Here is a 55,323-nt window from a genome sequence, read left to right as displayed (position 1 = left end):
TCAGCGGTCGGCGGAAGAGATCGCGCTTCTCGACGCTGACCGGCTTCAGGCCCTGCGTATTGCGGGCGGCGAAATCCAGTGCCTTCAGCGGCTTGTCTTCGGCTTCCACCGCATGCACCTTGCCGATGCGCGCCAGTCTGAGCGCAAATGTACCGGAACCGCAGAACAGATCGGCGATGCGCTTGGATTTGCCGACATGGGCAAGCACCAGTTCCGCCATGGCGTCTTCGGCCTGCTTCGTCGCCTGCGTGAAACCGCCTGCCGGCGGCGAAACCGCAACGCCGCCGAATTCGATGATTGGCTTTTGCGGTTCGATCAGGATTTCACCCGACAGCGAAACGCGGGCGATGCCGCGCATGGCCAGCACCGTTTCCGTGAGCGTGCGCCGCTGCTTGTCGTTGACCGACTTGATGCCCTCGACGGAAATATCGAGACCGGAGAGCGTTTCGAGAACGGTGATGCGGAACGGCTCGGCATTCGCCACCATGGAAAGCCCGATGGCTCTGATAGCATCGAGCCGCGAGACGATGCCGGACGAGGTGACGGGACATTCCTCGATGGCGACGATGTGATGGCTGTTGGCCTGGCTGAAGCCCAGCAGCAGGCCCTTTTCCGTCTTGCGGGCGGCAAACACCGCACGGCGGCGCTCGCCGGGACGACAGATGACGAGATCGTCCACTGGCGGGGTCAGACCCTTCGATCTCAGTGCCGAAACCACCAGTTCCCGCTTGAAGGCGCGGTAAGGTTGATCAGCCATATGCTGCAACGAACAGCCGCCGCAGGTGCCGTTGACGCCTTCTGGACCAAAGTGGCGACAGACGGGGTCACGGCGGTCAGCCGAAGCTTCCGTTATCGACATGACTGTGCCCTGATCCTTGACCTTGGCAATGGCGACCGTTTCGCCGGGCAGCGCGAAAGGCACATAGACCGGGCCGTCGGGACAGTGTGCGATGCCATCGCCCTGCGCGCCGAGGCTCTTGATGGTGACGGTCTGTGTGCTCATGGCTTTTCGCCTCCGAGAAGAAATTCGACATTGCCGTCACCGCCGGAAATCGGCGAGGGAATGAGGCCGAGGCTTTTCCAGCCCATGTCCTCGGTCAGCCAGCGTTCCAGCTCGGCCGCCACGGCAGGAGCGGTTTCCGGCTCCTTCAGAAGCCCGGCCTTGCTGATGGCATCACGCCCCGCCTCGAATTGCGGCTTGACGAGCAGAACCGCCAGAGCACCCGGTTCCGCAAGCTCAAGTGCGGGGGCAAGCGCAAGCTTCAGCGAAATGAAGGACACGTCGGAAACGATGAAGCCGATGGGTAGATCATCGATATCATCTGTGGTGAGGAACCGCGCATTCAGCCCTTCCAGACTGGTCACGCGCGGATCGTTCTCGATCCTTGGATGGATCTGCCCGTGGCCGACATCAATAGCGACGACGTGTTTTGCGCCGCGATGCAGCAGCACCTCGGTGAAGCCGCCGGTCGATGCGCCGACGTCGAGGCAGTCAAGGCCCCTCGGATCGAGCTTGAAATGATCGAGCGCGGCTGTGAGCTTCAAGGCGGCGCGCGAGACGTAAGCCTGCGCCGGATCGGTAATGGCGATCTTGACGTTTGCAGCGACGGTCTGGCTCGGTTTGGTGACGATTTTGCCGTTCACGCTCACGGTGCCGCGCGAAACCGCGTCGCGCGCACGCGAGCGGCTGGCAAAGTGGCCAAGCGACACAAGAAGCTGGTCTAGCCGTTCATTTTCAGATGTTTTGGACATGATCCCGTGTCAATGACCGCCAAACCCCGCAGATGCAAGCAATTTATCGCGGACAGGCCATACGGGTGGGCGAAGAAATACGCCTTGGGTAGCAGGAAAACGACATATGAGATTAATCCAATATAAAGCCTTGTGAGGCACTTTGTCCGCAAGGCCCGTGTGGCCCTCGGAACCTGCCATGACGGCGTCTCCCCCATTTTCCAGAAATTGCGGCCGTTGCAGCGCAGACGTTTGCTCCGTGGCATCGGGTCGCCGAGAGAGTTTGCGATGTCGCTGAAAAATCTCCCCATTAACCTCAAGCTCATAGCCACCTTCTGTGCCTTGATGGGCGTGTGTCTGCTCGCCTCTGCGGTCGTGTTCTGGCAAACACTGGGGAGCGAGCGTGTCACGATTGAAAACAACCGCACCAAGGACATCATTCAGGCCGTGGATGGCGCGACGGCCGCCATGCTCGAGCAGGCCGTCAACCAGCGCGGTTTCCTGCTGTTCCGCAGCGACAGCACCTATACTGATGTCTTCGCCCAGCGCGAGCTGATGCTGAAGAAGCTCAACGACGCCCGCGCTCTGGCCGCCGGCCAGCCTGATATCCTGAAGTCCATCGACGATATGGAAAAATCCGCCACCGTCTTCTTCAAGGAACTGGCGGAGCCGCAGATCGCCGCCCGCAAGACGACGGAAGCGCCGATTTCCGAAATCATCGAGATCGGCCGCAACCAGGCGAAGGGCCAGCTTGATGGCTTCCGCGCTTCCGCCGCCAAGATCAAGGAACAGCTGAACGGCCTGTCCACCGTCTATGCCGCTGAACAGCAGACTGCTGCCCGCAATCTGGAATACGCGCTTCTGGGCGGTGGTGCCGTCGCCGGCCTGCTCGCCGTTATCCTGATCTGGGCTCTGTCGCGCTCCATCGTCACGCCGATCGTCGGCATGACGGCGGCCATGAGCCGGCTTGCCGATGGCGATCTGACGACGGAAGTTCCCGCCACGGATCGTGGCGACGAAGTCGGCAAGATGGCCAAGGCCGTTCTGGTCTTCAAGGAAGCCGGTCTCGAAAAATCCCGCCTTGCCGGCGAGACTGACCGCATGCGCTCCGCGACGGACGCCGAACGCCGCCGCAACGAGGAAGAAAAAGCGCGCGACGAAGCCGCCAGCGCCTTCGCCAGCGCCGAGCTTGGCAAGGGCCTTGCCGCTCTCGCCGACGGCGATCTTTCCTACCGCATCGAAACGCCTTTTGTGCCCGCCATCGATCCGGTTCGCGTGAATTTCAACAGCGCGGTCGAAAAGCTGCAGCAGGCGTTGCGCACGGTGGGTGAAAACGCCGCCGCCATCAATGCCGGCGCTTCGGAAATGCTCTCTGCCGCTGACGACCTGTCGCGCCGCACCGAACAGCAGGCGGCCTCCATCGAGGAAACCGCTGCGGCGCTGGAAGAAGTCACCACCACGGTGCGTGATAGCGCCCGTGGCGCGGAAGATGCCGGCAATCTGGTTCAGCGCGCCCGCGCCGGTGCGGAGAAGTCCGGCGTCGTGGTCCGCAAGGCGGTTGCCGCCATGCGCGAGATCGAGAAATCCTCGGGTGAAATCGGCAATATCATCGGGGTCATCGATGATATCGCCTTCCAGACCAACCTGCTGGCGTTGAATGCCGGTGTGGAAGCGGCCCGCGCCGGTGATGCCGGCAAGGGTTTTGCTGTTGTCGCACAGGAAGTGCGCGAACTCGCCCAGCGCTCCGCCAATGCCGCCAAGGAAATCAAGACTTTGATCGGCGCTTCCAGCCAGCAGGTGGAAAACGGCGTCAATCTGGTCGATGAGACCGGCAAGGCTCTGGAACTCATCGTGTCGGAAGTCGAAGAGATCAACGCCCATGTCAGCGCCATCGTCGTTGCCGCCCGCGAACAGGCGACCGGCCTGCAGGAAATCAACACGGCCGTGAACACCATGGATCAGGGCACGCAGCAGAACGCCGCCATGGTGGAACAACAGACCGCCGCCAGCCATTCGCTCGCCCGCGAAGCGGAAGCGCTGAACGGTCTGCTTGGCCAGTTCCGGATGGGCGGTGCGCGCGCCGCCGTCGCCGGCGCCGGTGGATATTCCGCCCCCCGCCAGTCTGCCGCCAAGCCCGCCTTCCAGCCCGCGCCCGCCGCACCGGTTCGCAAGGCTCCGGTCAAGCCGGCTTCCGCAACCGCACGGCCGGTCGCTTCTCCCGCCCGCGCGCTTGGTCAGAGCCTCGCCCGCGCCTTCGGCGGCGCTGCCGAAGCGCCGGCTGCCAAGGATCAGGATTGGACGGAATTCTGAGACCGGTTTTCAGACTGAGTAATGGAAACGGGGCCGCAAGGCCCCGTTTTTGCATCAGCGCTTGAGACAGTAGTGCTGTTCATGTTCCCTGCAGCCGGAACATCCGGGCGAAAAACTGCTCATCGGACAGTCGGTGAAGCAGGGCGGCAATGACGGCGGTCGCCGCAACGGCGAAAACAAGCCGCCCGACGAGAACACCATAGACATCGGCGCCCAGCGACATCACCACCAGCGTGTCTTCAATCACGCTATGGGCAAAACCCATGAACACGCAGGACAGAAACACCTGCCTCGGTGAGATCGCTCCTGATTGCGCTTCGCGGATCAGGAAACCGGCGCCATAGGAAATCCCCAGGAACAGACCGATGGCGGTGAGATGTTCCGCCTCGCCGCGAATGCCGGCAAGACGCAGGAGCGGTGAAAGCGCCTTCATCATCAGCGCCAGCAGGCCGGTCACGCGAAGGATTTCAAGTCCGAACGACAAAGCGAGAAGAATGACCAGCATCCAGACCATGGTTTCCCCGAGACCAAGGAAATAGCCGGTCCATTCAGGCGTGGCGCTCATCGCAATCCAGGCAGGGTTCACCGGTGCAGACAACCATCCCGTCGCTTCCAGAAGCTGATGCAGGAGAAACGCATAAAGCAGCCCGCCGGCGATACGCAGCACCGTGGAAACGAGCATGCCCGGACCCGCCCTGGCGATGATCTTCTGCTCGATGGGCAGGGCATGCGCAAAGAGGATGAGTGCGGAAAAAACGGTGATATCCGCGGCGCTCAACGACGAAGCGGGAACGAGCGTGAAGATGAGCGGTACCGCGCCCCATATGCCGACCAGCATGGCCGTCAGCCAGGCAAGACCTAGTTCCGGGGGAAGCCCGATGAGGTTCATGACGGGTGCAAAGGCAGGCGCCACCGCCTCGATTGCCCCCATTCTCGATAAAACTTCGGTCAATATGGCGATCGGAACGGTAATCCGTACGAGCACCCAGTAAATTCCGAGCGTTTCCCGCGTTTTCTGCCTGATGGTTGCGAAAAATGGCATTTGAGGCTCCCTGAAACTTGTCTCTCTTCTCTAGGCTGAAGCCTTTCGCATTTGTGGTCAAAGATTGCATTATCTTGCAATTTTATTGCAAATGTACCGAAGGGAGTTATGCTGCAGGCATGGATCGGATAGACCGGAAACTACTGAATATTTTGCAGGGCGATGCCTCGCGCACCAATGTGGATATGGCCGATGAGGTGGGACTGTCACCTTCCAGCTGCCTGCGCCGCCTGCAGCGCCTGCGCACATCGGGCGTGATCGACCGCATTGTCGCGATCCTCCACCCCGCCAAGGCGGGACGCGTTCTCAAGGCGCTGGTGACGGTGGAGCTGAAATTGCATGGAGAGCAGCATATGCGCCGCTTTCTGGACATTGCGATCGCGGAAGAGGCCGTATCCCACGTCTATGCGGTCACCGGCGCAACCGATGTCGTGCTGATGCTGCGGCTGCGCGACATGGAGGAATTCGACGCCCTGTGCGACCGGCTTTTCCGCGACCAGCACAATGTCGCGCGCTTCTTCACCATGGTCGTGATCAAGACGGCGAAAGAAGAGACGGCCATCAGGCTTTGAAACTGATGGCATTTCATCAGGGGAAGCGTTTGACAGTCTTCTTAAACCCAAGGAAAGCCGCATCGGGCTTTCGGAAAGGCAGTTTTCAGATGGCCTCTCGTGTTAAGTTAAGACTTCTGGATGGCGCCTATGGGGTGGCCCGGCTCAGTGCGGATGCATCCATTCCAGCCTGGGCCGATGGCGCAGGTTTTCTCAGCATCAGCCGGACTGACGACGAGCTTTCCGTCGTCTGCCGTCAGGAACGGATCCCTGATGATGTTCAGGCCGATACGGGCTGGAACTGCCTCAAACTTCAGGGCCCGTTCGCCTTTGATGAGACGGGCATCGTGCTTTCGGTGATTGAACCGCTGTCGACCAACGATATTGGAATATTCGTGGTTTCGACTTTCGATGGCGACCACCTGCTGGTGAAATCCAATGATCTGAAGAAAACGGTCGACCTGCTGGCAAATGCAGGGCATTCACTCCTTTAAAAATCCATTTTGCCGCGACGGCTTTTCTAAAAGAGGTGCGTTTTGAACAGTGAAATCGAACTTCCGGTGCAAAAGCAGCTGGAGGCTTATAATGCCCGCGACATCGATGCATTTATGGCCTGGTGGGCGGATGATTGTCAGTATTACGCCTTCCCGGCGACGCTTCTGGCAGGAAACGCGGCCGAGATACGAGAACGCCACATCGAGCGCTTCAAGGAGCCGGATCTCCATGGGAAACTGCTGACGCGCATTACTGTCGGAAATGTCGTCATCGACCACGAAACGGTCACGCGGAACTTTCCGGAAGGAAAGGGAGAGATCGACGTTGCCTGCATCTATGAAGTTGAAAACGGCAGGATCGCCAAGGCGTGGTTCAAAATAGGCGAGCCGCGGATCGTGTCGCAAAAATCCTAAGCTTGTGCAGACGACCCGCGCCTCGTACGCGGGACTTCTTAACGTTTCGTTTCGTTATGCCGCGTGGTCGGCCCGCATGGGATGCCAGACGGAAATATCCCGCGGCGCATCCAGAAGATCGGGCAGGGCATCGTGCCATGCCTGCCTATACGGGCGGTGGATCTGAACGTCGATGACGTCCTGATGGTCGCTCCAGGTCTCGTGCAGCAGGAAGCGGTTCTCGTTTTCACCATCCCGGTGCAGGGTTGCGTTTACGAAGGTCTTTTCGTGTCGCATGGCGTCGAGCAGCGCGTTCAGCAATTCGAGAAAACGCCCTCGCTCGCCGGGGCGCACCTGAAAGCCGATGAGATAGGTGGTGTGCACGGGTCTTACTCCTTGGTGCCTTGCATCAGTGCCGCGCGGGTTGCCGCATCGGCGGGATAGAAACACTCCAGCACCAGCTCGGACAGCGTCACATCCGTGGCGGTGCCGAAAACCGTGGTGGTTGAAATGAAGCTCATAATAGTGCCCGAAGACGGATCACGAAGCTGGAGCGGTATCGCCAGCGGATCTGCCCCGGCGGCATGGGCCGAAAGCATCGGTGTGGGATAGGCCGCAAGCTCCGCATGCAGGCAGGAAAGCACGTCGTCTCCCGTCTCTTCCACCTGACGTTTCAGCCGTTCCAGTAGGTGGTGCCGCCATTCGGCAAGGTTGACGATGCGGGAACTTAAGCCGTCGGGATGCAGGCTCAGCCGCAAGGCATTGAGCGGCGGGTGAAGCAGGTCGGCGGAGACACCGGCAAGCAGCGATGTGATCGCATCATTGGCGAGAACCACGTTCCAGTGCCGGTCGACGGCAAGGGCGGGGAAGGGCATGTGGCCATGCACCACGGTTTCGGCGGCTTGCCGGGCTGCCGTCATGTCAGGTGCATCCAGCGACCGTTCGGAATGAACAGGTGCATAACCCGCCGCCAGCATCAGCCGGTTGGCGGCGCGGGCCGGCATGGAAAGCTGATCCGCCAGCCGCACCAGCATGTCGCGGCTGGGAGATGAGCGCCCGCTTTCCACAAAACTCAGATGGCGTGCGGATATGTCCGCCTCTAGCGCCAGATCGAGTTGGCTCAATCTGCGGCGGGCTCGCCATTCTTTCAGCACCTGGCCGACATGTTCTCGATGATGTGTCATGCCCCGCAGCCTAGCAGAAGATATCGCCAATGCGATTACCTCGCAGGTAATTGTTCCGCTTCCCGGACCCCGGCATGATCAAGGCCGTCAACCCAAAGGAGCACACTCATGACACAGCATCTCGCAATCGCCGAAACCTATCTCGCGGTCTGGAATGAGGAAGACGGCGAACGCCGCAAGCAGATGGTAAACAAGGCATGGGCCGAAACAGCCCGTTATATTGACCCCCTGATGCAGGGCGAGGGCCAGAAGGGGATAGCCGCAATGATCGAGGCGGCGCGGCAGAAATTTCCCGGATATCGCTTCGTGCTGACCGGCACCCCTGACGGACACGGCGATTTCACCCGTTTCTCATGGCGCCTGATTTCGCCTGACGGCGACGACGTTGCCGGCGGTACCGATGTCGTCAGCCGCGATGCCGAGGGCCGAATCGATAGTGTCGTCGGTTTTCTTGATGGCGCGGCGGCATAAAAACAGTGACAAGGGGCGGGATCATCTACCCGCCTCCTTCACCTCGGGCAGCGTGCTTCAGCCCGCAAAACCCACGCCGGCCTGACGCTGGCCAAGCGCATTAAACACGGTTGAAACGATGCCGGCGCGATCGAGGCCGGCATTGGCATACATGGTCTCGGGCTTGGCCTGCTCCACCCACTGGTCGGGCAGGGTCAGCGTCCGGACCTTCGGGCCATGGTCGAGCAGGCCCGCGCTGGCCATGAAATGCAGCACATGTGCACCGAAACCGCCGACAGACCCTTCTTCGATCGTCACCAGCACCTCGTGATGGCTGGCCAGCTGGCGGATAAGGTCGAGATCGAGCGGCTTGGCGAAGCGCGCATCGGCAACCGTCGTCGAAAGGCCGGCGGCATCGAGATCTTCAGCCGCCGCAAGGCATTCCGCCAGCCGCGTGCCGAAGGAAAGGAGGGCGACTTTGGTGCCTTCCTTGATGATGCGGCCCTTGCCGATCTGCAGAATCTCACCGCGCGCTGGCATCTCGACGCCCACACCTTCGCCGCGCGGATAGCGGAAGGAAATCGGGCCTTCATCATAGGCCGCTGCCGTGCGGACCATATGTTTCAGCTCCGCCTCGTCGGACGCTGCCATCACTACCATGCCCGGCAGGGTGGCAAGGAAAGTGGTGTCGAACGAACCGGCATGGGTCGGCCCATCCGCGCCGACAAAACCGGCGCGGTCGATGGGGAAACGCACGGGCAGGCTCTGGATCGCCACATCATGCACCAACTGGTCGTAACCGCGTTGCAGGAAGGTGGAATATAGCGCGCAGAACGGCTTATAACCATCAGCCGCAAGTCCCGCCGCAAAGGTGACGGCATGCTGCTCGGCAATGCCGACATCGAAGGTGCGAGACGGGAAAAGCTCGGCCATCTTGTCGAGGCCGGTGCCGTTGGGCATGGCGGCGGTGACGCCGATGATCTTCTCGTCGAGGGTGGCTTCCTGGATCAGCGCTTCGGCGAAGACACTGGTATAGCTCGGCGCATTCGGCTTGGCTTTCGCCTGCGCGCCGGTGATGACGTCGAACTTGTTGACGCCGTGATATTTGTCGGCTGCCGCTTCCGCCGGCGCATAACCCTTGCCCTTCTGCGTCACCACATGGATGAGGACGGGGCCTTTCTGGTTGTCGCGCACATTGCGCAGCACCGGCAAAAGGTGATCGAAGGAATGACCGTCGATCGGGCCAATATGATAAAAGCCAAGCTCCTCGAACAGCGTGCCGCCGGTCACATAACCGCGCGCATGGGTCACGGCGCGGGTAATGGCGCGGTCGATGGTCTTGCCGAGATAGGCGGTGAGTTTCTTGCCGAAATCGCGGAAGCCCATATAGGTGCGGCCGGAGGCGAGGCGTGCCAGATAAGCGCTCATCGCGCCCGTCGGCGGCGCAATCGACATATCGTTGTCGTTGAGGATGACGATCAGCCGCGCATCGAGCGCGCCGGCATTGTTCAATGCCTCAAACGCCATGCCCGCCGACATCGAGCCGTCGCCGATGATGGCTACGACCTTGCGGTCGCTGCCATCAAGACCCGCCGCCACCGCCATGCCGAGACCGGCGGAAATGGAGGTGGAAGAATGGCCGGCGCCGAAATCATCATATTCGCTTTCGGCCCGCCGGGTGAAACCGGAAAGCCCGTCTTCCTGTCGCAGCGTGCGGATGCGATCACGCCGGCCGGTCAGGATCTTGTGCGGATAACATTGATGGCCAACATCGAAGATCAGCCGGTCTTCTGGCGTGTTGAAGACCTTGTGAATGGCAATCGTCAGTTCCACCACGCCAAGGCCCGCACCCAGATGGCCACCGGTTTTCGACACCGCGTCAATCATCTCGTCGCGCAGTTCCCTTGCCAGTTCCGGCAGGTCGCGATCATCGATCTCCTTGAGATCGGAGGGAAATTTCACCCGGTCGAGCAATGGTGTCTGTGGCATTCCGGTCAATCGTTCGGCCTTTTCTTATCGTCAGCAGGGCGTGCCAGAGCGTCTTTCATGTCGAAAGCCGACGGTGCAGCCCTGCATGTCGTACACTTCTATAGAATTTCAACCTTCCGGCAAAGGGACAAACTCTTCTTCGTCGCCGGGAACGATGTCGAAGCGTCCGGTTCTCCACTCCTGTTTGGCCTGTTCTATGCGTTCTTTTGATGACGAAACGAAGTTCCACCAGATGTAACGGCGCTCGTTCAGCGCCGCGCCGCCGAAGATCATGACGTGACAGCCATTGCTGCCGGCCTGCAACGTGATGTCGTCGCCGGGCCGGAAGACGAGCAGCTGGTCGGCGGCGAAAATATCGCCAGCCACATCCAGCGAACCGGACAGAATATAGATCGCCCGCTCCTCATGATCGGCGGAGAAGGGGAATTTTACGCCCGGCTCCAGCGACAGGTCGACATAAAGCGTATCGGTAAAGGACGAAACCGGGGAGGTGAGGCCTTCGAATTCGCCGATTACCACCCGGCCGGTCGCGCCCTTCAGGTCGATCAGCGGCATGTCTTCCTTCGCCGTGTGGGCAAAGGCGGGGGCGATTTCTTCCATATGGTCGGGCAGGGCAAGCCAGGTCTGCAGGCCGGACATGGAAAGCGGATGGCCACGCAGATTTTCCGGTGTGCGTTCCGAATGCACGATGCCACGCCCGGCCGTCATCAGGTTGATATCGCCGGGGCGGATGACAAGCTCGGTGCCGAGACTGTCTCGGTGCTTGATTTCGCCGTCGAACAGATAGGTAACGGTGGAAAGCCCGATATGCGGATGCGGTTTGACGTCGAGCGCCTCGCCCGCCTTCAGGATCGCCGGGCCCATACGGTCGAAAAAAATGAATGGCCCCACAAGCCGCCGCTGCCGGGTCGGCAGGGCGCGGCGTACGGCAAAGCCGCCAATATCGCTGGTGCGGGGAATGATCAGGTTTTCGATGGCATCGCAGGCAAAGGCATCACCCGCGACGGGATCGTTACCGGGAAAGAAGGACATCGCTTGCTCCTCGTATCGTCTGGCCGGAGTTTAGCATAACCGAAGGTTTAGGGAGCATAGCGATATCGAACGCAGTGTTAACTGACCCGAGGGAACACGAGATTGTGAGAGGCTTAATTCACGCGATCACCGCTGACAAAGATTTGCAAACCTCTCCTCCGTCATCCTCGGCCCTGTGCCGAGGATCTAATCACGTCGAATAAAATCAATCGGTTGCAGATAACAGGGACAAGCCCGAGGATGACGTCGAGTGTTTGAATCGGGAGGTGGCTACCTTATCGAATCACGTCCAAACGCTCCCGCTAAACGCAGTCACTCCCCGTCGAGCGGCTCCACACCCTGCGGCTTGCCCGCACGATCGAGGCGGATTTTCTCGATTCGCTTTTCGGCGGCGTTTAACAGCGTCTCGCAGTGCTTCTTCAGGGCTTCGCCGCGCTCATAGATGGCGATTGATTCGTCCAGCGCCACGTCTCCGCGTTCCAGGCGTGCGACAATGCTTTCCAGCTCGGCGACGGCCTTTTCGAAGGAATAACCGCTGACATCGGCTGTGTTGGCATTTTCCGTCATGTTCAACCCTTCATCATTCTCAAAATATGCATGGCTGCCGATTCCGCCAGCCCTTCCAGATCATAACCACCTTCAAGCAGGCTGACGACCCGGTTCGATGCGTATTTGTCGGCCATTTCCAGAAGTCGGCCCGTGGCCCAGTCGAAATCCTCGCCCACCAGATTGATCTGCGCCAGCGGATCGCGGTGATGCGCGTCGAAACCGGCGGAGATGAGGATGAGATCAGGCGAAAAATCGGCAATCGCCGGCAGCACGCGGGATTTGAAGGCCTCGCGAAAATGATCGCTGCCGGTATTGGGCGAAAGCGGGGCGTTGACGATATTGTTCTTCGCGCCGGTTTCGTTTTTATCGCCGCTCCACGGGTAAAGCGGCATCTGGTGGGTGGAACAGAACAGCACTGATGTGTCGTTCCAGAAGATGTCCTGCGTGCCGTTGCCGTGATGCACGTCCCAGTCGATGATGGCGATGCGCTCTGCGCCATGTTTTTTCTGGGCATGGCGGGCGGCGATGGCCACATTGTTGAAAAGACAGAAACCCATGGCCTTGGCGGTTTCCGCATGGTGGCCGGGCGGGCGGGCGGCGACGAAGACATTGTCGGCAGCACCGGTAAACACGTCATCCACCGCAGCCATTGCCGCACCGATGCCGGTCAGCGCCGCCTGCAGGCTTTTCGGCGAAAGATAGGTATCGGATTCGATCCGGTTAATCTCACCTTCCTCTTCGGGCACCTGCCGCATGACAGAAAGCAGATGCTCTTCCGGATGCGCCAGCAGCACCGCATCCTCATTGGCCTGCGGCGCTTCCTTCCGTTCCAGCCGCTCGAAATTCGGATGTTCGAGCGCGATGTTCAGCGACCGCAGGCGGTCCGGCCGCTCGGGGTGGCCGGGAGGCGTGATGTGCTCCAGGAAGATCGGGTGTTCGTATAAACGCGTCGCCATGCTTTTCCTCCCGAAGAAAGTCTGTTCAGGCGCGCTGCGGCAGAAGCGGATAACCGGCCATCACGGCACGGCCGGCCAGTGCGGCAAGCACGGCCTTCAGCGCATCGCCGGGAATGAAGGCGAGTGAACCCATAAAGGCCTTCTCGAAACCAAGCCCGACGACCAGCGCCAGATAGGTGATGCCGAAAGCATAAAGCACCACCACGCCGCCGATCAGGCTGGCGACGAAGAAACCGATGCCCTGCGCCAGAGCGGACTGGCTGCGATTGACGAGTTTTTCCGAGAGCGTGCCGGTGACGAAGACCGCCGCGATCCAGCCGATCAGGAAGCCCGTCGTCGGCGTGGTGAAGATCGAAAGACCACCGCGTCCGCCCGACAGGACCGGCAAGCCGATGGCGGCAATCAGGATCGTCAGCAGAACCGCGAGCGTGCCGCGCTTCGCACCCAGCACGACGCCGGCCAGCATGACGCCGAGCGACTGCGCGGTGATCGGCACGGGGATGAAACCGAGCGTGATCGGTGGCAGAAGCCCGAGTGCGATGATGATGGCGGAAAACAGCGAAATCAGCACAAGGTCGCGGGTCGTCATGGCGCTCAAAACTCCGGATGGTTATCTGGCCGTCAGCTTTGGCCTCTGAAACCGCGCGCGTCAATGGCGTCGGCAATGGCATCGGCATCCTTCAACGTCATAATGACAAGTGGCACGATGATAGTGGCCATGCGCACGGGCAGGCCACGCGCCCGGTGTGCGTCACGCACCGCATGATACCGGTTGACGATCTCAGGCACGAACCGCACGACGAGCCCGACCGCAAGCCCGATATCGGCAGCCTTGACCAGCCCCAGCCTTTCGAGAGGGGCGGCGGCAAGCGTGATCTCATCCATGAACTGCGAAATGCTGACGGTTATGGTGACGGCTGTGGCAAGCAGCGCCAGCGCCGTCAGCCGCAAAAGGTTGACTGTCGCATCCTGAGCCGGCAGCAGCAGATAGCTGAAGGCCGCGACGAGGAAAATGGTCAGCATCACGGGCCGCAGCCGCAGGCCGATCTCCCGCAAGGATAGCCGCGTCTCGCGCAGTATGGCGGCGGCGAGAACCACGGCGCATCCCAGCAACAACAGATCACGGGTAAGGAACAGCGCGATGCTGAAGCCCATGAGCGTCAGGAGCTTGAGGCGCGGCGACACGCGGTAGAGCCAGCCCGTGCCTTCAACGTGCAGCGATTTCATCGCGCCACCGCAGCGAGATATTGCGCCACGGCCTCTTCAGGCGCGGCGTCTGCAATCAGCGCGCCGCCGTGGAAAACCAGCACACGGTCGAAGCCTTCAAGCAGCGGCAGATCATGGGTAACGACGATGAGCGACTGCGACAGCGTCGCCATGGTCTTTTCCACGACAGCCCGGTTTTTGAGATCAAGCTGGTTGGTCGGTTCGTCGAGAATAAGGATGTGCGGTTCGGTAACCAGAAGCGCCGCCAGCGCCGCAAGCTGCAGCTCCCCGCCGGAAAGCTCATGCGCGCGCCGTTCTTCGAGATGGGAAATGCCAAGCCGCTCAAGAACGGCTTTCACCCGGGCTTCGGTTTCCGCCTTGCCGAGACCGAGCCGCTTCAGCCCGAAGGCGACATCGTCGCGCACGATCGGCAGGATGATCTGGTTCTGCGGATTCTGGAAGATGAAACCAACCGTCTGCAAGACCGCCTTGGCGTCCCTCACGGTGTCGAGACCGTTCACCGCAACCTTGCCCTCGCTCGGCTTGTTCAGCCCGTTGATCAGCCGCGCAAAGGTGGTCTTGCCGGAACCATTAAGGCCGATCACGCCGATACGCCGTTCCGTCAATGTCAAAGACAGGGGCTGCAGGGCCTGCCGACCCTCGAAAGCGACACCGGCGGCATCGAAACGGATTTCCAAGCTTACATCCTCGCGCTCGTTTTCCGGTTCTATACCCCGTCATCAACAGAAGTGAAACAAGGAACAAAAAAAGAACATTGCAATCCTGAAAAAGCCGTCATACCTTCTCCTCCATGGTGATCAAGGTTTCAAACGAAGCGGCAAGACGAATTTTTCTGGCGCGGCAGGGGCTTTCCTCGCCGCCCGGCAAGGCGCTTTCGAAGAGCGACCTGCTGCAGCTGATAACCGATATCGGTTTTGTGCAGGTGGACAGCATCGGCACGGTGGAGCGCGCCCACCATCAGATTATCTTCTCCCGTAACCAGACCTACAGGCGTGACCATCTGACCACGCTTTTGGAAAAGGACCGGGCGCTGTTCGAGCACTGGACACATGACGCTTCCATCGTGCCGACGGAATTTTATCCCTATTGGAAGCACCGCTTCCGCCGCCGCGAGCCGATCATTCAGGAGCGCTGGCGCAAATGGCACGGCGAGGGTTTCGACGCTGCTTTCGGTGAAACGCTGGAGCGCATTGCGGCAACCGGGCCGGTTCTGGCGCGGGAGTTGAAAGAGGAGGGGCACCAGTCCGGCGGCTGGTGGAACTGGCATCCGTCCAAGACCGCGCTCGAATATCTCTGGCACACCGGCAAGCTGGCGATTGCCGGCCGGGTGAATTTCCAGAAGGTCTATGACCTTGCCGAACGGGTCATTCCCGGCGAGCATCACGAAACCGAGGTGGAACATGCGGAATTTGTCGACTGGGCCTGCCGCGAAGCGCTGAAGCGGCTGGGTTTCGCCACCCATGGTGAAATCGCCGCCTTTTTCGATCTCGTCACCCCGCAGGAGGCGAGGGACTGGGTCAAAAGCCATCGCGATGAACTCTGTGAGGTTTCGCTTCTTGCAAGTGACGGCGACACTGCCCGTCCGTCCTATGCCTTTGCCGATTTCACCGCCGACCTGACCGACGTGCCGGAACCCTCATCCCGCGTCCGCGTCCTCAGCCCCTTCGATCCGCTGTTGCGTGACCGCAACCGCACGGAGCGGCTGTTCGGTTTCTATTATCGCATCGAGGTCTTCGTGCCGGAGCCGAAGAGGCAATATGGCTATTATGTCTTCCCGCTTCTGGAGGGCGACCGCGTGATCGGTCGCATCGACATGAAGGCGGATCGCAAACGCAGCACGCTGGATGTGCGTCGCCTGTGGCTGGAGCCCGGCGTGCGCGCCTCCGCCGGTCGGCTGGAGAAGCTCGACGCCGAACTGGCGCGACTTGCTAAATTCACGGGTGTTGAGAGCGTGAATTATCTGGAGGGCTGGCGGGAGGAAAGCTGAAGTTTTTCGCTCTGGACACTATGAGAGTGACATCCTACCACGCGACGCCATCTTCGCAGCTGAGGTAGCCCGGCGTCGCCGCGTGTTTCTTCTCCCCGCCGGGGAGAAGGTGGCCCGAAGGGTCGGATGAGGGGGCAAGCTCTCCGAAATCCGGCAAGGGCGCCCCCTCATCCCGCTGCCGCGGACTTCTCCCCCTCGGGGAGAAGAAACAAGGGGCACCCACTCGCTTCACAATTGCCCTGGAAAACCAAAGGCAAACCCCAAAATCAGCAGATATCCGTCGCCGAAATCTGGATGCCGAAGCCTTCAAGCCCGACATAATGCCGTTCGCGGGTGGTCAGCAGCTTGATGGAGCTGATGCCGAGATCCTTGAGGATCTGCGCGCCGAGGCCGATTTCCAGCCATTCGTTTTCGCGCGAACGGGCTTGGGCATGCGCTTCGTCCGGGTCACGCGCCTTGCGTCGTCCGGCCACCTGGCCGACGCCGACGGAGCCTTCACGCAGATAGACGATGACACCGCGGCCTTCCTCGGCGATCTTCTGCATGTAGTGCCGAACCGGCTGGCGGTCGCCAAACACGTCGTCGGCGACGTTTTCCGGGTGCAGGCGAACGGGAATGTCGATGCCGTCCCTGATGTCACCGAAAATCACCGCCATATGCTGCATCGGATCCCATGGCAGCGAATAGGTCTGCGCTTTCGCCGTCCCAAACGGCGTTTCGATGGTGAAGGAGGATTCCATCTCTACCAGCGTTTCCTTGCGCTGGCGATAGGCGATGAGATCGGCGACCGAGACGTGCTTCATGCCGTGTTTTTCGGCGAAGTCCAAAACCTGCGGGCCACGCATCACCGTGCCATCGTCATTCACCAGTTCGCTGATGACGCCGATCGGCGGCAGGCCGGCGAGTCGGCAGAGATCGACCGCCGCTTCGGTATGGCCGGAACGCATCAACACGCCGCCCTCGCGGGAAATCAGCGGGAAGATATGGCCCGGTCGGGTGAAATCGGAAGCGCCGACATTGGGATTGGCAAGATTGCGCACCGTCAGGGTGCGGTCATCGGCGGAAATGCCCGTCGTTGTGCCGTGCTTGAAATCGACGCTGACGGTGAAGGCCGTCGTATGGGCGCTGTCATTTTCCGCCACCATGGCGTTGAGGTTCAGCCGCTTGGCCTCCTCGCGCGGCATGGGCGCGCAGACGATGCCCGAGGTATGACGCACGATCAGCGCCATTTTTTCAGGCGTGCAATGAACCGCTGAAATGATCAGATCGCCTTCGTTCTCGCGGTCGTCATCATCGGTCACGACAACGATTTCGCCGGCTTCGAAAGCGCGGATAGCGTCGACAACGCGTTTCTGATCATAGGCCATGGCGATATCCCCCTTAATTTCAGAGCAACGGTTCGTTGCTCTTTTTGTTTCTTTAGCGGATTGTCCGAAAACCGCTTCACACTTTTCGGTCCGCTAAAGCCGGCCGGTCTGGCCGCGGTCCCTCAGATAATGGTCGGCAACGGTGCAGGCGATCATCGCTTCACCGATCGGAACGGCGCGGATGCCGACGCAGGGGTCGTGGCGGCCCTTGGTGCGCACATCGACATTGTTGCCATCGGTATCGATGGACAGGCGCTCCGTCAGAATGGAGGAGGTGGGCTTGATGGCGAAGCGGGCGATAACGGGCTCACCGGTCGCGATGCCGCCCAGAATGCCGCCGGCATGGTTGGAGAGGAAAATCGGCTTGCCGTCATTGCCCATGCGCATCTCATCGGCATTTTCCTCGCCGGAAAGCTCGGCCGAGGCGAAACCTTCGCCGATCTCCACGCCCTTGACGGCGTTGATCGACATCAGGCTGGAGGCGATATCCTGATCGAGCTTGGCATAGATCGGCGCGCCGATGCCGGCCGGAACCCCTTCCGCCACCACTTCGACGACGGCCCCGATGGAGGAGCCGGCCTTGCGGATACCGTCGAGATACTCTTCCCAGACCGGCACCATCTCGGCATCAGGGCAGAAGAACGGGTTCTGGTCGACCTGATCCCAATCCCAATTGTTGCGGTTGATTTTGTGCTTGCCGATCTGCACCAGCGCGCCGCGCACATTGAGGCTTGGCACCACCTTGCGGGCGATTGCGCCGGCGGCGACACGCGCCGCCGTCTCGCGTGCAGAGGAGCGCCCGCCGCCGCGATAGTCGCGAATGCCGTATTTCAGATCATAGGTGAAATCCGCATGGCCGGGACGGAAACTTTTGGCAATCTCGCCGTAATCCTTGGAGCGCTGGTCGGTATTTTCGATCAGCATGGAAATCGGCGTGCCTGTCGTTATCATCGTCTCGCCGTCCTCATCCAGCATCACGCCGGAAAGAACCTTCACGATGTCATCCTCGCGGCGCTGGGTCACGAAGCGGCTCTGGCCGGGCTTGCGCTTGTCCATCCAGTGCTGCACCTCGGCAAGGGTAAAGCGGATGCCGGGCGGGCAACCGTCCACCACACAGCCAAGTGCCGGCCCGTGGCTTTCACCCCAGGTGGTAACGCGAAAAAGATGACCGAAACTGTTATGCGACATAGTTCTCAAGACCGGAAACAGGGCACCTGTGGACGGCGCCATTTAAAACAAGCGGATTTGTCTTAGTGGAAAATCCGGGCAAGGCAAAAGCCTTTCTTTCATCGCAAACGGGATAAGAAGGTGACGTACCGTTCACGACTTGGGAAACAACGAAAAACGACAGTCTCGGCCATGGGTGATGGAGAGCGATTCGATGGTATCGACGGGTTATCCGAGATGACGAAATTGTAAAAACGTCGAGGTTTTCCGCCTTAAACCGGAGTTTTCCAATATTGCCGGAAAATGCGGTGTAAAAATCACTAACGGCTTGAACACGATCCCAAATCCGTTCATCAATTGGGCCGAAAATGTCATGGTTGCGGGCAATTTCCGCCACATTCGAAAGGCAATTCTTCATGCATGTAAGGTTTTCACGCAAATTCACGAAAGCTAGATCGATGCGTATGATGATTGCCGCCCTTCTGGCCACCGCCAACCTGCTGATGCCGATCAACAGCTTCGCCCAGAGCGTCGATGTGGAAGGCACGATCAGCAAGATCGATGCGAACGGGCTGAGCATTACGCTCAACGACGGCAAGACCTATCGCGTGCCGGAAGAGTTCAACTTCGAAGGTTTGAAGGCGGGCGTGAAGGTCGTGGTTTTCTACACGGAAGTGGATGGCAAACGCGTGGTCGACGATCTTCAGGTCGTTGAGTAAGACCAGCCTCTTACTCAGCCCTTATGCCGAACCTCCGTTGTGAAACGAGCGGGTGCATCTAGCTTTCTTCTCCCCGCCGGGGAGAAGTCCGCGGCAGCGGGATGAGGGGGCAAGCTCTCCGAAATCCGGCAACGTTACCCCCTCATCCGACCCTTCGGGCCACCTTCTCCCCGGCGGGGAGAAGAAAGAAGCGGCGGCGTTCAGCCAAATAAAAGCGTCTCAAGGATGATAACGCCGAGGCTTATGCTGCCTGATCCATCACGCAATCCACTCCGCACTATTCCGATCAATCTCGACCTTCAAAATCCGATCCTGCGGGATTTGCGTCCTCGACGCCTCGTCCTTGTCCATGCCTGAAACAAGCCGGAAGATCGAGCGGATGACGCCGCCATGGCAGACGCATATCGTCGGCACCTCCACGGAGGAAAGCCATGCGCCGATGCGCCAGGAGAGGATTTCATAGCTTTCGGCATCCTGGCCGGGGGGAATGAAATCCCATTTATTGGCCTTGCGCGCCTTCACCCGGTCGGGGAATTCCTTCTTGAGGTCGGGCAGGGTCTGCCCCTCCCAGTCGCCGAAGGAGACTTCGATCAAGCGGTCGTCGGTGCGGTAGGCCTTGGGGTCGAGGCCCATCGCGCCGCGCATCAGTTCCATGGTCTCGCGCGTGCGCCCGAGCGGGCTTGCCACATAGTCGAAATCCGTGGCCCGTTCACCCAAAAGGCGGGCGAGAAGCACGCCATTGCCGACCGCCTGCTGGCGGCCGAAATCATTGAGCGGAATGTCTTTCTGGCCCTGAAGCCGGCGTATCGCATTCCAGTCCGTTTGTCCGTGTCGGATCACATAGACGAGCAAGGCGATACCCCTGTTTCAGATGTCAGTCCTTGACGACCGAAATGTCAGGCGCATCCACTGCCTTCATGCCGATGGTGTGATAACCGGAATCGACATGGTGGATTTCACCGGTCACGGCCGTCGAAAGGTCGGACAGCAGGTAGAGCGCCGACTTGCCGACTTCCTCGATGGTAACGGTGCGCTTCAGCGGCGCATTATATTCGTTCCACTTCAGAATGTAACGGAAGTCGCCGATGCCGGAAGCCGCGAGCGTCTTGATCGGGCCGGCGGAAACGGCGTTGACGCGGATGCCGCGATTGCCGAGGTCGACCGCGAGATAACGCACGCTGGCTTCAAGAGCGGCCTTGGCCACGCCCATCACGTTGTAATTCGGCATGACCTTTTCGGCGCCGTAATAGGTGAGCGTGATGATCGAGCCACCGTCATTCATGATAGGCTCTGCGCGCTTTGCAACGGCGGCCAGCGAGAACACGGAAATATCCATGGTGCGGTTGAAGTTGTCGCGGCTGGTATCGAGGTAACGGCCGGTCAACTCGTCCTTGTCGGAGAAGGCAATGGCATGCACGACGAAGTCGATCTTGCCCCAGTGCTGTTCCAGCGAGGCAAAAACGGCGTCGATCGTTTCGAGATCGGTCACGTCGCAATGGCCGGCCATGAAGGCGCCGAGTTCCTGCGCCAAGGGCTCGACGCGTTTCTTCAATGCGTCACCCTGCCAGGTGAGTGCGAGTTCCGCACCTGCATCCGCGCAGGCCTTTGCAATGCCCCAAGCGATTGAACGGTTATTGGCGACGCCCATGATGAGGCCGCGTTTGCCAGCCATGAGACCGGATGCCTGAGCCATTTTGTGCTCCCTAGTACTTTTGATCGGTCCTGCCTATGGCATAGGCTGCAATCCTGTTCAAGATTGCTAAAGATCATCAACTGTTAGGGAACGTAACAAAGGGTGCTTTGTCCCGGCTATTCGCAAAACTTTCACAAATACAGGCCTTCGCGCATGTGCCGCATCAGGTCGGTTACCTTCTCATCCGGCTTTTCGAGCAGGACGATGCGCAATTCGATGACGAGATCGCCGGCGCCGCCATTGCCATCGGCAAGGCCCTTGCCGGCAATCCTCAGCACACGGTCCGAGCCGGACCAGGCGGGAATGGTGATATTTTCCTCGCCGAGCGGTGTCGCGACTTTCGCTTCGCAGCCGAGAACCGCGTCGCTGAGCGAGATCGGCAAGGTCGTGTGGATATCGAAGCCACGAAGGGAAAAGGCGTCATCCCGGGCGGCCAGCAAGGTCACGGCAAGATCGCCGCGCGCCAGGTTGGGAAGCTTCAGCCCCTGTCCTTTCAGCCGCACGACGTGCCCATCCGCCATGCCGGCTTCAAGCTGGAAGCGGATTTCACGGTCGTCGGCAAGCTGCAGGGTGACCCATTTGCGTTCCAGAAGATCGGCGACCGTGACGGTGGCTTCCGCCGTGATATCAGGCACCTTTTCCGCAGCTAGCTGCGCAGGGCGGAAACGACGCACGAGAGCGTTGAAGATATTGACGGCCAGTGAGGCGGGTGCGGTCCTGTCATCGCCAGCGGCGGACTGGGCTGCGTCGCTGGCGGCGGGTATATCGCCCTTTACGGCGCTTGCCGCAGCCTTCGCCGCTTCCGCGGCCTGCTGCACCTTGGGGTCGTTCTGGGCGTCCGCACCAAAAATCCGCTCGACGATATCTTCGGCACTTTCCGGCTTTGCGTCGGTTTTCTGGCCGGTCTGCGCCCGGTTGCGGGCATCTGCGCGGGCCAGTTCCTCCATCAGCTTTTCAGCGGCCTTGGCGCGCTCGGCGGCCTCACGCGCTGCTTCCCGCTGCTGCATGATGGTTTCGCCTCGCTGCTTCTTCTCGGCCGCCCTGCGGGCCTGATCGTAAAGATCGCGCTTTTTCGGGTCTTTCAGAAGATCGTAAGCCTGTCCGATCTCGGCGAATCGCGCCGAAGCATCGGGATCGTCGCGATTGGCGTCCGGATGGACGGTTTTCGCCTTCGTGCGCCAGGCGGCCTTGATGTCCTCGTGACGGGCGTCACGTTTCACACCGAGGATAGAATAAGGATCGCGCATGCGAAACACCAGTTACGTTGGCTCAGTCTGCCGCCGCTCATGGCGCAATCCTGAAGCTAACCCCTCCGAAAAGGGATACCTGCGATCATTCGCCTGCACGCCCTCGGTTTAATCAACGCCGACTGTTGCAATAAGTTGCTAATCACTCCTTTACGGAGGGAGTGCGCCGAAGCCGGGCCGGTTTTATTCCATATGGAAGGGTAAACAGATTATTTCTGCTCGAAGCGGGTCATCAACCATTCGCCGGTTTCCGACAGGCAGGCCTGTCCGGCATAGCTCGCAACACCCTCGAAGGAGTGGCGTGTCGTCTTGAAATCGCGGCAGACGAAACCGCTGGATTTGTCTTCATGAATGGTGGTGACGACGCCGGCGCTGCCGGTGGCGGCATTGGCCCAGGGCAGTGGCTGGTCGGCAAGCTTGGTGAGATCGGCCGAGGTTACCGCATTGCGAATGGTTGCGTCATCGGTCTGGGAGCCGCCGTTCTGCTGGTTTGGGACGGAAGCCGTGGAGAGCGAGCGGTCGACCTTGTCGCCGCCGAACAGGTCGAGGCTGACGCAACCGCTCAGCACCACGAGCATTGACACGACGGCGGAAACTTCCGCCACCGACGAAAGGAGGCCCTTTGTTCGACTGTTCGACTTTGCTATGACGGTCACCATCTTTCGCCAGAAATCATCTCTGGGGTCCAAATCAGCTCGGGAGCATTTTAGTCAATATGTCGGAAACGGGGTTAACATCCAGTGACTTCACGGAAGAAAATGAACCTTTTGCGCTTTTTGCCGAATGGCTGAAGGATGCAACGGCTTCCGAAATCAACGATCCGAACGCGGTGGCACTTGCAACCGTGGACGAAAATGGCCTGCCGAATGTGCGCATGGTACTTCTGAAAGGCGTCGACGACCGCGGCTTTGTTTTCTACACGAATTTCGAAAGCCAGAAGGGTCAGGAGATTCTTGGCCAGAAAAAAGCGGCCATGTGTTTCCACTGGAAGAGCCTCCGCCGGCAGGTGCGTCTGCGCGGCGAGGTGGAGATCGTCAGCGACGAGGAGGCGGATGCCTATTACGCCTCGCGTCCGCGCGGCAGCCGCATCGGCGCCTGGGCTTCCAAGCAGTCGCGGCCGCTGGAAGGCCGTTTCGCGCTGGAAAAGGCGGTGGCCGAATATACCGCCAGATATGCGATCGGCGATATTCCGCGCCCGTCCCATTGGTCCGGTTTCCGCATCCGCCCCGTCAGCATCGAATTCTGGCACGACCGCAAGTTCCGCCTGCACGACCGCATCGAATTCCGTCGCGAGACGCCTGACGGTGTCTGGTCCAAGGTCCGCATGTATCCCTGAACGCCATCAGGGCAGGCCATCGCGGCCTGCCTATTTCAGCAGCGAATCAAACAGCGGCAGGCCGATCACGGCGGAAATGGCGATCAGCCCATAGCAGATGCGCCGGAACGCCGCTTCATCGGCAAGCCCATGCAATCGCGCGCCGGCATAAAGGCCCACCGCATAAAAGGGTAGGGCCAGCAGGAAAAACACGAAGACATCGACGGTGAACAGGCCACTGACAAAATAGCTGGCGATGGAAAACACCGTTGAAACCGCGAAATAAAGAATGACATTGGCGCGCACGAAAGCGCCCTTCAGCGCCCCGCCCAGCCAATAGGCGACGACGGGCGGCCCGCCCAGCTGCGCAGCCCCCGAAAACAGCCCGGCCAGAAGCCCGGTAAAGAGGGTGAGCGGCGTTTTCGGCCGGCCGCTGTAACGCCAGCCGGACACCAGAAACACCAGTAGCACCACGACCACGCCGGAGATGAGCCAGCGCAGGGTCAGCGGATCACCCTTTGAAAGCAGTAGGGTTCCAAGCGGCACGCCGACAAATGCGCCGGCCGCCATGGTGAAGACCTCGCGCCGGTCCGCCATGCGAAAGGCGGGCGGTATCATGCCGAGCGTCAGGACGCCGTCCACGACCAGCAGCACCGCCGAGGCGATGCGCGGGCCGACAATGGCGCTTGCAAGCGGAATGAAGATGAGCGCTGCACCAAAACCGGAAAAACCGCGGGCAAGGCCGGCAAGACACGCAGCCCCCGCAAACATGGCAAGCAGCACGGGACTATGCGCGGTGATGAGCGACGAGACGAAATCGAGATGGGACATGGGTGACGGCACGGTTTCGAATACCTTTTCTCTATCTCGCTCGCAGGCGCATGTCGCGGAAATTTCAGTTCATGGCGGCGTGACGCCCTGACGGGTCGACGCCGTCAGAGAATCATGATTAGAGTTGTAATGCACGAACAAAGGATGAACAAATGCTTGCTGACATGATGCATCGGTTTGAAGAGGCCTCGCAAAAATATGCCGCTGAAAACGGAATATTCCGCGACCCGGACTGGTACATGCTGAAGCTTCAGGAGGAGGTTGGCGAGGTCACACAGGCCTGGAACCGGCTGACAGGGCGGGGGCGCATTAAGGGCAGGAGCAAAGAGGAGATGAAGCGGGATCTGGCCGATGAAACAGCCGATCTCCTCGGCCATGCGCTTTTGCTGGCCCATTATAACGGCCTCGATATTGAAGGAGCGATCGAGCGTAAGTGGCGTTTCAGGCCGTCAAAACCCTGAAGGCTCCAGCTTTTCCAACATGGCCGCCACGGCGTTAAGATCGCTTGCGACGGCAAGGCACTTCTCCCGCATTTCCTCGGTTGGCGGTGCCACATCCGGCACCATGATCGTCATCATGCCGGCAGAGGAGGCGGAGCGGACGCCGGAATAGGAATCTTCCAGCGCAAGGCAGCGGCCGGGATCGAAGCCGAGGCGTTTTGCGGCCGTGAGATAGGGCATGGGCGCAGGCTTCGGCTCGGTATAATCGCCACGCGCGACGATGGTGTCGAAACGTCTGAGAAGATCGTAAGGGCCGAGATGGCGCGTCACCGAATCGTGTCGCGACGAGGTGGCGATGGCGCGGCGGATATCAAGCCGGTCGAGAAGATCGAGGATTTCGATGACGCCGGGTTTCAGCGCCACTCCATCAGCCATCATCAGGCCGAGATGCCGGAGCCAGGCGTCTCGGAATGTCGCCATCGGAAAATCCGCGCCATAATCGGCAAGGATGGTGCCTGTGATGACATCCCACGGGCTGCCGCAAACCTTTTGATAGGTCTCGACCTTCATGCCATGGCCGCCTTCCTCAGAAGCAGCCAGAAACGAATCGCGATAGAGCGTCTCGCTTTCGATCAGCAATCCGTCCATGTCGAACACCACGGCCTGCGGCAGAAAAGGCAGCATGATCGCTCAACCGAACCGGAAGGGGCGTTCGCCGAGACTTTCGAACGGGCGGATGAGATACCCATCCGGATCGGCGACGATGAATTGCCGGTTGCCCACTTCGACGGTGCCGCGCCTGTACCATTTTTCCTCCGGCGCCAGCACGAGACCGATCAAGGCCCGTTCGAGCCGGAAAAGAATGGGCTGCAGGGAAGGAACGGCGAGCTGCAGGTTCATGCCGCGGCCAAACGGCGTATCGAGCGAGGCATTGCCTGCAACGAAAGTCCGGGTCGCGCCGATCTGGTCGATCATCAGCTGTGCATCACCCAGCGCCAGATAGGCGAAACCCTCTTCGGGGCGCTCATAAACCACATGAAAACCGATCAGATCGCAATAGAAAGCGCGGCTTCTCTGCCAGTCGCTGACGGCAAGCTCGGGAACGAGGGCATTTCGTATGATGGCCAGGGTCTCCTTTTTCACGCAGGCCCGGCGATGGGAGGATGGCCTGCCATAAACGATGATCTTATCGTCTTCCGGGCTGCACGCCAGAGGAAACCTCATCATGGCAGCCATGTGTGAGGTTGTGGGCTGGTGGGAGGTGACTGCCGATGAGGATTGTCACCGCGCGTGCGCCGCTGAACTACGCCTTCGTGCCACCCACGGTGATCTGGTCCATGCGCAGATGCGGCTGGCCGACGCCGACCGGCACCCATTGCCCGGCCTTGCCGCAATTGCCGATGCCGGTATCGAGTTTGGAATCATTGCCGATCATCGAGACGCGCTTCATCGCATCCGGCCCGTTGCCGATCAGCATCGCGCCCTTCACCGGTGCGCCGATCTTGCCGTTCTCGATGAGGTAGGCCTCGGTGCAGCCGAATACGAATTTGCCTGAGGTGATGTCGACCTGTCCACCGCCGAAGGAAACGGCATAGATGCCCTTCTTTACGGAGGCGATGATCTCTTCCGGCGTCTTGTCGCCGGAGAGCATGTAGGTATTGGTCATGCGCGGCATCGGCACATAGGCATAACCCTGGCGGCGGCCGTTGCCGGTCGCTTTCGCCCCCATCAGCCGCGCATTCTGGCGGTCCTGCATATAACCGACGAGCCGGCCATTCTCGATCAGCACATTATAGGCCGAGGGCGTTCCCTCGTCGTCGATGGTCAGCGAACCGCGGCGGCTGTCGATGGTGCCGTCATCCACAACGGTCACGCCGGGTGCAGCGACCATCTCGCCCATCAGTCCGGCAAAGGCGGATGTCTTCTTGCGGTTGAAATCGCCTTCCAGACCGTGGCCGACCGCCTCATGCAGCATGACGCCGGGCCAGCCGGAGCCGAGCACCACATCCATGGTGCCCGCCGGTGCATCGATGGCGGTGAGATTGACGAGCGCCTGCCGCAACGCTTCATCGGCGCCGCGCTGCCAGTTTTCCGTGGTAATGAAATCGCCGAAACCGACGCGGCCGCCAATGCCATAGGAGCCGCTTTCCTGCCGGTCGCCTTCGCCCGCCACCACGGAAATGTTGATGCGGGTCATGGGGCGGATGTCGCTGACGCGATGGCCGTCCGCGCGCAGAATATCCACCACTTGCCAGCTGGCGGAAATCGTCGCCGTCACCTGCCGAACATTCGGGTCCTTATCACGCAGATAGGCGTCGATATCGGTGAGCAGCTTCACCTTCTCTTCGAAGCTCGGGCTACCGATCGGGTTTTCGTCGCCGTATAGCTTCTTGTTGGTACGCTGGGGAGCGGCGGCATAGGAGCCGGAATAACCCCGGGTGACAGCGCCGACCGCGTCCGAAGCCCGCTTCAGCGCCCCTTCCGAAAGCTCGCCGGCATGGGCGTAGCCCACCGTCTCGCCGGCAACGGCGCGCAGGCCAAAACCCTGATCGGTGTTGAAGGAGCCGCCCTTGAGGCGACCATTGTCGAAGGTCAGCGATTCGGCCTGGGCATGTTCGATGAACAATTCGCCATCGTCAGCGCCGGCAAGCGCCTCTCCAACGAGCTTGCGCAATTGCGTTTCATCGCAATCGAAGAGTTTTACAAGGTCGTCGGTCATCTCAGGCTCCAGTCATGATCGTTCATGACCGATTTAGGCACTGGAGCGGGCAGACGCAAGGCTGCCCGTCACGACGATGCCTCAAGGAAGCGCGTCGTAGCCCTCGGCAAAGCCGGAAAGCTCGATCGGAATACCGACGCGGTCCTGATCGACGGATTCGCGCAGCGCAAAGACGGCGTTCTTGCCGGCACGCAGCACCTTCAGCAGCTCGTCATCAATATCGACTTCCACATAGCAGCCTTCGGAGAAGCAGCGGGTGAAATAGGCGCGGCCGATATTGTTATTGTCGATGTAAAGCTCCATGCCATCCTTCAAAAGCACGCCGAGCGGCGCGAGGATGCGCAGGATACGCGACTTGCGGTCGGCGGTTTTAAGGATGACCACCGAAAGCCCGACTTCCGGGCGGTCGTCGGCAATCACGTTCTGCATCAGCGCGCATTGTTCTTCGGATGCGCCCGCCGGCTTGTCGCAGATGACCGACCATGCACCATGCGTCGACTTCGGCGTGCCGGGCGGCTGCTGTTGCGCCAGCGCCGCGGCAGCGGGGGCGATGATGGCAAGACCGGCGGCGGCAAGGAAAGTGCGCGCGAGCGGGGAAAGACGCATGGATACCTCTGGGATTCGAATCAGTGCGGCTATTTTGACGCCATAATCCGGAAAAAAAAGCCTAGAGCCTTCAATTCCAGCGGAGTTGGGCGGAAATAGGACCTGTTGGCCCGCACGGGCGTCTGATTTGCCCGGCGCGTCATTCGTTATCCGGCGATCAAACCGGCTGGAAGACGGGGCTTTGTCGCATTTGGGCTGCTCGAAATCGCGCTCAGTGGCTCAGCTTGGCACAGGGTGCGGGAAAGTCGGTCGTGGATTGATCAATGGCAAAATTGGGGCGCATCCGTGTCCAGACGCATATTGCGGCAGAGGGCAAACTGTGGTTTTAAGTTAGTACCATAAGCATGGATTCTGCGTCTGTGATTGATCTAGATCAGACGCGTGAGGGAGAGGGTACCGTGACGAATAGGATTTACGCAGCACTGGCGGGGATGACCTGTCTGCTCACGGCTGTCGGCGCCCACGCCGATCAGCCGGTGCATTGGCAAATGGGCATGCAGGAGGCCGCCACGCCGATCATGCACGAAATACGCTGGTTCGAACAATATACATTGTGGTTCATTGTTCCGGTTACGCTTTTCGTTCTTGCGCTGCTCATCATCGTTGCCGTCAAGTTCCGCGCCGCGAAAAATCCGGTGGCTTCCAAGACCAGCCATAACACGGCGATCGAAGTGGTGTGGACGCTGGCGCCGGTGCTCATTCTCCTGTTTCTCGCTTTCCCCTCGTTCAATCTGCTGAACGCACAGCTGACGCAGCCGGAAAACCCGGACCTGACGCTGAAGGCGACCGCCACGCAGTGGCTGTGGAGCTATGAATACAAGGCCGCCGAAGGTGCCGAGCCGCTCTCCTTCGACAGCTATCTGCTGAAGGATCAGGATCGGGCCGCTGCCGGCAAGGAAGACAAGGCCCGCTATCCGCGTCTTCTCGCGGTCGACAATGAAATGGTTGTTCCCGTCGGTAAGACCGTTCGCCTTCTGGTGACGGCAGCTCCGACGGATGTCATCCACGCTTTCGCCATGCCCGCTTTCGGCGTCAAGATCGATGCCGTTCCGGGCCGTCTCAACGAAACATGGTTCAAGCCGGAGAAGGAAGGCCTGTATTACGGCCAATGTTCCGAGCTTTGCGGCAAGGACCACGCCTTCATGCCGATCGCCATTCGGGTGGTTTCCGAACAGCAGTACAACACCTGGCACGCCGCCGCCGCTTCTGACCTGAACGGCGCGAACCGGGCACTGATGGCCTCCGTCGATGGCGCTCCGCGCACGGTTGACGTTGCCGCCAACGAAACCAACTGACGACTGGAGTGACGACAATGGCTGGACCTTCCGCACACGACGATCATCACTCGCATGGTCAAGACACGCACGCGCATGACGATCATTCGCATGATCATTCCCACAAGCCGGGCTTTTTCGCCCGCTGGTTCCTGTCCACGAACCACAAGGACATCGGCACGCTGTACCTGATCTTCGCGATCATGGCGGGCATCATCGGCGGTGGCCTTTCGGTGGTCATGCGTATGGAGCTGCAGGAGCCGGGCATCCAGATCTTCCACGGTCTGGCTTCCATGGTCTACGGTTTCGAGGGCGACGCTGCCATCGACGGCGGCAAGCACATGTTCAACGTGTTCACCACGGCGCATGCGCTGATCATGATCTTCTTCATGGTCATGCCGGCGATGATCGGTGGTTTTGCCAACTGGATGATCCCGATCATGATCGGCGCTCCTGACATGGCTTTCCCGCGCCTCAACAATATTTCCTTCTGGCTGATCGTTCCGGCCTTCATCCTGCTGCTTCTGTCGCTCTTCGTCGAAGGTCCGGCGGGTGCTTATGGTGTGGGCGGCGGCTGGACCATGTATCCGCCTCTGTCGACCAGCGGCATGCCCGGACCTGCGGTGGATCTTGCGATCTTCTCGTTGCACGTCGCCGGTGCATCCTCGATCCTCGGCGCCATCAACTTCATCACCACCATCCTCAACATGCGCGCTCCGGGCATGACGCTGCACAAGATGCCGCTGTTTGCTTGGTCGGTTCTCGTCACCGCCTTCCTGCTGCTGTTGTCCCTGCCGGTTCTGGCGGGTGGCATCACCATGCTTCTGACCGACCGTAACTTCGGCACGGCGTTCTTCTCGCCGGAAGGCGGCGGTGATCCGATCCTCTACCAGCATCTGTTCTGGTTCTTCGGCCACCCGGAAGTGTACATTCTGATCCTGCCCGGTTTCGGCATCATCAGCCACATCGTGTCCACCTTCTCCAAGAAGCCGGTCTTCGGTTATCTCGGCATGGCCTACGCCATGGTCGCTATCGGCGCCGTCGGCTTCATCGTCTGGGCTCACCACATGTATACGGTTGGCCTGTCGCTCGAAGCGCAGCGCTACTTCGTTTTCGCCACCATGGTCATCGCGGTGCCGACGGGTATCAAGATCTTCTCGTGGATTGCAACGATGTGGGGCGGTTCGCTGACCTTCTCGACTCCGATGGTCTGGGCGATCGGTTTCATCTTCCTGTTCACGGTCGGTGGCGTCACCGGCGTGCAGCTCGCCAATGCCGGTCTCGACCGTTCGCTTCATGACACCTACTACGTTGTGGCTCACTTCCACTACGTGCTGTCGCTCGGCGCCGTCTTTGCGATCTTCGCCGGCTGGTATTACTGGTTCCCGAAGATCACCGGCTACATGTACAGCGAGTTCATCGGCAAGCTGCATTTCTGGATCATGTTCATCGGCGTGAACCTGATCTTCTTCCCGCAGCACTTCCTCGGTCTCGCCGGCATGCCGCGCCGCTACATCGATTATCCCGATGCCTATGCCGGCTGGAACATGGTATCGTCTTACGGTTCCTATATCTCGGCCGTTGCCGTGGGCATCTTCCTCTTCGGCGTCTGGGAAGCCTTCGCCAAGAAGCGGATCGCCGGCAACAATCCCTGGGGTGAGGGCGCAACGACGCTCGAATGGCAGCTGTCTTCACCGCCGCCTTACCACCAGTGGGAACAGCTTCCGCGCATTCGCTGATGCGCGGGCCGGAAGGCGCAGGCTCCGCTTGCGCATTCCGGCTGTTGAAAAAGAGGGACGGCGTGGTTCGGTCCATGCCGTTTCCCGAACGGGCAGCGTCTCCTGCCGCGTGACATTTTGTCCAAGCGATGCTTGCCGTCCGACGTGATACATGCCCGGACATGATAAATGCCAAATCTGGCCTTTATGAAAAGCATGCGCAGACGAATGGCGGCGGGGCGCGGTGATTGGCCGGTACATGTCGGTATCGGCTTTGTCCGGTGCCGCGCCTGCCAAAACGTTCGGGACCCATGAATTGACGCATCGCGCACGCCGGAAATTCCATTCGTTTTTCGGCCCGGTGCAAGGGGTGTCGCGGCAGGCGGCATCTGAAGGAAACAGGACAGGAAATGACCGTTATCGACGATCGCGAAATGCTGGGCGCAGAAAGCTCCGAACTTTCGGAAGCCGGCGCACGCGATTATTTCGAGTTGCTGAAGCCGCGCGTCATGTCGCTCGTCGTCTTCACGGCCTTTGCCGGCCTCGTGCTGGCGCCGGGTGAAATCAACCCTATTCTTGGGATCATCGCCATTCTCTGCATCGCGGTCGGCGCGGGTGCGTCCGGTGCGCTCAACATGTGGTACGATGCCGATATCGATGCCGTGATGAGCCGCACCGCCAAGCGGCCGATCCCGTCGGGCCGCATCACGCCGCGCGAGGCGCTTGCCTTCGGCCTGACGCTGTCGGCCTTCTCGGTGGTCATCCTCGGCCTTGCGGTCAACTGGTTCTCGGCCGGCCTCCTTGCCTTCACCATCTTCTTTTATGCCGTTGTTTATACGATGTGGCTGAAGCGCTCGACGCCGCAGAACATCGTCATCGGCGGTGCTGCCGGCGCTTTCCCGCCCATGCTCGGCTGGGCCTGCGTTACAGGCGGCGTTTCGCTTGATAGCATCATTCTGTTCCTCATCATCTTCCTGTGGACACCGGCGCATTTCTGGGCGCTGGCGCTGTTCAAGATGCGCGACTATGGCTCTGTCGGCATTCCGATGATGCCGAATGTGGCGGGCGAGCGCTCCACCAAGAACCAGATGATCGTTTACGCGGCACTGACCGCGGCGGCGGCTGTTGCGCCCTATTTCACGGGTCTGGCGAGTGTCGGTTATGGCATTTTCGCCGCCGTGCTGAGCGCGATCTTCGTCTACTGTTCGTTCGACGTCCGGCGCATGCCTGAAGGCGACGAAAAGATGTTGCCCGCCAAGAAGATGTTCGCCTATTCGGTGCTTTATCTCTTCGCTATTTTCTCCGGTCTTCTGGCCGATCATTTCGCGCCGGCCCTGAGGGCCGTGATTTCGGGAGTCCTGTGATGGAAACGGTGGAACTGAGCGCGGCGCAGAAAAAATCGAGACGCGGGCGCAATATTGCGCTCGGCGTCCTGCTCGCCGGTCTGGTGGTGCTGTTCTACGTCATCACCATCATCAAGATCGGCTCGCATTGACGGTCTGAGCGTAGGAGAGGAGGGGAGGACATGGCGAATATGGAAGCAGAAACAGCGCGGGCCGGCTCGCAGCGGGTGAGCAATCGCTCGATCCTCGTGCTCTGTCTCGTATTTTTCTGCGGCATGATCGGCATGGCCTATGCCGCCGTGCCATTATACAGCCTGTTCTGCCGCGTCACCGGTTACAACGGAACGACGCAGCGTGTGGAGCAATATTCCGACGTCATTCTCGACAAGACCATCAACGTCACCTTCGACGCCAATACGTCGAACGGTCTCAACTGGGATTTCCGCCCGGTCGACAAGAAGGTCACGCCGAAGATCGGCGAAACGGTGCAGGTCACTTTCAAGGCCACGAACCGTTCACCCGTGGCGACCACGGGCACGGCGGTGTTCAACGTCACGCCGATGGAAGCCGGCGCCTATTTCAACAAGGTGGAGTGTTTCTGCTTCACCGAAACGACGCTGCAGCCGGGCGAAACGCTGGAAATGCCGGTGGTTTTTTTTGTCGATCCCGACATTGCCACGGCGCGCGAAACAAAGAGCATTCACACTTTGACGCTGTCCTATACGTTTTATCCGGCCAAAACCGAAAAACCGGTTGCGTCCTTGCCGGTAAAGACAGAATCTGGCGACAGCAAATTGTAAGAGGAGATCCGGGTCTTTTGAGGGGGCCGGATCAGGGAAGAGATACCAGGGGATTGTCGCAATGGCAGACACGCATCAGAAGAACCACGACTACCACATCATAGACCCGAGCCCGTGGCCGCTTCTGGCCTCGATCGGCGCCTTCGTCATGACCTTCGGCGGCGTCTGCTACATGCGTTACCTGTCGGGCGGCTCGTTCAAGCTGTTCGGCCATGAGCTCGCCAATCCCTGGCTGTTCTATATCGGTCTCGTCATCGTGCTTTATACCATGTATGCGTGGTGGGCGGACACGATCAAGGAAGCCAATGAGGGCAGCCACACCCGGGTGGTTTCGCTGCATCTGCGTTACGGCATGATCATGTTCATCGCCTCCGAGGTGATGTTCTTTGTCGCCTGGTTCTGGGCCTATTTCGATGCCAGCCTTTTCCCGCATGAGGCCATTCAGGCGTCGCGCCTCGAATATACTGGCGGTCAATGGCCACCGAAGGGCATCGAGGTCATCGATCCCTGGCATCTGCCGCTCTACAACACCGTCATCCTGCTTCTCTCAGGCACCTGCGTCACCTGGGCGCACCATGCACTGCTGCATAATGACCGCAAGGGCCTGATCTCGGGTCTGGCACTGACCGTCGCGCTCGGCGTCCTGTTCTCCACCGTGCAGGTCTATGAGTACATTCACGCACCGTTCGACTTCAAGAATTCGATCTACGGCGCGACCTTCTTCATGGCCACCGGTTTCCACGGTTTCCATGTCTTCGTCGGCACGGTGTTCCTGCTGGTCTGCCTGTTCCGCGCCATCGCCGGCGGTTTCACGCCGAAGCAGCACTTCGGCTTCGAAGCGGCGGCCTGGTACTGGCACTTCGTTGACGTCGTCTGGCTGTTCCTGTTCTTCGCCATCTATATCTGGGGTGGCTGGGGCGCACCGCTGCACGGCTGAGTGTGTCGGATAAAGTCTAAACCTGAAGCAAGGCATCTTGTGGAGTGAGCGGGTGCCACGCGTTTCTTCTCCCCACCGGGGAGAAGGTCGCGGCAGCGGGATGAGGGGGCTCGCTCTCCGCATATCGCTGGCGTTGCCCCCTCATCCGACCCTTCGGGCCACCTTCTCCCCGGCGGGGAGAAGAAACCAGCCGCAATGCCGGGTCATATGCGACTACCCGAAGCGCCACGCACTCTTTGAGGTTTTTGCCAGCGGGAGCGGGAGGTCCTCATGTCTGAAACACCAAACGGCAATTTCGCGCCTGTCGATCCCATCAAGGTGGGCTTGAAAGGCTGCTGTCCCCGTTGCGGCAATGGCCGGCTGTTCGATGGCTTTTTGACGCCGAAACCCGCCTGCAGCGCCTGCGGGCTGGATTACGGCTTTGCCGATGCGGGGGATGGCCCAGCCGTTTTTGTCATGTTGATCGTCGGTTTTCTGGTCATCGGGCTGGCGCTCTGGGTCGATCAGCGTTTTGGCCCGCCCGTCTGGGTGCATGTCATGCTCTGGTTGCCGTTTACGGTGATTGTCTCCCTCGTGCTGCTGCGCAAGCTGAAAGGGATCATGATTGCGCTGCAATACCGCAACAATGCAAGCGAAGGCAGGCTTGATCGTGAATGACGTTTCCCACATGAAGCCGGCGCAACGACGGGTCTGGTTCGCCGCGCCGCTGGTGCTGCTGGCGCTCGCCATTCTTCTCGGGCTCGGCACCTGGCAGGTGAAACGGCTCTATTGGAAAGAGGCCCTGATGGCCGATATCGAGGAGCGGCGGAATGCAAGCCCGGTGACACTCGCCGATATCGAGGCCATCGTAAAAAGCGGCGGCGAGATAGAGTACCGCAAGGTCAGGCTGTCAGGCACTTTCGATCACACGCGCGAGCGGCATTTCTTCGCCACCCATCAGGGCCAGACCGGTTATTATATCTATACGCCGCTGACGCTCGCCGATGGCCGCATTCTTTTCGTCAATCGTGGCTTCGTGCCCTTTGAGATGAAGGACCCGGCCAAACGGCCCGATGGCCAGGTGAGCGGCGAGGTGACGATAACGGGACTGGCGCGCGCGCCGCTGGTTGCAAAACCATCCTCGCTGTTGCCGGACAACGATATCGCCAAGAATATCTTCTACTGGAAGGATCTGGCGGCGATGGCGTCCAGCGCCGAGGTGCCGCCCGACCGGCTGGTCAAACTTTTCGTGGATGCCGACAATGCGCCCAATCCCGGCGGCTGGCCGCAGGGCGGTGTGACGCTGATAGATTTACCCAACAATCACCTCCAATATGCGATAACGTGGTATGGTCTGGCGGCGGCCCTTGTCATCGTCGCCGGTTTTGCCTATTTCCGAAACGGTAAGGCGCAGGGTGAATGAAGAGCGCGCCGTCCGGTAGCTTGCCGGGCGAGGCCAAGGAGCGCGCCAAGGAGCACGAATGAACATCGCCGTTTCCAAACCCCCTTTGACGATAAGGCTGTGCGGACCGCGCGGCTTTTGCGCGGGCGTGGACCGGGCGATCCAGATCGTCGTGCTGGCGCTGAAAGCCTATGGCGCGCCGGTCTATGTTCGCCACGAAATCGTGCACAATCGTTACGTTGTTGAAGGGCTGGAAGCCAAAGGCGCGATTTTCGTCGAGGAATTGCATGAAATCCCGGCCGAGCATCGCGAGCAGCCGGTGGTTTTTTCCGCCCATGGTGTGCCAAAATCCGTGCCTGAAGATGCGCAGGCACGTAACCTGTTTTATCTCGACGCGACTTGCCCGCTGGTCTCCAAGGTCCATAAGCAGGCCATGCGCCACCAGCGCCTCGGCCGTCATGTGGTGCTGATCGGTCATGCCGGTCACCCGGAGGTCATTGGCACCATGGGCCAACTGCCCGAAGGCACGGTCTCGCTGGTTGAGACGGTGGAAGATGCGGGCGTTTACGAACCGGTCGACCGTGAAAACCTCGGTTTCGTCACCCAGACGACGCTTTCGGTCGATGATACCGCCGGCGTCATCGCCAGGCTTCAGGAACGGTTCCCGGCCATTCAGGCGCCTGCTGCCGACAGCATCTGTTACGCAACCACCAACCGTCAGGATGCGGTGAAGCAGGCGGCCCCCGGATGCGATCTCTTCATCGTCGTTGGTGCCCCCAATTCCTCCAATTCCAAACGGCTGGTGGAAGTGGCGCTGCGCGCCGGCGCCAAACACTCCGTGCTGGTGCAGCGGGCGTCGGAAATCGACTGGAATGAGATCGGCGACATCCGCACGGTGGGCTTGTCCGCCGGAGCATCCGCCCCGGAAGTCATCGTTGATGAGATCATCGAGGCCTTCAAGGCACGTTTCGATACCACGCTCGATCTCGCCGTGACTGTTGAGGAAACGGAACATTTCCTCGTCAATCGCGAGCTGCGCAGCATCGAGCTGACGACGGATGACATGGCTTTCGTGAACGGTAATGCCAGCAACGCGCTGCCGCCGAAAGCCGCCGCTGGCATCTGAAGCGGGTGGAGCTGAGTGAGGGCCGTTTTCGCTCCACCTGTGCCATCCTCCTCCGAGATTTCCATTCCATCCTTCATCAAGAGATTTAAAGTTGGCAGTTTATACTGATATCACCGAAGACGATCTGAGGAATTTCCTCACGCAATATGACGTCGGCAGCCTTACCTCCTATAAGGGCATTGCCGAGGGTGTCGAAAACTCCAATTTCCTGCTGCACACCACCAGGGATCCGCTGATCCTGACGCTTTATGAAAAGCGCGTGGAAAAAAACGATCTGCCCTTCTTCCTCGGCCTCATGCAGCACCTGGCTGCCAAGGGCCTGTCCTGCCCCTTGCCCCTGCCGCGCAAGGATGGCGAGTTGCTGGGCGAATTGTCGGGCCGTCCGGCCGCGCTTATTTCCTTCCTCGAAGGCATGTGGCTGCGAAAGCCGGAAGCGAAACATTGCCGGGAAGTCGGCAAGGCGCTGGCCGCCATGCATCTGGCCGGCGAGGGGTTCGAAATCAAGCGCCCGAACGCACTCTCCGTCGAGGGCTGGAAGGTGCTGTGGGACAAGTCCGAAGAGCGTGCCGATGAGGTGGAGAAGGGGCTTAGGGAAGAGATTCGCCCGGAGATCGATTATCTCGCCGCCCATTGGCCGAAAGATCTGCCGGCAGGCGTCATCCATGCAGATCTGTTTCAGGACAATGTCTTCTTCCTCGGTGATGAACTCTCGGGCCTGATCGATTTTTATTTCGCCTGCAACGACCTGCTCGCTTATGACGTGTCGATCTGCCTGAACGCCTGGTGCTTCGAAAAGGATGGCGCTTATAACGTCACCAAGGGCAAGGCGCTGCTGGAAGGGTATCAGTCGGTTCGGCCGCTGAGCGAAGCGGAGCTGGAAGCGCTGCCATTGCTGGCACGCGGTTCGGCGCTGCGTTTCTTCCTGACCCGACTTTACGATTGGCTGACGACGCCGGCCGGCGCGCTGGTGGTCAAAAAAGACCCGCTGGAATATCTGCGCAAGCTGCGGTTCCACCGCACGATCGCCAATGTCGCCGAATATGGGCTGGCCAGCGAATGAAACATGTCGATATTTTCACCGATGGCGCCTGCTCCGGCAATCCCGGGCCGGGTGGCTGGGGTGCCGTGCTGCGTTATGGCGAGGTGGAGAAGGAACTGTCCGGCGGCGAAGCCGAGACCACCAATAACCGCATGGAGCTGCTGGCGGCGATTTCGGCGCTTAATGCGCTGAAGAGCCCCTGCGAGGTCGATCTTTATACAGACAGCGCCTATGTGAAGGATGGCATCACCAAGTGGATTTACGGCTGGAAAAAGAAGGGCTGGAAAACCGCCGATAACAAGCCGGTCAAGAATGTCGAACTGTGGCAGGCGCTGGAGGCGGCACAGGAGCGCCACAAGGTTACCCTGCATTGGGTGAAGGGCCATGCCGGCCACCCGGAAAACGAGCGTGCCGATGAACTGGCGCGCAAGGGCATGGAGCCCTTCAAACGCCGGTAATGCAAGTATGCTCTCTTGCCGGCGCGACGCTCAATCCCGATTTGGGGCCCGATTTGGGGCCCGATTGGGGGTTGTGAAAACGGAAACCCGACTTATCTTGTCGTCAAACAGCTTGGGCGGCGTTCCAGCGGAGGAGACATTCGGATGATCCTGCATTGTGTATTTCTAAGGTTCAAGGCTGCGACGGCATCCTCTGAAAAACATGCTGTTTTCGAGGCGATTGCGGCCCTGAAGGACGAGATACCAGGGATCGTCGATGTTAAATACGGCCAGAACATCTCGCCCGAAGGCCTGAATGGCGGTTTTGTCGACGGCTTTATCGTCACGCTGGAAAGCCCCGAAGCCCGCGATGATTACCTTGCTCATCCCAAGCACCTGGAGGCGGGGGAACGCCTCGTCTCGCTGACCGATGGCGGCCTTGCCGGGCTTCTGGTGTTCGACATGAATGTATAAGGACAGGTGGCCGGTCAGAAGGTGATCTTCCAGCCGGTCCGGACCCATAGGTCGGGATCGTCGCCCTCGGTGGTGACGTTGAGGTTCAGTGATGCCGTCCCGCCCGCCATATCGAATTCCGCGCCGAGGCCGCCGCGCAGCCAGAAGCGGTCGATATCTCCCCCGGCAAAGGAAAACCCCATCAGCCCGTCAATGGCGCCCGTGGTCGCTGCCGTCTTCTTTTCCAGCCGGTAGGCCGCCTCTGCTCTTGCCAGCAGGCGGACCGAGGAGCTGAGATCGGTTATGCCATCGAGACCTGCGCGAATGATGGTGGATTGTTCGCCGCTCGCATCGAAACGGGCCGGAAACGCCCCGCCGGTTTCCGCGTAAGCACCCATCTTGGCTTTCGTATAGGTGACGCCGGCATAGGGTGTCAGGTTCCATTCGCAGATTGTCAGGGCATCGAGCCAGTCGAAGCGCAGTTTCACCGCCCATGCGTCGAGATCGGCCTCGCCGCGTGAATAATCGATCGCACCGCCATTGAGATAACCGCGCTCGATCGACATCCTGCCGGGCGCATAATAACCGCCAATGGTGGCATATAGGCCGTCAGTGAGCGGCAGGCTGATCTCGGGAGAGATGTAGAAACCGCTGTGAATGAAGTCACCGCCGGTATTAATATCGCGTTGATCGTAAAGGCCACCAACGGCGATGCGCGCCGTCGCGCCACCTTCCAACCCGATACCATAGCCGATATCGGCAATACCAAAAGCGCCAGCCGCGTCGTGGCCGTCATTATGGCCGATATCGCTGACGATCGAAAAAGATTGATGGCCCGGTTCCAGCAGGCTGCGCATGGGCATGCCATGCGCGCCGTCGAGGACGATATTGGCAATGTTGAGGCCGACACCTGCATTTGGCCTCGCGGCCAGCGTGCGCGCATATTGATCGAGGTCGATGATGCCGGAACGTTCCGGTACGATGGAGCGCGTCGATGTGACAGAAGAAACAGGCTGGCCGGAAGAAGCGGCATATGTGGTAGGCGTCGGTCGTCTTGAAGATGCCGGATCTGCGGAATATGTTGAAGGCGTAGAGGGTGTCGAGGATGTAGAGGGTACGGAAGAGGTGGAAGAGTCGGGTTCAGTTGTCCGGGGTCGTCTCGTCCCGCCGTCGGGTGCTGTGGATGTCGGCGTGTCCACGTCGTCCAGATTGGTGCGTGTCTCCGATGTGGCGGGGTTCGCCGGAACGACACGGGCGATGTAGGGCGTGTTGCTGGAGGTCTGGCCGACAATGATATTACCGTCGGCACTGACGCCCGAGGCGTTGCCTGTGAAATCGCTGGCGACGGTGACGCCGTTGCCGCGTAGCCAATCCTCGACGGAAACCATACCCGAGGCCTCCGTCCAGCGGAAACCCCTTTGCCCGTTACCGGATGTTGCCTGCCCGACGATAACGGAGCCATCGGCGCTGAGGCCATAGGCAACCGATGCGGTTCCGCCGACAAGCGCGCCGAGGGGCTCCATCGCACCGGTCGCCGCGCTCCAGCGGAAGGCGCGCCACTCATGGGCGTCAGGACCGGTGGTGAATCTGGAATCCCCGACGACCACGGAGCCATTATCGCTGACAGCCCAGGCTGTGGACTCGGTCGAGCCTGGTAGCATGCCGATATCCTGCATGACGCCGTTTGCTTTAGTCCAGCGGAAAGCCCGCGGGCCGGGGGCATAATATTCCCCGACGATAACGGAACCATCGGCATTGACGCCATAGGCGACAGAGTCTGTCCCTCCGGGAGGAGAGGGGCCGAGACTCTGCATCCCGTTTGTCGCAGTCCATCGGAACGCCTGCACTGTCTCGTAATCGCCCGATCCACCGACGATGGCGGAGCCATCGGCGCTGACGGCACTGGCGAAGGAACTCGTCGTGTTGGGCAGCGTGCCAAGATTGTCCATCTCGCTGTTGCCCGCAGTCCATCGGACTGCCCGCATATTGCTGCCGATATCGTACCGCCCGACGACGATGGAGCCATCGGCGCTGACGTCATAGGCAACCGTGTCTGCGGAACGGCTTCGAAGATACTGAAAGGTGCCGGTTGCCACGGTCCAGCGGAAAGAGCGCTGATTGGAATTAAGGCCGGAAGATCCCACAACGACGGAGCCATCGGCACTGATTCCGTGGAAGATGGTACCGGCGCGGCTGTCGCTCAGTGTCCGGGCGTATGAAGAAGCGGTTGGGTCTCCGGCTTTTGCCGTATCGTTCGATCCCATCATTGCCACCAGAATCGATAGGACAGAAAGACGGCTGCACGAGGTTCCGGTTTTTGTGAAAGCGCGAAGCCACCCTGCACGTCGGCAGGGCAGGCTCGAATCTCCAGCCAAGTGACGGTTGAAATAGATTTGCAAGCGCGTGGCCTGAACGGTGAGCAGCGGTCTCAGGCTGAACGGTGCCGTCTGCGGCGCTCCGCATCCGGCTGGAAAAAATTTACCAAGAGGAAAGTCAAGTGCGGACCATGCGATGTCGACGGGAAATGGGTGTCTCTGCACAAGCATCTCATATTTAGAATATTAGAATATTTTTTATATATGAACTTATGCAATGTATTTTTAAGAAATGTCGAAAAGGTTTTGAGTTATTGTGAGGCCGAATTTGCGAGGCTTTGTATAAAACGTCAATCCCGGCAGACGGGTTGTCCACCGGGTTGCTTAGCTTTCAGCGAAGAGAAAATATTTATTCTTCGGCGAGCTTTTTAAAGTTGCTCGATCATCGCCGCGGCGGCCGAAACGGTCGCCTGGCCGGGGTTCTCTTCGACGTTAAGCGACTTCACCACGCCGTCTTCCACCAGCATTGAATAACGCTTGGAGCGCACACCAAGACCGCCGCCGGAAAGATCGGCATCGAGGCCGAGCGCCTTGGTGAAGGAAGCGTCCCAGTCGGCAAGGAAGTGAATTTTGCCATGGCCGCCCGACGATTGCGCCCAGGCGCCCATGACGTGCCAGTCATTGACGGAGACGACGGCGATATCATCCACGCCCTTGGCGAGAATGGCGTCCCGGTTTTCGAGATAGCCCGGCAGATGGTTCAGCGAGCAGGTGGGGGTGAAAGCACCGGGAACGGCAAAGAGAACCACCTTCTTGCCGCCGAAAAGCGCATCCGTGGTGGTTTCCACCGGGCCATCGGCCGTCTTTTCCTTGAAGGTTGCGGAAGGCAGTTTTTCGCCGATCTTGATGGTCATGTCCGTGCTCCTGTGGCCGTTCGGTTCGGGCGGACTATAGAGCAGGGACATGAAACCTGTCATGCGGTTTTCTATTCAAATACTGCCAACCGCCCGCTCAGGGCTTCGGAAAATTCAGAACCGTTTCCATCGCCCGGTCGCCGGATTTGACCAGGATGGGCCAGCTGTTGCCCTGTACCTGATAGGTTTTCGGCAAGCCTTTGATGTTCATGTAGAAGGAGAGCTTACGCTTGTCGCGCACCAGGTTCTGCGGTTCGTAATAGGCAAAACCGGAAGGACCGGCGATGAAGATTTCGGTCTCCCTGGGTGCATTTTCCGGCAATTGCAGCTGCACGCCGAGCATGGTCTTGTCGGGCGTGATGTGAAAATCGATGACCTTGAAATCGTCGGAAGCCGCTTCGGGCAGGGTCTCGCGCGCCTCTTCGAGAAGGCGGCGTTCCTCGCTGTCATCATCGGTAGGATTGCCGCGGCTGATGGAAAATTTCGCCTCGAAGGGAATGCAGATATTCTGGCACACGCCGATGAAGGCGGTGAGGTCAATCGTCCCGCTTGCCGCCGGGTCGGTGGCCTTTAGCTGAAAGGGAAGGCTGACGGCGTGGTCATAACCGATATCGGTGATATCGCCGTTCTCGATCAGTTTCGGGACGGGATAGGCCATGGTGGTCAGGCTGACGCCGCTTGCCGGATCGGGGGTGATCTGCGGCGGTATGCCGGCTTCTCCAGGCTCGCGCCAATAGGTTATCCAACCGTCCTTCGGCTCGATCTGCAGCACGCCGCGCACCACGCCGTCCGCATCCATGGCAAGGCTTGCCACACGCATCTGGCCGCCTTCGCTTCTTGCCCAATCGGTAATTTCGGCCTGCGCGGCTTGCCCGCCACCGAGAAGGGCGGCGAATACGACGGCGAGGCGAAGATGTGAAAATCGAAAGAATAGACTGGAGCTCATGCTTCCCGTCTAACCCAACATCGCCCTGCGGACCAGTTACGAATTCGTGCGGTTCATCATTTTCGGTTGATTGATCGCATACTATGTCGCATCCTGTCCCTTGTCGAAGTGCGAATACCGTTTTTCGTTCAATGACGAAATGCGGTCTGCTGGAGGCGCCGGTGAGCTTTTCAACCCTGATGGACAAACGCGAACGTGGCTCTTTCGACAGCCAGTTCCTGATCGCGATGCCGGGGCTGGACGACGGCAATTTTGCCCGTTCGGTGATCTATATCTGCGCCCATTCGGACGCCGGCGCCATGGGTTTCATCATCAACCGCCCGCAGCAGATCACCTTCACGGACATTCTGCTGCATCTGAAACTGGTGGATAGCAACGACGCGATCATGCTGCCCAACCGCACCCGTGAATTTCCGATCCAATGCGGCGGCCCGGTCGAATCCGGCCGCGGTTTCGTGCTGCATTCGGATGATTATCTGAGTGAATCCTCCATTCCGGTCAGCGATGATATTTCCCTGACGGCGACGCTCGATATCGTCCGTGCCATTTCCAATGGCCGCGGCCCGCAAAAGGCGACCATGATGCTCGGTTATGCCGGCTGGGGTCCGGGCCAGCTGGAAAACGAGATCGCCAATAATGGCTGGCTGAATTGCCCGGCCTCGGAAGACCTGATCTTCGACCGTGGCCTGGACAATAAATATGAGCGGGCGCTGGCCCTGATGGGCGTCGATGCGCGCATGCTCTCCACGGATGCCGGGCACGCCTGAGCCCACTTCTGTGCCCGGTCGTTTTTGGCTGGAACCAAATCCGGACCCCTGACGTTACTAACCCGGAAAGCCGAACAGACAGTACGGCTCAACTAGGGAGCAGTAATATGGGTAGCACATCTGACAAGATCGCCGGTAAAGCCAATGAAGTTGCTGGCAAGGTGAAGAAGAGCGTCGGTGAAGCGACGGGCAACAATGAATTGCGCGCCAAGGGTGCGGCCCAGGAGACCAAGGGCAAGGTGCAGACCTCCGTTGGTAAGGCAAAGGATGCCGTCAAGGGCGCTGTCGACCGCATGTAATCCCGCCTGACGGGACTGCGCCTCAGACGATGCGGCGCTTGGAGCGCATGTGTTCTCGCACATGCGCTCTTGTCGTGTGAGGGAACATGGCGACCCGGTCGCTACGTCGTCGCCTTCGCATTTTACGTCTTCCTTCTTCCCGATCCATCGCGAGGGTTTCATCCATGAAGCTTTTTTCCTGCACATCCTGCGGCCAGCCTGTTCATTTCGACAATCGTTTCTGCGTCTCCTGCGGCCATCGTCTGGCCTTCGTGCCGGAACGGCTTTCCATGGAAGCGCTGGCGCCGGCAGGTGAACCGAATTGGCAGATCGTCGCGGAGCCGGAAAAACAGGTGCGGTTCTGCGCCAATGAGGTGAACGACATCTGCAACTGGTCGGTGCCGGCGGAAAGCGAAAGCGCCTTTTGTCCGGCCTGCAGCCACAATCGTCTCGTGCCTGACATAGCGACGGAGCAGGGGATTGCGCAGTGGCGCCGCATCAGCCAGGCGCAGCGACATCTTTTTTATTCGATCCTGCGGCTTGGCCTGCCGCATCCCAACCGTGATGCTGATCCCGCCGGCGGTCTCGTCTTCGACTTTCTGGTGGACGAGGTGGCACCGGACGGTTCCGTCATTCCCGCCATGACCGGCCACGACGAAGGCCTGATCGCCATCCGCGCCGCAGAAGCGGATGATGCGACGCGCGAACAGGTGCGCGCCAATATGAATGAGCCCTACCGCACGATGCTCGGCCATTTCCGCCACGAGGTCGGGCATTTCATCTGGAACAAGCTGGTGCGCGACGCGAACCGGCTGGAAGCCTGCCGCGCCGTCTTCGGCGACGAGCGCGAGGATTATGGCTCTGCCCTGCAGCGCAATTACGACGGCGGGCCGCGTCCAGACTGGCAGGAGAACTTCATCAGCTCCTACGCCTCGGTCCACCCGTGGGAGGATTTCGCCGAATGTTTTGCCCATTATCTGCATATCGTCGATACGCTGGAGACGGCGCGCGCCTTCGGTGTGGCGATCGATCCTGATGGACATGAGGAAATGGCAGCCGAGGTGACCTTCGATCCTTATAGGGCCCGCAGTGCCGCGCAACTGGTCAAGGCGTGGATCCCGCTCAGCGTCGCCATCAATTCCATCCAGCGCAGCATGGGGGAGGCGGACCTTTATCCCTTCGTGCTGACGCCGCCGGTGGTGGCGAAGATGGAGTTCGTTCACGACCTCTTGCATGGGAAGGTGGCGGTGGATGCGCCGCAGGCGGCGATGGTTCAGTGAAGATGGCGCGAGATCTAGGACTTTTGAGGAGAGGGAATATTCTCTCTTTCGTCATCCTCGGGCTTGTCCCACTGCTGTCCGGTTTAAATTTCCGGGCAGAATGCAGTCTCCTTGAAGTCGGTGATGAAGGGTGAACATTCACTCAACGTCATCCTCGGCCTTGTGCCGAGGATCTAACCACGTCGAATAAAATCAATACGTTGGCAGATCCTCGGGACAGGCCCGAGGATGACGTCGGCGCAATTGGCACGACTTTCCTTCCCATCGGACGACGCCGCTCTTCTTTGGTGTCCGGTTAAGGCGAAAATCCGGAAAGCCTATTCGAATGAGAGTCTTGTGCCTTGTCCGCAAATTTAAGCCGGACAACAGTGGGCTTGTCCCGAGGATCTGCCAACGGTCATTTTAGGATGCGTGATTAGATCCTCGGGACAAGCCCGAGGATGACGTCGCGTTTGTCCGAAGAGGACGCACTCTCTCTTATGAAGCCCGCTTCGTCGGCTGGAACCGTTCCCGCAGAAGCTTCAGCGCCGCATCGCCGGAGACAGGCGTGCCGAACAGGAAGCTTTGGCCGAAATGGCAGTTCATGCGTGCCAGTTCCGCCGCATCCTCAGGCGTTTCAATGCCTTCCGCCACCACCTGCATGTCGAGCGCCCGCGCCATGGCGATGACCGAGCGCAACAGCACATTGCGCTTGTCGCTGGTATTGGCCACCAGCGCCTTGTCGAGCTTGATGGTGTCGAAGGGGAAACGGGTGAGATAGGCGAGCGACGAATAGCCGGTGCCGAAATCGTCCATGGCGAGGCTGAGGCCCGTTTCCTTGAGTTTGGAAAGCACCAGCCGCGCCTGTTCCGGATTTTCCATCACGACGGATTCCGTCAGCTCCAGCTTCAACTGCTGCGGATTGCAGCGGGTGCGGGTCAGCATGCCGCGCACATCATTGTACAATTCGTTGTTCAGCAATTGCGCGCTGGAAATATTGACGGAGATGAAGATCGGCATCTTCTCGATGGCATGTTGCCAGTCCATCAGGTCGGTCGCGGCGCGCTCCAGTGCGAACATGCCGAGTGGTTCGATCAGGCCGGAGGCCTCCGCTATCGGAATGAACTCGCTCGGCGGAATATTGCCGCGCTTGGGATGTTCCCAGCGCATCAGCGCCTCGAAACCGGCCAACTCGCCGTCATCAAGCTTGACGATCGGCTGATAGGCGAGCGACAGCTCCTTGCGCTCGATGGCGCGACGAAGATCGCTTTCCATCTGCAGCCGGTCGGTGCCGGACGTGCGGAAGGCGGGGCGGAAAGGCTCGACGCGGTTACCGCCGGCGCGCTTGGCGCGGTACATGGCCAGTTCCGCATCGCTCAAAAGACCGGCGGCACTTTCCTGCTGATCGATCCAAGAAACGAGGCCGATGGAGGCGGTGAGGATGATTTCGCGATTGGCGAAATTGATCGGCACCATGATCGCCTTGTTCACCGCATCGGCGAAATCGGCAACCCGCTGCGGATCGCGCTCCGAGGTGAGGATGAGGCCGAATTCATCACCGCCGAGACGCGCCAGCGTATCCTGTGGTTTCAGCAGGCGGCGCAGACGCCGGGTCAGCGCGATGAGGATATTGTCGCCCGCGGCAATGCCGAGCGTATCGTTGACCAGCTTGTAACGGTCGATATCGATCGCCATCACGGTTGGCCGCACACCCTCGCTGTCGGGAGACAGGTTGAGGATCGATTGCAGACGGTCGAGGAAGACCTGCCGGTTCGGAAGCCCGGTCAGATTGTCGTTCATCGCATCCTGCAATAGCCGCTCGACCGAATTTTTCTGCTCGGTTATGTCGGTGATGGTGCCGACGCAGCGGATGATTTCGCCGTTGGAGCCGAGAACCGGACGGGCGCGGATTTGCAGCCAGTGGAAATGTCCGTCTTCGGCGCGAATGCGGAATTCGTGGTTGAGGCGGCCCTTGCGATGGTCGAGCAGCACGTCGAGCGTCGCCTTGAACCGGTCGCGGTCGTCCGGGTGCAGACGTGGCAGCCAGTTGCGCGCAGCACCATGCATGGTGCCGGGTTCCAGCCCCAGCCGGTTGGAAATGTCGGGCGTGGTCACGATGCGGTCACGCGTCACATCCCAGTCCCACACGGTATCGCCGCTGCCCGTCAGCGCCAGCGATTGGCGCTCGAGATCGGAGAACAGCCCCTGCTGATAGGCGCTGCCAGCAAAGGCATGCTGGATAACGGTGAAACCGATCAGCAGCACGATCAGCACAAGCCCGCCGCCAAGCGCGGGCTGCACGATGTCATTGTCCAGTTGCCCCGTCACCGTCAGCCAGCTGCCGAACAGCCAGACGAGAATGAGTGCCCAGGAGGGCACGAGCAAAATCGCCCGGTCGTAACGGTTGAAGCCGAGATAGATGATGAGCGCGATACCGGCCGTCGCCGTCAGCGCAAAGGAGACACGGGCAATACCTGACGCAACGGACGGATCGTAGATCGCCACGCCGAACAGCAGCGCCAGCCCCACCACCCAGGCAAAGGTCGCATAACCCAGATGCGCATGCCATCGGTTGAGATTGAGATAGGTGAAGAGGAAGACCACGAAGCTGGAGGCGAGCGCCACTTCGGCGCCCGCCCTCCATATTCGTTGATCGCTCGAGGTGACGGTGATGAGCTTTTCAAGAAAGCCGAAATCGACGCAGATATAGGCCAGAACGGCCCAGGCGAGTGCGGCGGAGGCCGGCAGAACAGAAGTGCCCTTGACCACGAAGAGGATGGTCAAAAGCACGGCCAGTAGGCCGGCAATGCCGAGCACGATGCCGCGATAGAGCGTAAACGCGTTGATCGTGTCCTTGTAGGCTTCCGGTTCCCAGAGATAGATTTGCGGCAATTGCGGCGTGGAAAGCTCGGCGACAAAGGTGATGACGGAGCCGGGATTGAGCGTGATGCGGAACACGTCGGCATCAGGGCTTGGCTGCCGGTCGAGTGCAAAGCCCTCACTCGGCGTGATGGCGATGATGCGCTGCGAGCCGAGGTCGGGCCAAAACAGCTTGGAGTTCACCAGACGGAAATGCGGCGCGACGATCACGCGCTCCAGCTGCTCTTCGGAGACATTGGCAAGCGCAAAGACCGCCCAGTCACCCTGATGGTCTTCGGAACTGGCGCGCACTTCGATACGGCGGCGGATACCGTCAGGGCCGGGTGCGGTTGAGACCTGAAAGGCTTCGCCCTGATTGGCATAGATATCTGTCGTTGCGGTAAGATCGAGAGCCGTGTCGTCACGGGAAATCTTCACCGGTTCGAAAGCGTAGGAATGAGAGGCAAAAAGCACGAAAAGCAGGAAAAACGGCACAGCCAGTGCGATTGCCGCCAGACGTTTCGACAGGCACGGCGCAGGGTTATTGTAGGTCATGTATCGTACTTCGTTCCGCCGGAGCTTTGCTTGTCGGCAAGAAGGGAAAACATCATATGATCCCGCCATTGGCCATTGATTTTCAGATATTCCCGCAAGAGGCCTTCCCGCTGGAACCCGGCATTTTCGAGAAGCCGGATGCTTTTGAAGTTTTCCGGAATACAGGCTGCCTCGATACGGTGCAACTGAAGTCCGTTAAAGATGTAGGGTATTACCAATTTTAATGCGGCAGACATATGGCCTTGCGCGGCGTGGCGCTCGCCGGTCCAATATCCGATCATGCAGCTCTGCGCGGCCCCGCGGCGGATGTAGCCGATGGTGATGCCACCGACGAGCAACGTTTCCTTCTGAAACAGCAGGAATGAAACGGCGGTGCCGGAGGAAAATTCCTGGCCGTTGCGCACCACCCGCATGCGGAAGGCGCCCTCGGTCAGCTCGTCCGGGCGCCAAGTCGGCTCCCAGGGCTGAAGAAACTGCCGGCTTTCGGAGCGCAGCACATGCCATTGCTTGAAATCGCCGTAGCGCGGCAGTCTGAGAAGATGATCGGCGCTGCGCAGTTCGGGCGTGTCGCTATGTCGGGAAAGAAAACGCAGCATTCACGATCCCTGGGCGGCAGACATCGCCATCCGCGAGCGGGATGGCGAAAAAGATGAGCGGTCTTCGCCTTTAAGTCCCGCTCTCATAGTGGTTTATCCGTTCGCCTTTATCCTTGCAGGCTGCTGCGCGGAAAGCGCGGCAGTGATGTCTGAAAGCGGCGGCAACTGTTCCAGCGGGCCAATGGCAGACAATGTCGGAACTGTATCGAAAAACAGCCGGCCTGCAAGATCGGTCAGGCGCTCCCGGGTGATGTCCTCGAGGCGTGTCATCATTTCTTCATTGGGGATGGGGCGGCCGTAAAGCATCATCTGCCGGGCAATCTGGCCGGCGCGGGCAGCCGGGCTTTCTTGTCCCATCAGCAATTGCGCACGGATCTGCGCGCGGGCGCGGTTGATTTCTTCCTGATGGATGATCTGCGAAGACTTGCGCAACTCATCGACGATGACGGGCATCAGTTCAGGCAGGTCGTTGCCGCCCGTGGCCGCATGCACGCCGAAAATGCCGGTATCGGAAAAACCCCAATGGAAGGCATAGACGGAATAACACAGGCCACGCGCCTCACGCACTTCCTGGAAGAGGCGCGATGACATGCCACCGCCGAGAATATTGGCGAGAATCTGCGAACAATAGAAATCCCGGGCGTGATAGGCCTTGCCTTCGAAACCGAGCAGCACCTGCGCGTCCATGAGGTCGCGCGTCTCGCGGATTTCCCCGCCGGTATAGATCGCCTTTTCCATGACAGGCGTTGCCGCGGGCACGAGCGGCAGCGAGGCAAAACGCTCCTCCACCTGCTTCACGAAGCTTTCGTGATCGACAGCGCCGGCGGCGACGACGAAGATGCGGTCGGTCGTATAGTTTCGGGCGAGATAATGCCTGATCTCACCGCTGGTGAAGGATTGCACGGTGTCCGGCGTACCGAGGATCGGCCGGCCGATCGTCTGATCGCGATAGGCGACGCCGGAGAAATTGTCGAAGATCACGTCGTCAGGTGTGTCGGTCGCAGCGCCGATTTCCTGGAGAATGACGTTTTTCTCGCGCTCCAGCTCGTCTTCGTCAAACAGCGATTCCGTCAGAATATCGGCAAGGATATCGACGGCGAGCGGAACATGGTCTTTCAGGACGCGGGCATAATAGGAGGTCGTTTCCGTCGATGTCGCGGCGTTGACTTCGCCGCCGACATTTTCGATCTCTTCGGCGATCTGCCGGGCGGTGCGGCGCGCCGTGCCTTTGAAAGCCATATGTTCGAGTAGATGGGCGATGCCGTGTTCGGCAGTCGTCTCGTTGCGGGACCCGGATTTGATCCACACCCCAAGAGCAACGCTTTCGAGATGTGGCATTCTTTCCGTAACAACGGTCAACCCGGACGAAAGCCGGGTCACATTAACTCTCATACTCAACGTCTTTCCGCGTCTCTATTTGCCGGCGCGTGCATGTTGGCCGATGAAGGTTTCCACGGCTTTCAGCTCTGCGTCCAGAATGTCGAAACGCTCCTCCCGGTTCATAATGTCAGCTAGCCATACTGGAAGCGCCGGGTCGATTGCGCAAGCGGATTTTACAGCGGCCGGGAATTTAGCCGGGTGGGCGGTAGACAGAACCACCATCGGGCTTCCCGCTTTTTCGTGCTTCTCAGCCACGAAAACGCCGGTCGCCGTATGCGGGTCGATCAGGTATCCGGTCTTTTCAAGTGTGTCGCGAATGGTCGCCGCCACCTGCTTTTCAGTGGCGCGGCCGGCGCGGAAATCGCGTCTGATGAATTTCAGTGCCTTCGGCGGAATTTCAAACGCGCCGGACTGCTTCAGACCGTCCATAGATGCCTTCACCGCCGAGGAATCGCGGTCATAGGCTTCAAACAGCAGGCGCTCGAAGTTGGACGAAATCTGGATATCCATCGAAGGCGAGGTGGTGGGCTTGACGCCGCGCATCTCGTAACGGCCGGTCTTCAGCGTGCGCGCCAGAATGTCGTTGTCATTGGTGGCGATGACCAGCTTGTCGATCGGCAGGCCCATCTTCTTGGCGACGTAACCGGCGAAGATGTCGCCGAAATTGCCGGTTGGAACGGTGAAGGAAATCTTCCGGTCCGGGCCGCCGAGGGAAAGCGATGCGGTGAAGTAATAAACCACCTGCGCCATGATGCGCGCCCAGTTGATGGAGTTGACGCCGGAAAGCTTCACGCCGTCGCGGAACTTCACGTCGTTGAACATCTCCTTCACCAGCGTCTGGCAATCGTCGAAATTGCCGTTGATCGCCAGCGCATGCACGTTGGAGGCCGTGGAGGTCGTCATCTGGCGCTGCTGCACCGGCGAGACCTTGCCGTTCGGGAAAAGGATGAAGATATCGGTGCGCTCGCGCCCGGCAAAGGCATCGATAGCAGCGCCGCCGGTGTCGCCGGAGGTGGCGCCGACAATGGTGGCGCGTTCGCCGCGCTCGGAAAGCGTATAATCCATCAGACGGGCGAGGAGCTGCATCGCCACATCCTTGAAGGCGAGCGTGGTGCCGTGGAAAAGCTCCAGTACGAAGGTGTTAGGGCCGGTCTGCGTCAGCGGCGCGACGGCGGGGTGGCGGAACGTCGAATAGGTGTCGTCGATCATCGCCTTGAACTTGTCGGCCGGAATTTCGCCGCCGGTGAAACGGTAGAGAACCTCAAACGCGATATCCTGATAGGATTTTCCGCGCAGGTTGCGGATTTCCTTCTTCGACATGGAGGGCCATTCGCGTGGCACGTAAAGCCCGCCGTCACGGCCAAGGCCCGCCAGAAGCGCGTCGCAGAAACCAAGCGAAGGGGCCGCACCCCTGGTCGATACATATTTCACGAGATAGTCCCTTGTCCCTAACCGGCCTTGTCCTTAACCGGTATGTCCATCGCCGATCTCCGGCATGTTTTCCAGCAGCGTCTCACCGAAATGAGGCGATTGGCGAGGTAATGAAGGGCTTTTTTGAAAATTCAAGCAAAACCGAACATGCCAATCGATTTTTTCCGGCGTCGCTGCTATAGACCATCGCCAACCTGCGTGAAAGGTCAATAAACAGCGTCTGCGGTTCGGTTCCGGGACAATGGAGAGGAATTAGAAGAGTGTCAGGGAATTTCTTGCGTTTGTCCGCTGCGATGTCGCTGCTGGCCGTTGTTGCCGGTTGCAATTCCTCCAACCCGTCGGACTCGCTTGCCGTCAATCCGCCGGCCGCGCAGGCGAATGCCGTTACGCCCGTCGTGCAGGCCAACTGCCCGACGGTCACTATTCTCGACGCCAATGCCGTCCACCGCCTTTACGCCGGCGGCGCCAAGGACGATCCGCAGAAGCTCGTTTATCAGGTCTCGCTGTCGGATACGACGCGCTCCTGCACGGCCAATGAATCGACACTCACCGTAAACGTGCTGGCCCAGGGCCGTCTTGTTCCCGGCCCGATGGCCAAGCCCGGCCGCGTCACCGTACCGATCCGCGTGACGGTGAAGGATGGCGACGGCGAGATTTACGGTGAAACGACCAATTTCGCCATCGATGTCTCGGCAGGCGGGGCCGGCACGCAGTTCATCTTCAACAACGACCACGTCGCCATCCCCAACGGACCGGGCGGCGCGCCGCGGTCGGTCAGCGTCTATGTCGGTTTTGCCGAGCAGGGCGCGAAGGCGAAGACCAAGCGCCGGTGATTTGACGGGTGAAAAATGAGGCCGGAGGCTGCTTGGCAGGCTCCGGTTGGACTACGGAGGAATATTCCTCATACGCGACGTCATCCTCGGGCTTGTCCCGAGGATCCAAACACCTCACGTAAATTCAAACCGTTGCAGATGCTCGGGACAAGCCCGAGCATGACGAAGTGGCGTTTGGGCGAAAGCCAGCGATTAAAAAGCGCCTTCCCATTCCGCCATCGCCGCGATCACGGCCGGCAGGTCCTGCATGCGCGAGATCACCGTTTCCGCACCCGCATCCGTCAGCCGGTCGGCGTGGCTCGAATAGGTGTGGGATGCGCCGGTGAAGCCGATGACGCGCATGCCGGCGGCTCTTGCGCCATGGATGCCGTGCACGGAATCTTCGACCACCACCACGCGATCAGGCGAGACGCCGAATTGGGCCGCGCCATGCAGGAAGATATCCGGCTTCGGCTTCACGCGGTCGGCACCGAGGTCCTTGGCGGAATAGATATGCGGCGCGAAATAGGGTTTTAGGCCCACTTTCGTCAGCATCATGTCGAGGCGGTGGCTCGAGGAATTCGAGCAGATGCAGCGCGGTGTCGTCAGGCGCGACAGCGCGAACTTTACGCCCTCGATGATCTTCACATCGCGTTCCAGCCGCATGTCCAGCAGTTTTTCCGACTTGTCGAGCAGAGATGCGGACAGCGGTATGCTGGCTTCGCTTTCCACCTGCAGGAGAATGTTCTTCCAGGTCATGCCGGCGAAGCGCTCGCCCATTTCTTCGACGGAGATCGGATAACCGGCCTCGGTCAAAAGGCGGGATTCCACCTGCGCCGCGATGATTTCGGAATCGACCAGAACGCCGTCACAGTCGAAAATAATGAGGTCGAAGCCGCTCATGGGCGCTCCCTGTATCGGATTTGCTCGGAAGAAAATGATGCCGGGCTTTTAGACCATGTCCGCGCCAAGCTCAACCGGTTCGCCCGCAAGGGTCGGTCCCATCAGGCTCATAGCTTGGCGAGGAATGGGTAAGCGGCTGTCGGGCTTCGAATATTCGGTTTGACATCCCTAAAAACCGCTACACAGGGCTGCGCCATATGCGTTAAGGGATAGTATGCCCAAGCCAGAAAAAACCAAGCCAGAAAAAACCACGCCCGAAGACACCATCGCCGCACGCATCAGCCGCACTCTGGCCGAGCGCATCGTCCGCGGTGAGCTGTCGCCGGGCGAACGTCTGCGGCAGGATCATATCGCCGCCGAATTCGGTGCCTCGCATGTGCCCGTGCGCGAGGCGTTTCGCCGGCTGGAAGCGCAGGGTCTGGCCGCCAGCATTCCGCGCCGGGGTGTGCGGGTCGCGGATTTCGGTCTCGACGATGTGCGTGAAGTCGCGGAAATGCGCGCTGCCCTCGAGGTGCTGGCGCTACGCCACGCCATCCCCAATATGACACCAGCCATTCTCGATCAGGCGGAAGCGGCGACCCTTGAAGGCGATAGCGCCGTCGATGTGCAGCATTGGGAGGAGGCCAATCGCCGTTTTCATCGCCTCATCACCGCGCCGTGCAACATGCCTCGCCTGATGGAGGCGATCGACGGCCTGCATGCCGCAAGCGCCCGCTTCCTGTTTTCCGCCTGGCGGGCCGGCTGGGAACGCCGCACCGATACCGATCACCGCGCCATCATCGATGCGCTGCGCGGCGGCCGCGCCGAGGAGGCGGTGCGCATTCTCGATGGGCATGTGCAATGGATCGGCCGCAAGGCAATCCGCACCTCGTCCGGTTCGGTGCGCGATGCCTTCGCCATTGTTGGATAGGGTGGGCCCGTGACCGTCCGCCTGCGGCCCCACCACCTTCTCTGCATGCTGACCTATATCGGCAAGGGTTACACATCCGGCTTCGTGGAAAATTACGACCGCGTCGCCGTCCGGCTGAATGCGGGCGAAGATATCGAACTGGTGGAAAGGGCGGACGATATCTGCGAGGGCTTGCTCTGCGAAAGCCACGCCCACTGTTTCAACGACGGTATTGTGCAGCGGGACGAGACGGCCCGTCTGTCGGTTTCGGCGCTTTTGGGCGAAACGCTGATCTCTGGCAAAAGGCTGAAGGTAACGCCGGATTTTCTCGCGAAGATGCGCTTGGCTTTTGCCGCCGGAGATATCAGGCAGGCCTGTCGCGGCTGCCAGTGGATCAGGCTTTGCGACCGCATCGCGGCCTCCGGATTTGCCGGCGTGAAAATCGGCGCGCCGTTACAGGTGGTGCCGAAAGATGAGACATATCTTTCCAGCCATCCGATGCTCAGGCCCAAATATGGGCCGTCGGGCCGGAAATTGTGATGTTCTAAATTCCGCCGGCCCTCATCCCTGTGCTTGTCACAGGGATGAGGGCCGGCGCGCGTCCGCGCGACGGGGAGACTCCTTTCAGCCCAAGGACTTGGGCTGGCTGGATTCCTGTGACAAGCACAGGAATGAGCGACTGTCTTTGATGTCAAGCGTTTTGCCATGGTTTGTTGTCTCTGATGATGGCGTTTAGGATTGTCAGGAGCTTTCGCATGGTTGCGACGACGGCGACTATTTTAGGCTTTCCTGCCTGAACGAGGCGATCACGAAAGATTTTGAGGGTCGGGTTATGCCTGATGGCGACGAGAGCTGCCATGAACAGCACCGCCCGGACCTTGCCCCTGCCACCACCGATGAAGCTCTTGCCTT

58 protein-coding genes and 1 pseudogene (1 of these 59 only partly in view) are annotated in these 55,323 nt (G+C 59.9%); 27 read left to right on the top strand and 32 right to left on the bottom strand.

From position 1 onward, the window contains the following. Positions 1-1,003: the 5' portion of a class I SAM-dependent RNA methyltransferase gene (locus O8B93_RS00295; RefSeq protein WP_269707860.1), read on the bottom strand. It extends 248 nt beyond the left edge of the window; 1,003 of the gene's 1,251 nt are visible here — the first part of the coding sequence; it begins with the start codon at positions 1,001-1,003; its stop codon lies off the left edge, out of view. Continuing rightward, on the bottom strand, positions 1,000-1,752 hold the full coding sequence (locus O8B93_RS00290) for a TlyA family RNA methyltransferase (RefSeq protein WP_269707859.1): 753 nt from the start codon (positions 1,750-1,752) through the stop codon (positions 1,000-1,002). The genes O8B93_RS00295 and O8B93_RS00290 overlap by 4 nt, the downstream gene beginning before the upstream one ends. Positions 1,753-2,019: 267 nt before the next feature. On the opposite strand from O8B93_RS00290, the gene O8B93_RS00285 reads away from it, so the two are divergent. Beyond that, positions 2,020-4,041 (top strand): methyl-accepting chemotaxis protein, encoded by a 2,022-nt coding sequence (locus tag O8B93_RS00285; RefSeq protein ID WP_269707858.1) that lies wholly within the window; start codon positions 2,020-2,022, stop codon positions 4,039-4,041. Between the two features lie 79 nt (positions 4,042-4,120). Here the strand turns inward: O8B93_RS00285 and O8B93_RS00280 are convergent, their stop codons facing one another. Then, on the bottom strand, positions 4,121-5,083 hold the full coding sequence (locus O8B93_RS00280) for a nucleoside recognition domain-containing protein (RefSeq protein ID WP_269707857.1): 963 nt from the start codon (positions 5,081-5,083) through the stop codon (positions 4,121-4,123). 119 nt (positions 5,084-5,202) lie between these two features. Here O8B93_RS00280 and O8B93_RS00275 point away from each other — a divergent pair, with 119 nt between their 5' ends. The 3 genes from O8B93_RS00275 to O8B93_RS00265 all read left to right on the top strand — a co-directional run bounded on the left by O8B93_RS00275 (position 5,203) and on the right by O8B93_RS00265 (position 6,542). Next, positions 5,203-5,655, top strand: a complete 453-nt coding sequence (locus O8B93_RS00275; protein ID WP_269707855.1) for an Lrp/AsnC family transcriptional regulator — start codon at positions 5,203-5,205, stop codon at positions 5,653-5,655. An 89-nt stretch (positions 5,656-5,744) separates the two neighbouring features. Next, positions 5,745-6,128 carry an ACT domain-containing protein gene (locus O8B93_RS00270; RefSeq protein ID WP_269708613.1) on the top strand — a complete coding sequence of 128 codons (384 nt, stop codon included), beginning with the start codon at positions 5,745-5,747 and terminating at the stop codon, positions 6,126-6,128. 42 nt (positions 6,129-6,170) lie between these two features. After that, on the top strand, positions 6,171-6,542 hold the full coding sequence (locus O8B93_RS00265; RefSeq protein WP_269707854.1) for a nuclear transport factor 2 family protein: 372 nt from the start codon (positions 6,171-6,173) through the stop codon (positions 6,540-6,542). A gap of 54 nt (positions 6,543-6,596) precedes the next feature. On the opposite strand, the gene O8B93_RS00260 is transcribed toward O8B93_RS00265, so the two are convergent. Both O8B93_RS00260 and O8B93_RS00255 read right to left on the bottom strand, forming a co-directional pair. Beyond that, positions 6,597-6,905 carry a putative quinol monooxygenase gene (locus O8B93_RS00260; RefSeq protein ID WP_269707853.1) on the bottom strand — a complete coding sequence of 103 codons (309 nt, stop codon included), beginning with the start codon at positions 6,903-6,905 and terminating at the stop codon, positions 6,597-6,599. Between the two features lie 5 nt (positions 6,906-6,910). Beyond that, complete coding sequence (locus O8B93_RS00255; protein ID WP_269707852.1) at positions 6,911-7,705, bottom strand: helix-turn-helix domain-containing protein; 795 nt, start codon at positions 7,703-7,705, stop codon at positions 6,911-6,913. Positions 7,706-7,813: 108 nt separating this feature from the next. On the opposite strand from O8B93_RS00255, the gene O8B93_RS00250 reads away from it, so the two are divergent. After that, positions 7,814-8,176: a nuclear transport factor 2 family protein gene (locus O8B93_RS00250; protein ID WP_269707851.1), complete on the top strand. Its 363-nt coding sequence runs from the start codon at positions 7,814-7,816 to the stop codon at positions 8,174-8,176. A gap of 57 nt (positions 8,177-8,233) precedes the next feature. Here the strand turns inward: O8B93_RS00250 and dxs are convergent, their stop codons facing one another. The 7 genes from dxs to O8B93_RS00215 all read right to left on the bottom strand — a co-directional run bounded on the left by dxs (position 8,234) and on the right by O8B93_RS00215 (position 14,585). After that, complete coding sequence (gene dxs, locus O8B93_RS00245; RefSeq protein ID WP_269707850.1) at positions 8,234-10,153, bottom strand: 1-deoxy-D-xylulose-5-phosphate synthase; 1,920 nt, start codon at positions 10,151-10,153, stop codon at positions 8,234-8,236. 99 nt (positions 10,154-10,252) lie between these two features. Continuing rightward, positions 10,253-11,176: a pirin family protein gene (locus O8B93_RS00240; protein WP_269707849.1), complete on the bottom strand. Its 924-nt coding sequence runs from the start codon at positions 11,174-11,176 to the stop codon at positions 10,253-10,255. Positions 11,177-11,488: 312 nt separating this feature from the next. Next, positions 11,489-11,743 (bottom strand): exodeoxyribonuclease VII small subunit, encoded by a 255-nt coding sequence (locus O8B93_RS00235; protein WP_003503059.1) that lies wholly within the window; start codon positions 11,741-11,743, stop codon positions 11,489-11,491. 2 nt (positions 11,744-11,745) lie between these two features. Then, positions 11,746-12,681, bottom strand: coding sequence for a histone deacetylase family protein (locus O8B93_RS00230; RefSeq protein ID WP_269707848.1), 936 nt, complete (start codon positions 12,679-12,681; stop codon positions 11,746-11,748). A gap of 25 nt (positions 12,682-12,706) precedes the next feature. Further along, on the bottom strand, positions 12,707-13,270 hold the full coding sequence (locus O8B93_RS00225; protein WP_153513285.1) for a biotin transporter BioY: 564 nt from the start codon (positions 13,268-13,270) through the stop codon (positions 12,707-12,709). A 32-nt stretch (positions 13,271-13,302) separates the two neighbouring features. Then, positions 13,303-13,908 carry a CbiQ family ECF transporter T component gene (locus O8B93_RS00220; RefSeq protein ID WP_269707847.1) on the bottom strand — a complete coding sequence of 202 codons (606 nt, stop codon included), beginning with the start codon at positions 13,906-13,908 and terminating at the stop codon, positions 13,303-13,305. Continuing rightward, positions 13,905-14,585: an energy-coupling factor ABC transporter ATP-binding protein gene (locus O8B93_RS00215; protein WP_269707846.1), complete on the bottom strand. Its 681-nt coding sequence runs from the start codon at positions 14,583-14,585 to the stop codon at positions 13,905-13,907. Before O8B93_RS00215 ends, O8B93_RS00220 begins: the two co-directional genes overlap by 4 nt. Before the next feature lie 113 nt (positions 14,586-14,698). Between O8B93_RS00215 and O8B93_RS00210 the strand changes: the two genes are divergently transcribed. After that, positions 14,699-15,895: a winged helix-turn-helix domain-containing protein gene (locus O8B93_RS00210; RefSeq protein ID WP_269707845.1), complete on the top strand. Its 1,197-nt coding sequence runs from the start codon at positions 14,699-14,701 to the stop codon at positions 15,893-15,895. A gap of 266 nt (positions 15,896-16,161) precedes the next feature. Here O8B93_RS00210 and ribB read toward each other — a convergent pair whose 3' ends face one another. Together ribB and aroC are read right to left on the bottom strand one after the other, a co-directional pair. Continuing rightward, positions 16,162-17,262 (bottom strand): 3,4-dihydroxy-2-butanone-4-phosphate synthase, encoded by a 1,101-nt coding sequence (ribB, locus tag O8B93_RS00205; protein ID WP_269707844.1) that lies wholly within the window; start codon positions 17,260-17,262, stop codon positions 16,162-16,164. A 93-nt stretch (positions 17,263-17,355) separates the two neighbouring features. Continuing rightward, positions 17,356-18,450 carry a chorismate synthase gene (aroC, locus tag O8B93_RS00200; protein ID WP_269707843.1) on the bottom strand — a complete coding sequence of 365 codons (1,095 nt, stop codon included), beginning with the start codon at positions 18,448-18,450 and terminating at the stop codon, positions 17,356-17,358. 437 nt (positions 18,451-18,887) lie between these two features. Between aroC and O8B93_RS00195 the strand changes: the two genes are divergently transcribed. Then, a complete protein-coding gene (locus O8B93_RS00195; RefSeq protein WP_006309807.1) occupies positions 18,888-19,148 on the top strand; it encodes a DUF1344 domain-containing protein in 261 nt (86 codons plus the stop codon). A 258-nt stretch (positions 19,149-19,406) separates the two neighbouring features. Here O8B93_RS00195 and O8B93_RS00190 read toward each other — a convergent pair whose 3' ends face one another. The 4 genes from O8B93_RS00190 to O8B93_RS00175 all read right to left on the bottom strand — a co-directional run bounded on the left by O8B93_RS00190 (position 19,407) and on the right by O8B93_RS00175 (position 22,747). Further along, positions 19,407-20,000: a histidine phosphatase family protein gene (locus O8B93_RS00190; protein WP_269707842.1), complete on the bottom strand. Its 594-nt coding sequence runs from the start codon at positions 19,998-20,000 to the stop codon at positions 19,407-19,409. Positions 20,001-20,022: 22 nt separating this feature from the next. After that, on the bottom strand, positions 20,023-20,841 hold the full coding sequence (fabI, locus tag O8B93_RS00185; RefSeq protein ID WP_006309809.1) for an enoyl-ACP reductase FabI: 819 nt from the start codon (positions 20,839-20,841) through the stop codon (positions 20,023-20,025). Positions 20,842-20,972: 131 nt separating this feature from the next. Continuing rightward, positions 20,973-22,088, bottom strand: coding sequence for a DnaJ C-terminal domain-containing protein (locus O8B93_RS00180; protein ID WP_269707841.1), 1,116 nt, complete (start codon positions 22,086-22,088; stop codon positions 20,973-20,975). 209 nt (positions 22,089-22,297) lie between these two features. After that, positions 22,298-22,747, bottom strand: coding sequence for an RT0821/Lpp0805 family surface protein (locus O8B93_RS00175; protein WP_269708612.1), 450 nt, complete (start codon positions 22,745-22,747; stop codon positions 22,298-22,300). 56 nt (positions 22,748-22,803) lie between these two features. Between O8B93_RS00175 and pdxH the strand changes: the two genes are divergently transcribed. Next, on the top strand, positions 22,804-23,424 hold the full coding sequence (pdxH, locus tag O8B93_RS00170; protein ID WP_269707840.1) for a pyridoxamine 5'-phosphate oxidase: 621 nt from the start codon (positions 22,804-22,806) through the stop codon (positions 23,422-23,424). A 30-nt stretch (positions 23,425-23,454) separates the two neighbouring features. Here pdxH and O8B93_RS00165 read toward each other — a convergent pair whose 3' ends face one another. After that, a complete protein-coding gene (locus O8B93_RS00165; protein ID WP_269707839.1) occupies positions 23,455-24,234 on the bottom strand; it encodes a sulfite exporter TauE/SafE family protein in 780 nt (259 codons plus the stop codon). Between the two features lie 152 nt (positions 24,235-24,386). On the opposite strand from O8B93_RS00165, the gene O8B93_RS00160 reads away from it, so the two are divergent. Next, positions 24,387-24,695, top strand: a complete 309-nt coding sequence (locus O8B93_RS00160; RefSeq protein ID WP_269707838.1) for a pyrophosphohydrolase domain-containing protein — start codon at positions 24,387-24,389, stop codon at positions 24,693-24,695. Here O8B93_RS00160 and O8B93_RS00155 read toward each other — a convergent pair. The 4 genes from O8B93_RS00155 to O8B93_RS00140 all read right to left on the bottom strand — a co-directional run bounded on the left by O8B93_RS00155 (position 24,684) and on the right by O8B93_RS00140 (position 27,999). Then, positions 24,684-25,358, bottom strand: coding sequence for an HAD family hydrolase (locus tag O8B93_RS00155; protein ID WP_269707837.1), 675 nt, complete (start codon positions 25,356-25,358; stop codon positions 24,684-24,686). The two genes, O8B93_RS00160 and O8B93_RS00155, sit on opposite strands and share 12 nt — an antisense overlap. A gap of 6 nt (positions 25,359-25,364) precedes the next feature. Next, positions 25,365-25,802, bottom strand: a complete 438-nt coding sequence (locus O8B93_RS00150; protein ID WP_269708611.1) for a bleomycin resistance protein — start codon at positions 25,800-25,802, stop codon at positions 25,365-25,367. A 175-nt stretch (positions 25,803-25,977) separates the two neighbouring features. Further along, positions 25,978-27,393, bottom strand: a complete 1,416-nt coding sequence (tldD, locus tag O8B93_RS00145; protein WP_137066233.1) for a metalloprotease TldD — start codon at positions 27,391-27,393, stop codon at positions 25,978-25,980. Between the two features lie 81 nt (positions 27,394-27,474). Continuing rightward, on the bottom strand, positions 27,475-27,999 hold the full coding sequence (locus O8B93_RS00140; RefSeq protein WP_010971134.1) for an invasion associated locus B family protein: 525 nt from the start codon (positions 27,997-27,999) through the stop codon (positions 27,475-27,477). Positions 28,000-28,430: 431 nt separating this feature from the next. On the opposite strand from O8B93_RS00140, the gene coxB reads away from it, so the two are divergent. From coxB to O8B93_RS00080, 12 genes are all read left to right on the top strand, one after another. After that, positions 28,431-29,294 (top strand): cytochrome c oxidase subunit II, encoded by an 864-nt coding sequence (gene coxB / locus O8B93_RS00135; RefSeq protein WP_405049016.1) that lies wholly within the window; start codon positions 28,431-28,433, stop codon positions 29,292-29,294. Positions 29,295-29,311: 17 nt separating this feature from the next. Then, a complete protein-coding gene (gene ctaD / locus O8B93_RS00130) occupies positions 29,312-31,012 on the top strand; it encodes a cytochrome c oxidase subunit I (RefSeq protein ID WP_269707835.1) in 1,701 nt (566 codons plus the stop codon). Between the two features lie 389 nt (positions 31,013-31,401). Beyond that, positions 31,402-32,355 carry a heme o synthase gene (locus O8B93_RS00125; RefSeq protein ID WP_269707834.1) on the top strand — a complete coding sequence of 318 codons (954 nt, stop codon included), beginning with the start codon at positions 31,402-31,404 and terminating at the stop codon, positions 32,353-32,355. After that, entirely contained in the window at positions 32,355-32,486 is a 132-nt protein-coding gene (locus tag O8B93_RS00120; protein WP_003509137.1) for a hypothetical protein, read from the top strand. Before O8B93_RS00125 ends, O8B93_RS00120 begins: the two co-directional genes overlap by 1 nt. 30 nt (positions 32,487-32,516) lie before the next feature. After that, on the top strand, positions 32,517-33,134 hold the full coding sequence (locus O8B93_RS00115; RefSeq protein ID WP_269707833.1) for a cytochrome c oxidase assembly protein: 618 nt from the start codon (positions 32,517-32,519) through the stop codon (positions 33,132-33,134). 61 nt (positions 33,135-33,195) lie between these two features. Beyond that, the gene (locus O8B93_RS00110) at positions 33,196-34,071 is read left to right on the top strand and encodes a cytochrome c oxidase subunit 3 (RefSeq protein ID WP_269707832.1); all 876 of its coding nucleotides are present in this window, start codon (positions 33,196-33,198) and stop codon (positions 34,069-34,071) included. Positions 34,072-34,341: 270 nt separating this feature from the next. Then, positions 34,342-34,728: a DUF983 domain-containing protein gene (locus O8B93_RS00105; RefSeq protein WP_269707831.1), complete on the top strand. Its 387-nt coding sequence runs from the start codon at positions 34,342-34,344 to the stop codon at positions 34,726-34,728. A 10-nt stretch (positions 34,729-34,738) separates the two neighbouring features. Beyond that, positions 34,739-35,473: an SURF1 family protein gene (locus O8B93_RS00100; RefSeq protein WP_269708609.1), complete on the top strand. Its 735-nt coding sequence runs from the start codon at positions 34,739-34,741 to the stop codon at positions 35,471-35,473. Between the two features lie 58 nt (positions 35,474-35,531). Beyond that, positions 35,532-36,578, top strand: a complete 1,047-nt coding sequence (gene ispH / locus O8B93_RS00095) for a 4-hydroxy-3-methylbut-2-enyl diphosphate reductase (protein WP_269707830.1) — start codon at positions 35,532-35,534, stop codon at positions 36,576-36,578. A 91-nt stretch (positions 36,579-36,669) separates the two neighbouring features. Then, positions 36,670-37,638, top strand: a complete 969-nt coding sequence (locus O8B93_RS00090; protein WP_269707829.1) for a homoserine kinase — start codon at positions 36,670-36,672, stop codon at positions 37,636-37,638. Next, positions 37,635-38,075, top strand: a complete 441-nt coding sequence (gene rnhA, locus O8B93_RS00085) for a ribonuclease HI (RefSeq protein ID WP_269707828.1) — start codon at positions 37,635-37,637, stop codon at positions 38,073-38,075. Before O8B93_RS00090 ends, rnhA begins: the two co-directional genes overlap by 4 nt. Before the next feature lie 144 nt (positions 38,076-38,219). Further along, on the top strand, positions 38,220-38,528 hold the full coding sequence (locus O8B93_RS00080; RefSeq protein ID WP_269707827.1) for a Dabb family protein: 309 nt from the start codon (positions 38,220-38,222) through the stop codon (positions 38,526-38,528). A 14-nt stretch (positions 38,529-38,542) separates the two neighbouring features. On the opposite strand, the gene O8B93_RS00075 is transcribed toward O8B93_RS00080, so the two are convergent. The 3 genes from O8B93_RS00075 to O8B93_RS00065 form a co-directional block, all read right to left on the bottom strand. Further along, positions 38,543-40,771: an autotransporter domain-containing protein gene (locus O8B93_RS00075; RefSeq protein WP_269707825.1), complete on the bottom strand. Its 2,229-nt coding sequence runs from the start codon at positions 40,769-40,771 to the stop codon at positions 38,543-38,545. A gap of 479 nt (positions 40,772-41,250) precedes the next feature. Further along, entirely contained in the window at positions 41,251-41,736 is a 486-nt protein-coding gene (locus O8B93_RS00070) for a peroxiredoxin (RefSeq protein WP_269707824.1), read from the bottom strand. A gap of 97 nt (positions 41,737-41,833) precedes the next feature. Further along, on the bottom strand, positions 41,834-42,682 hold the full coding sequence (locus O8B93_RS00065) for a protein-disulfide reductase DsbD domain-containing protein (protein WP_269707823.1): 849 nt from the start codon (positions 42,680-42,682) through the stop codon (positions 41,834-41,836). A 161-nt stretch (positions 42,683-42,843) separates the two neighbouring features. Between O8B93_RS00065 and O8B93_RS00060 the strand changes: the two genes are divergently transcribed. The 3 genes from O8B93_RS00060 to O8B93_RS00050 all read left to right on the top strand — a co-directional run bounded on the left by O8B93_RS00060 (position 42,844) and on the right by O8B93_RS00050 (position 45,007). Next, positions 42,844-43,449 (top strand): YqgE/AlgH family protein, encoded by a 606-nt coding sequence (locus O8B93_RS00060; protein ID WP_269707822.1) that lies wholly within the window; start codon positions 42,844-42,846, stop codon positions 43,447-43,449. Between the two features lie 107 nt (positions 43,450-43,556). Beyond that, complete coding sequence (locus O8B93_RS00055) at positions 43,557-43,748, top strand: CsbD family protein (RefSeq protein ID WP_269707821.1); 192 nt, start codon at positions 43,557-43,559, stop codon at positions 43,746-43,748. 164 nt (positions 43,749-43,912) lie between these two features. Beyond that, entirely contained in the window at positions 43,913-45,007 is a 1,095-nt protein-coding gene (locus tag O8B93_RS00050) for a zinc-binding metallopeptidase family protein (RefSeq protein ID WP_269707820.1), read from the top strand. A gap of 477 nt (positions 45,008-45,484) precedes the next feature. Here the strand turns inward: O8B93_RS00050 and O8B93_RS00045 are convergent, their stop codons facing one another. From O8B93_RS00045 to thrC, 4 genes are all read right to left on the bottom strand, one after another. Then, on the bottom strand, positions 45,485-48,400 hold the full coding sequence (locus tag O8B93_RS00045) for an EAL domain-containing protein (RefSeq protein ID WP_269707819.1): 2,916 nt from the start codon (positions 48,398-48,400) through the stop codon (positions 45,485-45,487). Beyond that, complete coding sequence (locus O8B93_RS00040) at positions 48,397-48,996, bottom strand: GNAT family N-acetyltransferase (protein WP_269707818.1); 600 nt, start codon at positions 48,994-48,996, stop codon at positions 48,397-48,399. The genes O8B93_RS00045 and O8B93_RS00040 overlap by 4 nt, the downstream gene beginning before the upstream one ends. A gap of 93 nt (positions 48,997-49,089) precedes the next feature. Continuing rightward, complete coding sequence (locus O8B93_RS00035) at positions 49,090-50,388, bottom strand: M16 family metallopeptidase (protein WP_269708607.1); 1,299 nt, start codon at positions 50,386-50,388, stop codon at positions 49,090-49,092. A gap of 21 nt (positions 50,389-50,409) precedes the next feature. Next, complete coding sequence (gene thrC / locus O8B93_RS00030) at positions 50,410-51,807, bottom strand: threonine synthase (protein WP_269707817.1); 1,398 nt, start codon at positions 51,805-51,807, stop codon at positions 50,410-50,412. Between the two features lie 293 nt (positions 51,808-52,100). Between thrC and O8B93_RS00025 the strand changes: the two genes are divergently transcribed. Next, complete coding sequence (locus O8B93_RS00025; protein WP_309568489.1) at positions 52,101-52,640, top strand: PilZ domain-containing protein; 540 nt, start codon at positions 52,101-52,103, stop codon at positions 52,638-52,640. 192 nt (positions 52,641-52,832) lie between these two features. Here the strand turns inward: O8B93_RS00025 and O8B93_RS00020 are convergent, their stop codons facing one another. Next, the gene (locus tag O8B93_RS00020) at positions 52,833-53,522 is read right to left on the bottom strand and encodes an HAD family hydrolase (protein WP_269707815.1); all 690 of its coding nucleotides are present in this window, start codon (positions 53,520-53,522) and stop codon (positions 52,833-52,835) included. 214 nt (positions 53,523-53,736) lie between these two features. Between O8B93_RS00020 and O8B93_RS00015 the strand changes: the two genes are divergently transcribed. Next, positions 53,737-54,432, top strand: coding sequence for a GntR family transcriptional regulator (locus O8B93_RS00015; RefSeq protein ID WP_269707814.1), 696 nt, complete (start codon positions 53,737-53,739; stop codon positions 54,430-54,432). A gap of 45 nt (positions 54,433-54,477) precedes the next feature. Beyond that, complete coding sequence (locus O8B93_RS00010) at positions 54,478-54,951, top strand: DUF1284 domain-containing protein (RefSeq protein WP_269708606.1); 474 nt, start codon at positions 54,478-54,480, stop codon at positions 54,949-54,951. A 151-nt stretch (positions 54,952-55,102) separates the two neighbouring features. Here O8B93_RS00010 and O8B93_RS00005 read toward each other — a convergent pair. Next, positions 55,103-55,323: pseudogene (locus tag O8B93_RS00005) on the bottom strand (IS110 family transposase); the annotation flags it as partial.

Origin of the sequence: Martinezella rhizogenes (genome assembly GCF_027460065.1) — a bacterium.
In the GTDB taxonomy this organism is placed as follows: Bacteria; Pseudomonadota; Alphaproteobacteria; order Rhizobiales; family Rhizobiaceae; genus Agrobacterium; species Agrobacterium rhizogenes_C.
The sequence above is the reverse complement of the archived record's forward strand: the minus strand, read 5'-3'. Positions and strand labels throughout refer to the sequence as shown.

Coding starts and splice junctions, on each gene's coding strand:
- O8B93_RS00290 (WP_269707859.1), bottom strand. CDS start 1,752: ATGTCCAAAACATCTGAAAATGAACGGCTAGACCAGCTTCTTGTGTCG.
- O8B93_RS00285 (WP_269707858.1), top strand. CDS start 2,020: ATGTCGCTGAAAAATCTCCCCATTAACCTCAAGCTCATAGCCACCTTC.
- O8B93_RS00280 (WP_269707857.1), bottom strand. CDS start 5,083: ATGCCATTTTTCGCAACCATCAGGCAGAAAACGCGGGAAACGCTCGGA.
- O8B93_RS00275 (WP_269707855.1), top strand. CDS start 5,203: ATGGATCGGATAGACCGGAAACTACTGAATATTTTGCAGGGCGATGCC.
- O8B93_RS00270 (WP_269708613.1), top strand. CDS start 5,745: ATGGCCTCTCGTGTTAAGTTAAGACTTCTGGATGGCGCCTATGGGGTG.
- O8B93_RS00255 (WP_269707852.1), bottom strand. CDS start 7,705: ATGACACATCATCGAGAACATGTCGGCCAGGTGCTGAAAGAATGGCGA.
- O8B93_RS00250 (WP_269707851.1), top strand. CDS start 7,814: ATGACACAGCATCTCGCAATCGCCGAAACCTATCTCGCGGTCTGGAAT.
- O8B93_RS00240 (WP_269707849.1), bottom strand. CDS start 11,176: ATGTCCTTCTTTCCCGGTAACGATCCCGTCGCGGGTGATGCCTTTGCC.
- O8B93_RS00235 (WP_003503059.1), bottom strand. CDS start 11,743: ATGACGGAAAATGCCAACACAGCCGATGTCAGCGGTTATTCCTTCGAA.
- O8B93_RS00230 (WP_269707848.1), bottom strand. CDS start 12,681: ATGGCGACGCGTTTATACGAACACCCGATCTTCCTGGAGCACATCACG.
- O8B93_RS00225 (WP_153513285.1), bottom strand. CDS start 13,270: ATGACGACCCGCGACCTTGTGCTGATTTCGCTGTTTTCCGCCATCATC.
- O8B93_RS00220 (WP_269707847.1), bottom strand. CDS start 13,908: ATGAAATCGCTGCACGTTGAAGGCACGGGCTGGCTCTACCGCGTGTCG.
- O8B93_RS00210 (WP_269707845.1), top strand. CDS start 14,699: ATGGTGATCAAGGTTTCAAACGAAGCGGCAAGACGAATTTTTCTGGCG.
- ribB (WP_269707844.1), bottom strand. CDS start 17,262: ATGGCCTATGATCAGAAACGCGTTGTCGACGCTATCCGCGCTTTCGAA.
- aroC (WP_269707843.1), bottom strand. CDS start 18,450: ATGTCGCATAACAGTTTCGGTCATCTTTTTCGCGTTACCACCTGGGGT.
- O8B93_RS00195 (WP_006309807.1), top strand. CDS start 18,888: ATGCGTATGATGATTGCCGCCCTTCTGGCCACCGCCAACCTGCTGATG.
- fabI (WP_006309809.1), bottom strand. CDS start 20,841: ATGGCTCAGGCATCCGGTCTCATGGCTGGCAAACGCGGCCTCATCATG.
- O8B93_RS00180 (WP_269707841.1), bottom strand. CDS start 22,088: ATGCGCGATCCTTATTCTATCCTCGGTGTGAAACGTGACGCCCGTCAC.
- O8B93_RS00175 (WP_269708612.1), bottom strand. CDS start 22,747: ATGGTGACCGTCATAGCAAAGTCGAACAGTCGAACAAAGGGCCTCCTT.
- pdxH (WP_269707840.1), top strand. CDS start 22,804: ATGTCGGAAACGGGGTTAACATCCAGTGACTTCACGGAAGAAAATGAA.
- O8B93_RS00165 (WP_269707839.1), bottom strand. CDS start 24,234: ATGTCCCATCTCGATTTCGTCTCGTCGCTCATCACCGCGCATAGTCCC.
- O8B93_RS00160 (WP_269707838.1), top strand. CDS start 24,387: ATGCTTGCTGACATGATGCATCGGTTTGAAGAGGCCTCGCAAAAATAT.
- O8B93_RS00155 (WP_269707837.1), bottom strand. CDS start 25,358: ATGCTGCCTTTTCTGCCGCAGGCCGTGGTGTTCGACATGGACGGATTG.
- tldD (WP_137066233.1), bottom strand. CDS start 27,393: ATGACCGACGACCTTGTAAAACTCTTCGATTGCGATGAAACGCAATTG.
- O8B93_RS00140 (WP_010971134.1), bottom strand. CDS start 27,999: ATGCGTCTTTCCCCGCTCGCGCGCACTTTCCTTGCCGCCGCCGGTCTT.
- coxB (WP_405049016.1), top strand. CDS start 28,431: ATGACCTGTCTGCTCACGGCTGTCGGCGCCCACGCCGATCAGCCGGTG.
- ctaD (WP_269707835.1), top strand. CDS start 29,312: ATGGCTGGACCTTCCGCACACGACGATCATCACTCGCATGGTCAAGAC.
- O8B93_RS00125 (WP_269707834.1), top strand. CDS start 31,402: ATGACCGTTATCGACGATCGCGAAATGCTGGGCGCAGAAAGCTCCGAA.
- O8B93_RS00120 (WP_003509137.1), top strand. CDS start 32,355: ATGGAAACGGTGGAACTGAGCGCGGCGCAGAAAAAATCGAGACGCGGG.
- O8B93_RS00115 (WP_269707833.1), top strand. CDS start 32,517: ATGGCGAATATGGAAGCAGAAACAGCGCGGGCCGGCTCGCAGCGGGTG.
- O8B93_RS00110 (WP_269707832.1), top strand. CDS start 33,196: ATGGCAGACACGCATCAGAAGAACCACGACTACCACATCATAGACCCG.
- O8B93_RS00105 (WP_269707831.1), top strand. CDS start 34,342: ATGTCTGAAACACCAAACGGCAATTTCGCGCCTGTCGATCCCATCAAG.
- O8B93_RS00100 (WP_269708609.1), top strand. CDS start 34,739: ATGAAGCCGGCGCAACGACGGGTCTGGTTCGCCGCGCCGCTGGTGCTG.
- ispH (WP_269707830.1), top strand. CDS start 35,532: ATGAACATCGCCGTTTCCAAACCCCCTTTGACGATAAGGCTGTGCGGA.
- rnhA (WP_269707828.1), top strand. CDS start 37,635: ATGAAACATGTCGATATTTTCACCGATGGCGCCTGCTCCGGCAATCCC.
- O8B93_RS00080 (WP_269707827.1), top strand. CDS start 38,220: ATGATCCTGCATTGTGTATTTCTAAGGTTCAAGGCTGCGACGGCATCC.
- O8B93_RS00075 (WP_269707825.1), bottom strand. CDS start 40,771: ATGGGATCGAACGATACGGCAAAAGCCGGAGACCCAACCGCTTCTTCA.
- O8B93_RS00070 (WP_269707824.1), bottom strand. CDS start 41,736: ATGACCATCAAGATCGGCGAAAAACTGCCTTCCGCAACCTTCAAGGAA.
- O8B93_RS00065 (WP_269707823.1), bottom strand. CDS start 42,682: ATGAGCTCCAGTCTATTCTTTCGATTTTCACATCTTCGCCTCGCCGTC.
- O8B93_RS00055 (WP_269707821.1), top strand. CDS start 43,557: ATGGGTAGCACATCTGACAAGATCGCCGGTAAAGCCAATGAAGTTGCT.
- O8B93_RS00050 (WP_269707820.1), top strand. CDS start 43,913: ATGAAGCTTTTTTCCTGCACATCCTGCGGCCAGCCTGTTCATTTCGAC.
- O8B93_RS00045 (WP_269707819.1), bottom strand. CDS start 48,400: ATGACCTACAATAACCCTGCGCCGTGCCTGTCGAAACGTCTGGCGGCA.
- O8B93_RS00040 (WP_269707818.1), bottom strand. CDS start 48,996: ATGCTGCGTTTTCTTTCCCGACATAGCGACACGCCCGAACTGCGCAGC.
- O8B93_RS00035 (WP_269708607.1), bottom strand. CDS start 50,388: ATGAGAGTTAATGTGACCCGGCTTTCGTCCGGGTTGACCGTTGTTACG.
- O8B93_RS00025 (WP_309568489.1), top strand. CDS start 52,101: ATGTCGCTGCTGGCCGTTGTTGCCGGTTGCAATTCCTCCAACCCGTCG.
- O8B93_RS00020 (WP_269707815.1), bottom strand. CDS start 53,522: ATGAGCGGCTTCGACCTCATTATTTTCGACTGTGACGGCGTTCTGGTC.
- O8B93_RS00015 (WP_269707814.1), top strand. CDS start 53,737: ATGCCCAAGCCAGAAAAAACCAAGCCAGAAAAAACCACGCCCGAAGAC.
- O8B93_RS00010 (WP_269708606.1), top strand. CDS start 54,478: ATGCTGACCTATATCGGCAAGGGTTACACATCCGGCTTCGTGGAAAAT.